The organism is Streptomyces sp. NPDC059371, from assembly GCF_042751995.1.
GTDB lineage: Bacteria > Actinomycetota > Actinomycetes > Streptomycetales > Streptomycetaceae > Streptomyces.
This window is the reverse complement of the sequence record NZ_JBHYXD010000066.1, coordinates 1-50,785: the sequence shown is the minus strand read 5'-3', so window position 1 is coordinate 50,785 and position 50,785 is coordinate 1. Positions and strand designations below refer to the sequence as shown.

General features: G+C 72.1%; 39 protein-coding genes and 2 pseudogenes. 30 read left to right on the top strand and 11 right to left on the bottom strand.

Going from position 1 to position 50,785, the window contains the following annotated elements; translation table 11 throughout:
• Positions 1-202: 202 nt before the first annotated feature.
• The 6 genes from ACFXGX_RS29515 to ACFXGX_RS29490 form a co-directional block, all read right to left on the bottom strand.
• Positions 203-1,579 (bottom strand): 8-oxoguanine deaminase, encoded by a 1,377-nt coding sequence (locus tag ACFXGX_RS29515; RefSeq protein ID WP_384796786.1) that lies wholly within the window; start codon positions 1,577-1,579, stop codon positions 203-205.
• Between the two features lie 93 nt (positions 1,580-1,672).
• The gene (gene pucL / locus ACFXGX_RS29510) at positions 1,673-2,620 is read right to left on the bottom strand and encodes a factor-independent urate hydroxylase (RefSeq protein WP_384796783.1); all 948 of its coding nucleotides are present in this window, start codon (positions 2,618-2,620) and stop codon (positions 1,673-1,675) included.
• A gap of 5 nt (positions 2,621-2,625) precedes the next feature.
• Positions 2,626-3,033, bottom strand: coding sequence for a hydroxyisourate hydrolase (gene uraH / locus ACFXGX_RS29505; protein WP_351861082.1), 408 nt, complete (start codon positions 3,031-3,033; stop codon positions 2,626-2,628).
• On the bottom strand, positions 3,030-3,584 hold the full coding sequence (gene uraD / locus ACFXGX_RS29500; RefSeq protein ID WP_384796779.1) for a 2-oxo-4-hydroxy-4-carboxy-5-ureidoimidazoline decarboxylase: 555 nt from the start codon (positions 3,582-3,584) through the stop codon (positions 3,030-3,032). Before uraD ends, uraH begins: the two co-directional genes overlap by 4 nt.
• Positions 3,585-3,767: 183 nt before the next feature.
• On the bottom strand, positions 3,768-4,136 hold the full coding sequence (locus ACFXGX_RS29495) for a helix-turn-helix domain-containing protein (RefSeq protein ID WP_384796776.1): 369 nt from the start codon (positions 4,134-4,136) through the stop codon (positions 3,768-3,770).
• Positions 4,133-4,393 (bottom strand): hypothetical protein, encoded by a 261-nt coding sequence (locus ACFXGX_RS29490; protein ID WP_326784753.1) that lies wholly within the window; start codon positions 4,391-4,393, stop codon positions 4,133-4,135. Before ACFXGX_RS29490 ends, ACFXGX_RS29495 begins: the two co-directional genes overlap by 4 nt.
• A 169-nt stretch (positions 4,394-4,562) precedes the next feature.
• Here ACFXGX_RS29490 and ACFXGX_RS29485 point away from each other — a divergent pair, with 169 nt between their 5' ends.
• The 4 genes from ACFXGX_RS29485 to ACFXGX_RS29470 all read left to right on the top strand — a co-directional run bounded on the left by ACFXGX_RS29485 (position 4,563) and on the right by ACFXGX_RS29470 (position 7,917).
• Positions 4,563-5,402, top strand: coding sequence for a TIM barrel protein (locus tag ACFXGX_RS29485; RefSeq protein ID WP_384796773.1), 840 nt, complete (start codon positions 4,563-4,565; stop codon positions 5,400-5,402).
• Positions 5,403-5,446: 44 nt separating this feature from the next.
• Positions 5,447-6,340: a 2-hydroxy-3-oxopropionate reductase gene (locus tag ACFXGX_RS29480; RefSeq protein WP_384796770.1), complete on the top strand. Its 894-nt coding sequence runs from the start codon at positions 5,447-5,449 to the stop codon at positions 6,338-6,340.
• A 504-nt stretch (positions 6,341-6,844) separates the two neighbouring features.
• Positions 6,845-7,090 carry a hypothetical protein gene (locus ACFXGX_RS29475; protein WP_384796767.1) on the top strand — a complete coding sequence of 82 codons (246 nt, stop codon included), beginning with the start codon at positions 6,845-6,847 and terminating at the stop codon, positions 7,088-7,090.
• A gap of 239 nt (positions 7,091-7,329) precedes the next feature.
• Positions 7,330-7,917 carry a TIGR04222 domain-containing membrane protein gene (locus ACFXGX_RS29470; RefSeq protein ID WP_384796764.1) on the top strand — a complete coding sequence of 196 codons (588 nt, stop codon included), beginning with the start codon at positions 7,330-7,332 and terminating at the stop codon, positions 7,915-7,917.
• Here the strand turns inward: ACFXGX_RS29470 and ACFXGX_RS29465 are convergent.
• Both ACFXGX_RS29465 and gcl read right to left on the bottom strand, forming a co-directional pair.
• Positions 7,886-8,794, bottom strand: coding sequence for an alpha/beta fold hydrolase (locus ACFXGX_RS29465; RefSeq protein ID WP_384796761.1), 909 nt, complete (start codon positions 8,792-8,794; stop codon positions 7,886-7,888). The genes ACFXGX_RS29470 and ACFXGX_RS29465 overlap by 32 nt on opposite strands.
• Positions 8,795-9,018: 224 nt before the next feature.
• Entirely contained in the window at positions 9,019-10,803 is a 1,785-nt protein-coding gene (gcl, locus tag ACFXGX_RS29460) for a glyoxylate carboligase (protein WP_384796758.1), read from the bottom strand.
• 235 nt (positions 10,804-11,038) lie between these two features.
• Between gcl and ACFXGX_RS29455 the strand changes: the two genes are divergently transcribed.
• Positions 11,039-12,049 (top strand): hypothetical protein, encoded by a 1,011-nt coding sequence (locus tag ACFXGX_RS29455; protein WP_384796755.1) that lies wholly within the window; start codon positions 11,039-11,041, stop codon positions 12,047-12,049.
• Positions 12,050-12,115: 66 nt separating this feature from the next.
• On the opposite strand, the gene ACFXGX_RS29450 is transcribed toward ACFXGX_RS29455, so the two are convergent.
• Positions 12,116-13,723, bottom strand: a complete 1,608-nt coding sequence (locus ACFXGX_RS29450) for an AMP-binding protein (protein ID WP_384796752.1) — start codon at positions 13,721-13,723, stop codon at positions 12,116-12,118.
• Complete coding sequence (locus ACFXGX_RS29445; RefSeq protein WP_384796749.1) at positions 13,720-15,399, bottom strand: AMP-binding protein; 1,680 nt, start codon at positions 15,397-15,399, stop codon at positions 13,720-13,722. The genes ACFXGX_RS29450 and ACFXGX_RS29445 overlap by 4 nt, the downstream gene beginning before the upstream one ends.
• Before the next feature lie 101 nt (positions 15,400-15,500).
• On the opposite strand from ACFXGX_RS29445, the gene ACFXGX_RS29440 reads away from it, so the two are divergent.
• The 3 genes from ACFXGX_RS29440 to ACFXGX_RS29430 all read left to right on the top strand — a co-directional run bounded on the left by ACFXGX_RS29440 (position 15,501) and on the right by ACFXGX_RS29430 (position 20,679).
• Positions 15,501-16,352, top strand: coding sequence for a LuxR C-terminal-related transcriptional regulator (locus ACFXGX_RS29440; RefSeq protein WP_384796746.1), 852 nt, complete (start codon positions 15,501-15,503; stop codon positions 16,350-16,352).
• Between the two features lie 164 nt (positions 16,353-16,516).
• Positions 16,517-19,366, top strand: a complete 2,850-nt coding sequence (locus tag ACFXGX_RS29435; protein ID WP_384796743.1) for an ATP-binding protein — start codon at positions 16,517-16,519, stop codon at positions 19,364-19,366.
• A 521-nt stretch (positions 19,367-19,887) separates the two neighbouring features.
• Positions 19,888-20,679, top strand: coding sequence for a S1 family peptidase (locus tag ACFXGX_RS29430; RefSeq protein ID WP_384796740.1), 792 nt, complete (start codon positions 19,888-19,890; stop codon positions 20,677-20,679).
• 150 nt (positions 20,680-20,829) lie between these two features.
• On the opposite strand, the gene ACFXGX_RS29425 is transcribed toward ACFXGX_RS29430, so the two are convergent.
• A complete protein-coding gene (locus tag ACFXGX_RS29425; RefSeq protein WP_384796737.1) occupies positions 20,830-21,936 on the bottom strand; it encodes a winged helix DNA-binding domain-containing protein in 1,107 nt (368 codons plus the stop codon).
• Between the two features lie 158 nt (positions 21,937-22,094).
• On the opposite strand from ACFXGX_RS29425, the gene ACFXGX_RS29420 reads away from it, so the two are divergent.
• From ACFXGX_RS29420 to ACFXGX_RS29315, 22 genes and pseudogenes are all read left to right on the top strand, one after another.
• Positions 22,095-23,336: a magnesium and cobalt transport protein CorA gene (locus ACFXGX_RS29420; protein WP_384796734.1), complete on the top strand. Its 1,242-nt coding sequence runs from the start codon at positions 22,095-22,097 to the stop codon at positions 23,334-23,336.
• 909 nt (positions 23,337-24,245) lie between these two features.
• Entirely contained in the window at positions 24,246-25,724 is a 1,479-nt protein-coding gene (locus ACFXGX_RS29415; RefSeq protein WP_384796732.1) for a sugar transferase, read from the top strand.
• A gap of 73 nt (positions 25,725-25,797) precedes the next feature.
• Entirely contained in the window at positions 25,798-27,114 is a 1,317-nt protein-coding gene (locus tag ACFXGX_RS29410; RefSeq protein ID WP_384796729.1) for a nucleotide sugar dehydrogenase, read from the top strand.
• Positions 27,104-28,365, top strand: a pseudogene (locus tag ACFXGX_RS29405) (glycosyltransferase family 4 protein). Before ACFXGX_RS29410 ends, ACFXGX_RS29405 begins: the two are co-directional and overlap by 11 nt.
• The gene (locus ACFXGX_RS29400; RefSeq protein ID WP_384796726.1) at positions 28,362-29,729 is read left to right on the top strand and encodes a Wzz/FepE/Etk N-terminal domain-containing protein; all 1,368 of its coding nucleotides are present in this window, start codon (positions 28,362-28,364) and stop codon (positions 29,727-29,729) included. The pseudogene ACFXGX_RS29405 and the gene ACFXGX_RS29400 overlap by 4 nt, the downstream one beginning before the upstream one ends.
• Positions 29,726-31,243 (top strand): Wzz/FepE/Etk N-terminal domain-containing protein, encoded by a 1,518-nt coding sequence (locus tag ACFXGX_RS29395; protein WP_384796723.1) that lies wholly within the window; start codon positions 29,726-29,728, stop codon positions 31,241-31,243. Before ACFXGX_RS29400 ends, ACFXGX_RS29395 begins: the two co-directional genes overlap by 4 nt.
• A gap of 3 nt (positions 31,244-31,246) precedes the next feature.
• Positions 31,247-33,181: an asparagine synthase (glutamine-hydrolyzing) gene (gene asnB / locus ACFXGX_RS29390; RefSeq protein ID WP_384796720.1), complete on the top strand. Its 1,935-nt coding sequence runs from the start codon at positions 31,247-31,249 to the stop codon at positions 33,179-33,181.
• Positions 33,182-33,206: 25 nt separating this feature from the next.
• Positions 33,207-35,411, top strand: a complete 2,205-nt coding sequence (locus ACFXGX_RS29385) for a bi-domain-containing oxidoreductase (protein ID WP_384796717.1) — start codon at positions 33,207-33,209, stop codon at positions 35,409-35,411.
• Positions 35,408-37,375: an alginate lyase family protein gene (locus ACFXGX_RS29380; RefSeq protein WP_384796714.1), complete on the top strand. Its 1,968-nt coding sequence runs from the start codon at positions 35,408-35,410 to the stop codon at positions 37,373-37,375. The genes ACFXGX_RS29385 and ACFXGX_RS29380 overlap by 4 nt, the downstream gene beginning before the upstream one ends.
• A gap of 13 nt (positions 37,376-37,388) precedes the next feature.
• Entirely contained in the window at positions 37,389-38,909 is a 1,521-nt protein-coding gene (locus tag ACFXGX_RS29375; RefSeq protein WP_384796712.1) for a right-handed parallel beta-helix repeat-containing protein, read from the top strand.
• 1 nt (position 38,910) lies between these two features.
• Entirely contained in the window at positions 38,911-40,143 is a 1,233-nt protein-coding gene (locus ACFXGX_RS29370) for an O-antigen ligase domain-containing protein (RefSeq protein ID WP_384796709.1), read from the top strand.
• Between the two features lie 2 nt (positions 40,144-40,145).
• Positions 40,146-41,387 carry a glycosyltransferase gene (locus ACFXGX_RS29365; RefSeq protein WP_384796706.1) on the top strand — a complete coding sequence of 414 codons (1,242 nt, stop codon included), beginning with the start codon at positions 40,146-40,148 and terminating at the stop codon, positions 41,385-41,387.
• Positions 41,384-42,619, top strand: a complete 1,236-nt coding sequence (locus ACFXGX_RS29360) for a class I SAM-dependent methyltransferase (RefSeq protein ID WP_384796703.1) — start codon at positions 41,384-41,386, stop codon at positions 42,617-42,619. Before ACFXGX_RS29365 ends, ACFXGX_RS29360 begins: the two co-directional genes overlap by 4 nt.
• The gene (locus ACFXGX_RS29355) at positions 42,616-43,446 is read left to right on the top strand and encodes a glucose-1-phosphate cytidylyltransferase (protein ID WP_384796700.1); all 831 of its coding nucleotides are present in this window, start codon (positions 42,616-42,618) and stop codon (positions 43,444-43,446) included. The genes ACFXGX_RS29360 and ACFXGX_RS29355 overlap by 4 nt, the downstream gene beginning before the upstream one ends.
• Positions 43,443-44,090 (top strand): PIG-L deacetylase family protein, encoded by a 648-nt coding sequence (locus ACFXGX_RS29350; RefSeq protein WP_384796697.1) that lies wholly within the window; start codon positions 43,443-43,445, stop codon positions 44,088-44,090. The genes ACFXGX_RS29355 and ACFXGX_RS29350 overlap by 4 nt, the downstream gene beginning before the upstream one ends.
• 3 nt (positions 44,091-44,093) lie before the next feature.
• On the top strand, positions 44,094-45,119 hold the full coding sequence (locus ACFXGX_RS29345) for an NAD-dependent epimerase/dehydratase family protein (RefSeq protein WP_384796694.1): 1,026 nt from the start codon (positions 44,094-44,096) through the stop codon (positions 45,117-45,119).
• Positions 45,116-46,390, top strand: a complete 1,275-nt coding sequence (locus tag ACFXGX_RS29340) for a DUF4910 domain-containing protein (protein ID WP_384796691.1) — start codon at positions 45,116-45,118, stop codon at positions 46,388-46,390. The genes ACFXGX_RS29345 and ACFXGX_RS29340 overlap by 4 nt, the downstream gene beginning before the upstream one ends.
• A 5-nt stretch (positions 46,391-46,395) precedes the next feature.
• A complete protein-coding gene (locus ACFXGX_RS29335; RefSeq protein WP_384796688.1) occupies positions 46,396-47,691 on the top strand; it encodes a hypothetical protein in 1,296 nt (431 codons plus the stop codon).
• The gene (locus tag ACFXGX_RS29330) at positions 47,688-48,635 is read left to right on the top strand and encodes a glycosyltransferase family 2 protein (RefSeq protein WP_384796685.1); all 948 of its coding nucleotides are present in this window, start codon (positions 47,688-47,690) and stop codon (positions 48,633-48,635) included. Before ACFXGX_RS29335 ends, ACFXGX_RS29330 begins: the two co-directional genes overlap by 4 nt.
• On the top strand, positions 48,632-49,864 hold the full coding sequence (locus ACFXGX_RS29325) for a polysaccharide pyruvyl transferase family protein (protein ID WP_384796682.1): 1,233 nt from the start codon (positions 48,632-48,634) through the stop codon (positions 49,862-49,864). Before ACFXGX_RS29330 ends, ACFXGX_RS29325 begins: the two co-directional genes overlap by 4 nt.
• Positions 49,861-50,403 (top strand): dTDP-4-dehydrorhamnose 3,5-epimerase, encoded by a 543-nt coding sequence (gene rfbC / locus ACFXGX_RS29320; RefSeq protein WP_384796679.1) that lies wholly within the window; start codon positions 49,861-49,863, stop codon positions 50,401-50,403. Before ACFXGX_RS29325 ends, rfbC begins: the two co-directional genes overlap by 4 nt.
• A gap of 85 nt (positions 50,404-50,488) precedes the next feature.
• Positions 50,489-50,785: pseudogene (locus tag ACFXGX_RS29315) on the top strand (hypothetical protein); the annotation flags it as partial.

Sequence of the window (50,785 nt, the reverse complement as noted above, 5' to 3'; positions counted from 1 at the left end):
ATGTTTTCGGGCCCCTCTACCCCACCGGGGGCCCGGGGGGACCGGGCCCGGGGGGGGGGTGGGCGGTGAAAGCCTCGACTACGGCAACCACCCCGGGGCCGCCCCGTTCGGGGCCGGCCCCGGAGGCGGCCGGCGCGGACCCCTGTCGGGTCCACGCCCACCGGCCGAGGGCCGTCCCCCTCGGCCGGAGTTCTGCGGCGGGTCAGTCCTGACCGGCGATCCGCGCGAGGCGCCGCGCCTCGTCCCGTGTGGAACGGGCGATGGCGTCCTCGTCCACAAGCAGCAGGCGGCTGTCCTCGACGACCGGACGGCCGTTCACGAGCGAGAGGGTGACCGGCGCGGCGGCGCCGAGGACGAGCGCCGTCACCGGGTCGGCGATCGAGGCGTGCGCCAGGGTGTCCATTCTCCACAGCACGAGGTCGGCGAGCTTGCCGGCCTCCAGGGAGCCGATCTGGCCTGCCCGGCCCAGGACTTGAGCCCCTCCGTAGGTGCCCAGGCGCAGTGCCTGACGGGCGTTCAGGGCGGCCTCGCGGTGGGCGCCCAGCCGGTTGACGAGCAGGGCGTTGCGCAGCTCGGTGTGGAGTTCGCCGGACTCGTTCGACGCGGTGCCGTCGACGCCGAGGCCGACCGGGACGCCGGCGGCGAGCATGTCGGGGACCCGGGCGATGCCCGCGGCCAGCCGGGCGTTGGAGGAGGGGCAGTGGGCCACACCCGTCCTCGTCCGGGCGAAGGCGGCGATGTCGGAGTCGTTCATGTGGACGCAGTGCGCCATCCACACGTCCTCGCCGAGCCAGCCGGTCGACTCGAAGTAGTCGGTCGGGCCCATGCCGAACAGTTCCTTGCAGAACTGCTCCTCCTCCACGGTCTCCGAACCGTGCGTGTGCAACCGTACGCCCTTGCGGCGCGCCAACTCGGCGCCCTGCTTCATGAGTTCGGTGGAGACGGAGAAGGGCGAACAGGGCGCGACGGCGATCTGGGTCATGCTGTCGAAGGAGGCGTCGTGGTGCTCGTCGACGGTCGCCTCGGTGGCGGCGAGCGCCCCTTCGAGGGTCTCGACGGCGAAGTCCGGGGGCAGTCCGCCGTCCTTCCGGCTGCGGTCCATGGAGCCGCGGGCCAGGGTGAAGCGGACTCCGGTCTCGCGGGCGGCCCGGATGATCGCGCCGGACAGGTCCCCGGAGCCCTCGGGGAAGACGTAGTGGTGGTCCATGGCGGTGGTGACGCCGCCACGGGCCATCATGGCGAGGGAGCCCTGGGCGGCCACGTAGGCCATCCGCTCGTCGATGCGCGCCCAGGTCGGATAGAGCGCGACGAGCCAGTCGAAGAGGTTGTGGTCCGTGGCGAGGCCGCGGGTGATCCACTGGTAGAAGTGGTGATGGGTGTTGACCAGGCCGGGGGTGGCCAGGTGCCCGGTGCCGTCGACGCGGCGGACCACGTTCTCCAGGTTCTCCGGGGCCTTTCCGGCACCCACCGACTCGATCCTGTTGTCGGCGACGACGATGTGCCCCGAGGCGTACTCGGTGTCGCCCGCGTCCACGGTCGCGATGGCGCAGTTCTCGATGACGATGCGCTGGACTGGCACTGCGGTTCCTCGTTCTTCCGGATCGGCGGACGGACCCGGCGGCCGAGGGGGTGACGACCGGATCTGTCGTGGCGGTTCTGGGGCGGACACGGCCTAGAGGTTGGTCAGGTCCACGGGGATGCGCGGCTCGCGGCCGTCGCGCAGGACGGTGCCTTCGATGAGTCCGTACGGGCGGTCGGCCGCGAGGTAGACCTCGTTGTCGTTCTCCAGGCCGAACGGTGTCAGGTCGACCAGGAAGTGGTGCTTGTTCGGGAGCGAGAAGCGGACCTCGTCGATCTCGTCGCGGTGGTCGATGATCCGCGCGCCCATCGCGTAGAGGGTCTGCTGGAGCGAGAGGGAGTAGGTGTCCGCGAAGGCCTGGAGCATGTGCTTCCTGACCTCGTCGTAGGACTTGTCCCAGTCGGGCATCGTCTCTTCGTCGCCGGTCCAGTTGAAGCGCCAGCGGCTGGAGACCTGGGTGGCCAGGATGCGGTCGTACGCCTCCGGGAGCGTCGTGTACCTGTCCTTGACGTAGCCCCAGAACTCGGAGTTCGTCGAGTTCATCACGACGAGGTCCTTCAGGCCCGAGACGACCTCCCACGTCTCACCGTCGTAGGTGATCTGGGTGACGCGCGTCTCCTGGTTCTTGCGGACGAAGGAGTGCCTCGGCTCGTCCGCGCCGGCGGCCCGGGAGGCGGCGTCCGGGGCCTCGATGCGCTTCCAGGCGTACTCCTCGATCCGGATGCGCGCCCGGTGGATCGGCTCCTGGGCGGTCACGAAGTGCCGGGCCAGATGGATGCCGAACCGCTCGGCGGACTCGATGCCGTGCTCCTTGGCGAACGCGTACACCGTGTTCTTGGTGGTGTCCGTCGGCAGGACGTTGGCGTTGGAGCCGGAGAGGTGGACCTCGTCCATGTCGCCGCTCAGCGCGACGGACACGTTCAGGTCCTTGATGTGGTGCGTGGCGCCGTCGCGGGTGATCCGCACGACTCGGTTCTCGGCCTTGCCGTACTGGTTCTGCCCCAGGAGCACCGGGCGGCCCTGGCGGGAAGGTTCGGTCATGTCTGCTAGCTCCCTCGGTAAACGGAGTAGCCGAACGGGTTGAGCAGCAGCGGTACGTGGTAGTGCTCGCCCGGCCTGACGGCGAAGGTGATCGTCACCTCGGGGAAGAACGTCTCGCTGTCCCGATTCGCGGGGGCGTCCTGCTGCGCATCGGCTCGCTGTGTCGTTGTCGCCGGATCCTGCTCGAAGTACCGCTCGACCTCGAAGTCGAGCCGTACGTGGGTCGTGCCCTCCGGCAGCGCCGGAAGGTCCCTGCACCGGCCGTCCGCGTCGGTCGCGGACCCGCCGAGCGCCCGCCAGTCGCCCTCGCGCCCCGCGCGGGCGGCGAGCCGGACCGCGACGTCCCGGGCCGGGCGGCCCACGCTGGTGTCCAGGATGTGGGTGGACACGGAGGCCGTGGTGTCGGTGCTCATGCCTCTTCTTCCTGTACGGGGTCCGCTGTGAGTTCTTCCTGCACGGGGTCCCTCACGAGACGGCCGAGCCGGATGCGGTTGATCTTTCCCAGTTCGACGCGGACGATCTCGCGCTCCCGCCCGGCCGGGTTGCCGATCCGCTCCTTGACCGCGTCCCGCATCTGCTCCCCGGTCCGGCCGGTGGCGCAGACGAGGAAGACGTGGCCGAACCTCTCCTGGTAGGCCAGGTTCAGTTCGAGCATCTCCTCCTTCAGCTCCGCGGAGGCGCCGGCCATCCCGCGCTGTTCGCGCGAGGAGGCCGGGTCGCCGGGCTTCGGCCGTCCGATGGGCGGGTGCCCCGCCATCGCCTCCGTCAGGTCGGCGGTGGCGAGGCCCGCGGTGGCGGCGTCACTCTCGGCGTACAGGTCCTCGGCGGTGGCGTAGGGACGGGCGGCGAGCAGCCTTTCGGCCCACGTCCGGGAGGCGCACACCTCGTGGAGGACGGCGAAGGCCGCGGACTCCTCAAGGGTGTTGAGGCGGGCCAGGCCGCCGGATGCCGTTCTCGACTCCATGGGAAGCCTCCGTGGCCGTGTGCTGGACGGGCTGCGGACAGCTAACGCCCTCGGCGATGCGACGTCAACACTTTGTTGAAAACTTCGGGTTACGGGAGGTGACGAAAGCCGCCGCCCGGTCGTCCGGGCGGCGGCGGGGTGGCGGCCGGTGACACCTGCCGCCCGGAGGCGTGTTCGCGCCGGTCAGGCGCCCTTCTCGCGGTTCAGGTAGTTGTAGACGGTGAACCGGCTCACGCCGAGCGCGCTCGCCACGGTCTCCACACCGTGCCGCACGGAGAAGGCCCCGCGGGCTTCCAGTATGCGCACGATCTCCTGCTTGGCCTTGCGGTCGAGCTCCGCGAGCGGCATGCCCCGCTTGCGCTCCAGGGCGGCGAGGATGTGGTCGAGCGAGTCGGCGAGCTGAGGCAGGCGCACGGCGACGACGTCCGCGCCCTCCCAGGACAGGACGACGTCGTCGACGCCGGCCTGCCCGGGCGGCAGCATCTCGCCGCCCATGGCGTCGACCAGCGGCTTGACCGCCGCGACGAAGGGGTCGTCCGCGATTCCGGTCACTTATCGCCCTCCCCCGCCGCCCCGACGACGTTGACCTGGAGCGAGACCCGGGTGGCGCCCGCGTCCAGGACCTGGCGCAGCAGCGCCTCGACGGCGGTGAGCACGGCGTCCGCACCGCCTTCCGCGGTGTTGCCGAACGGGCCGACGTCCACGGCGTCCAGCTCGGCCGCCTCGATGACCTCACGGGCGACCAGGGCGTGCCGGGGGGCCTCGTCGAGATCGAAGGGCTCGGTCGTGAACTCCACTCTCAATCGCACGGGCTCAACCTACTGCCCGCCGCGGCCGCCCCGGCAAGCCCCCTGCGGCCGGAGCGGGCCGCACCCACGGCTTTCCGCCGGGACCCCCCTTGACAACGCCGACGACCCCACTGCAATCTTCCATTAAGCAGAAACAAATTTCCGCATTACGGAAAGGAGAGCGGACCTCATGGGATTCGCGGACCAGCGCTTCAACGTCAATCTGTCGATCCTCTTCACGGAACTCCCGCTGCTGGAGCGCCCGGCGGCCGCGGCCGCGGCGGGCTTCACCGCGGTCGAGCTGTGGTGGCCCTGGGTCGACTCCCCCACCCCCGAGCGGTCCGATCTCGACGCCCTGAGGACGGCGATCGAGGCCGCCGGTGTCCGGCTGACCGGCCTGAACTTCTACGCCGGCCGGCTCCCCGGCCCGGACCGGGGCGCCCTGTCCCTGCCCGGCGAGGAGTCCGAGCGGTTCCGGGCCAACATCGATGTGGCCGCCGGTTTCGCCGGCTCGCTGGGCTGCACGGCGCTCAACGCCCTGTACGGCAATCGCCTCCCCGGGGTGGACCCGGACGAGCAGGACGCGCTGGCGCTGGAGAACCTGGTCCTCGCGGCCCGGGCCGCCGACCGGATCGGCGCGATCCTGCTCGTCGAGGCCCTCAACGAGCGGGAGTCTCCGGACTATCCGCTGGTGAGCGCCCCGGCGGCGGTCGCGGTCGTCGACAAGGTCAACGCGGCGACCGGCCTCGGCAACACCAGGTTCCTCATGGACCTCTACCACCTCGCCATGAACGGCGAGGACCTGCCGCGGGTGATCGCCGCCTACGCCGGCCGGACCGGGCATGTGCAGATCGCCGACAGCCCCGGACGCGGCGCGCCGGGCACCGGCGCGCTCCCCCTCGAAGAGCTCCTCGACCAGCTCGCCGAGGCCGGATACGCCGGCTGGGTCGGCCTGGAGTACAAGCCGGGCGACCGGCCGAGCGCGCGGGCGTTCGACTGGCTGCCCGCCACGGCCCGGGCCGCCCGCTGAGCGGCACCCCGACGAAGCAGCAGATTTCCCAGAGAGGCACCCTCATGAGCGACAACCTGCCCAAGGTGGCGTGGATCGGGCTCGGCATCATGGGCTCGCCCATGTCGGAGAACCTGATCAAGGCCGGGTACGACGTCACGGGCTACACGCTGGAACGGGACAAGCTGGAGCGCCTGGCCGCCGCGGGCGGCACCGCCGCCGGTTCGATCGCCGAGGCCGTACGGGACGCCGACGTGGTGATCACGATGGTGCCCGCCTCCCCGCAGGTCGAGGCCATCGCGTACGGTCCCGACGGCATCCTGGAGAACGTGCGGCCCGGCACGCTGCTGATCGACATGTCCTCGATCACCCCGCGGACCTCGGTGGACCTGGCCGAGGCCGGCGCCGAGGAGGGTGTCCGTGTCCTGGACGCCCCGGTGTCCGGCGGCGAGGCCGGGGCGATCGAGGCGGTGCTGTCGATCATGGTCGGCGGTGACCACGCTGACTTCGACGAGGCGGAGCCCCTGTTCGAGGCGCTCGGCCGGACCATCGTGCGGTGCGGTCCGCACGGCTCGGGCCAGACCGTGAAGGCGGCCAACCAACTGATCGTGGCCGTGAACATCCAGGCGTGCGCCGAGGCCGTGGTCTTCCTGGAGCGCTCCGGCGTGGACCTGAGCGCCGCGCTCGACGTCCTCGGCGGCGGTCTGGCGGGCTCGACGGTGCTGGCCCGCAAGAAGGACAACTTCCTGAACCGCGACTTCAAGCCGGGCTTCCGTATCGACCTGCACCACAAGGACATGGGCATCGTCACGGACGCCGCCCGCTCCGTGGGCGCCGCGCTGCCGGTGGGAGCCGTGGTCGCCCAGCTCGTCGCGAGCCTGCGCGCGCAGGGCGACGGCGGCCTGGACCACTCCGCGCTGCTGCGCGCGGTCGAACGCCTCTCCGGCGCCCGGGTCTGACCGGGCACCTCGAACGTCCGGGCCGTGGCGGCGCCGACATCTGTCCTGTCGCGCCCAGGCGCCGCCACGGTCCGGATCCGCGTTCGGAGAGCTGAGCTCCCGGACCACGTCACGAACGGCCCGGATGAGGGGTGGCCGTAGCGGACACGGTCCGGGCGGGTGAGGACCGCGGCGGCCCGCGAGCCGGTGCGGTGGTGAAGGATCCGGTTCCCCCTTCTCGACCTGAGGGAAGGGTGACTCCGGTCCGTCGCGACCGCCGCGGTCCCAGCCACACATCGGCTGCGGCCACGCCCTGGCTCCTGCCGGATCCCGGCTTCGGCCACGCCCCCCGAGGACCCCGTCCGGCGGCGCGAACGTACTGTCGCGCCCAGCCTCGCGCCGCCGGACGGCACCAGGCCCGGGGCCCGTGACCTGTGGCCCGTGGGCCCCTGGCCCGTGGCCCGCAGAGAAGCCTCGTGCCCGGCTCCGGGTGCGGATTCCGGTCGCGGCCAGCAGCCTTGGACCATGGACGCTGACGGCAGGGAACTCCCCAGGATCGTGGTGCACACACCGGGTCTGGACGGGTCGCGGCGGGTCACCGAGGGCGACCGGGTACTCGGCATCGCGTACCACCTCGACGACGTGGTCGAGATCCTGCGCCAGGCGGACGTCGACCTCGACGTGATCGAGGTCGAGGAGAGCGACATCATCGACTGGCAGGGCGGCGGCCCGGACGACTGGCCCGGCCTCTCCGAGCACACCGAGGTCTGAGGGCCGTACGTAGTGCGCGCCGGACAGCCCGTCGGGGCCCTTGATCCACGAGCCGGAACGGGCGCCGAACGGACCCCGTTTATACGCATGCGGGCGTAGGACGCCTACGGAACCCTCAAATCAACCTCTGAACACCGCCCCGGGGGCTTCACCTGCCGCCGGAAAAGGCACATCCTCGGCACACGGGGCCCGCCGGCACGGGGGCGGCGGGTCCCGAACGGGGGCACGGGGGAAGCACCATGAGCGGAAGCGCGGCGGTCGGGCCTGGGCCTTTGACCGTCGCGCTGCTGCGTGGCGGGCCCCGCGCGGCCGTGAAGGTCGCCGTGGTCGCCCTGCATCTGCGGGGCGCGGTGGCCCCGGGCCCGCCGGGCACGATACGGACCTCGAACCCGTCCCCGGGGGCATCCTTCACGTCGAGGCTCGCCCTGGAGAAGGCCGTGCGCGGATCCCTCTATCTCCCGGCGGGAGTGCGGGAGTTGATGGACCGGCCGCGGGTGCGACGGGCGCTGGCGGAGCTGCGCGGCGAGGCCGCAGCGGCCGGACTGCTGCGCCGCCTGCCCCCGCACCGGACGCGCGCCGCCCGGCAGGTCCTCCGGGAGCTGCGTGCCTCGGTCCCGCTTCCCGCCGGACCGGAGGGCCTGTCCCCGGCCGAGGTCCTGCTCGCGGTCGCCCTGCACGGCGATGCCGCCCTGACCGTACTGGTGCCGCGCTTCACCGAGGCCGCCGGCCTGAAGGGGCGCGGCGGCCCGCAGGAGCGCGGACTCTCCCGGAGCGGCGACGTGGGGGGCGACGGCTTCACCGGCTGCGCGGGCGGCTGGGGGGCTTGACCCTCCGTGCGGTGACCGCCCGCGGATTCTCCAGGAACGGCAGGACATGCCGGAGGAAGAGAGCTGGGCGTTCGTTGTACGGCTCGTGGGCCGTGGGCAGCCGGACACTCGATGTCCCCGCGGGCAGGACGCGTCGGGCCCGGCGGCCGTCGAGGAACGCGGGGACGACGGGATCGCGGCTCCCCCACAGCAGCAGGATCGGTACGCGGAGGGCGGCCGGGTCCACGAGGCCGAAGTCCGGGTCGGCGAGACCGCGCCAGAGCGCGCAGTGGACCGCCAGTCTCCGCTCGTCCTGCGGCAGCCGGCGCGCCCGGGCGTACGTCTCCCGTGCGCTCGGGGTGCCCAGCCGGCCCAGATAGGCGCGGGCCAGCGGGACGACGAGCCGGCGGGCACGGGCGGGGCGGCCCATCACCTCGCGGCAGAACCAGCGGGTGAGCGCGGTGTGCCGGGTGAAGCCCGCCGGGTCGACCAGGACGAGCGCGCTCACCGACGCCGCACGGGGGCCCTCGGCGAGACGGCAGGCGACATAGCCGCCGACGCTGTTGCCGAGCACGGTGAGCTCCCGCACGCCGTGCTCCTCGGCCAGCGCGTCGATCACCCGCTCCGCGACCCCCACCAGTCCCTCGGGGGTGACCCGCCCGGGTTCCGGGGCGGTCGAGTCTCCGTACCCGGGCCAGTCCACGACGAAGGTGCGGTACCGGTCGGCGAGGGCCGGGAGCACGGCGTCGAAGTCCCGGCCGTCCCCCGGGTTGGCGTGCAGGAGCAGGAGAGCGGGCGCGTCGGACGGGGCCGGGGCTCCCGCCGGCCGGGCGCCGGGAAGGGGGTCGAGGCAGCGTACGGCGATGTCGCCGAGGGGGGTGGGGACGGTCATCCGCATGGGGCGAGCATGCCGGACCGGCCCGCTCCTGGGAACAACGCGCCTGAGCGGCGCGTCACTTGGGGCGGGCCGCCCGGCACGCGAAGGGAGGCCCCAGCGCCCGAGGGAGAGACCCCGCCACGCGAAGGAGAGGTCCCCGCACGCGAAGGAGAGGTCCCCGCATCCGAAGGGGAAGGTCCGGGCACGCGAAGGAGAGGTCCGGGCGCACGAAGGAGAGGTCCGGGTCAGACCTTCAGTGTCCTGATGGCGGTAGGCGCATGGCTCGGCTCGGTGGCGATCTCCTCGAACTCGACCACGTTTCCGATGTCGTTGGTCCTGCTCATGGCGATGTTGGTGACGCGCTCCAGGATCGCCTCGACGACGACGGGAACCTGGAACTCCGCGGCGAGCTTCCTGGCCCGCTCGAAGGCGGCGCCGAGCTCGCCCGGGTCGGTGACGCGGATCGCCTTGCAGCCGAGGCCCTCGACGACCTTGACGTGGTCGACGCCGTAGACGCCGAGCTCAGGGGAGTTGATGTTCTCGAACTCCAGGTTGACCTGGAAGTCGATGTCGAGGCCGAGCTGCGCCTGCCGGATCAGACCCAAGTAGGCGTTGTTCACCAGGACATGGACGTACGGGATCCTGTGCTGGGCCCCGACGGCCAGTTCCTCGATCATGAACTGGAAGTCGTAGTCGCCGGAGAGGGCGACGACCTGCGCGCCCGGGTCGGCCCTGGCGACGCCGAGCGCGGCCGGGATCGTCCAGCCGAGCGGCCCCGCCTGGCCGCAGTTGATCCAGTGGCGCGGCCGGTAGACGTGCAGCATCTGGGCGCCGGCGATCTGCGAGAGACCGATGGTGGAGACGTACCGGGTCTCCGGGCCGAAGGCCTTGTTCATCTCCTCGTAGACGCGCTGCGGTTTGATCGGGATGTCGTCGAAGTGCGTCCGGCGCTGGAGGGTGGCCCGCTTCTCCTGCGCCGAGGCGGCCCACGCGGAGCGGTCGGGCAGCGCGCCCGCCGCCTTCAGCTCCCTCGCGACCTCGACGAAGAGTTCCAGGGCGGCCCCGGCGTCGGAGGCGATGCCGAAGTCCGGGGCGAAGATCCGTCCGAGCTGGGTGGGTTCGATGTCGACGTGCACGAAGGTCCGGCCGGCCGTGTAGACGTCCAGGTTGCCGGTGTGGCGGTTGGCCCAGCGGTTTCCGATGCCGAGGACGAAGTCGGACTCCAGGAAGGTCGCGTTGCCGTAGCGGTGCGACGTCTGGAGGCCCACCATGCCCGCGTTGAGCTCGTGGTCGTCGGGCAGGACGCCCCAGCCCATGAGCGTCGGGACGACCGGGGTACCCGTCAACTCGGCGAACTCGACGAGGAGTTCGGCGGCGTCGGCGTTGACGACCCCGCCGCCGGCCACGATGAGCGGGCGCTCGGAGGCGTTCAGCAGTCCGATCGCCTTCTCGATCTGGGCGCGGGTCGCGGCGGGCTTGTACGCCTTCAGGGGCTCGTACGCCACGGGGTCGAACTCGATCTCGGTGAGCTGGACGTCGATGGGCAGGTCGACCAGGACGGGCCCGGGGCGACCGGAGCGCATGAGGTGGAAGGCCTGCTGGAGGACTCCGGGAACCTGCGCGGCCTCCAGCACGGTGACGGCCATCTTGGTCACCGGGCGCGCGATCGAGGCGATGTCGACGGCCTGGAAGTCCTCCTTGTGGATCACCGCGGTGGGCGCCTGGCCGGTGATGCACAGGATCGGGATCGAGTCCCCGCTCGCGGAGTACAGACCGGTGATCATGTCGGTTCCGGCGGGGCCCGAAGTACCCACGCAGACACCGATGTTGCCCGGATGGGTGCGGGTGTAGCCCTCCGCCATGTGCGAGGCGCCCTCCACGTGCCGGGCGAGGGTGTGGCTGATTCCGCCGGACGCCTCGAGCGCCGCGTAGAAGGGGTTGATCGCCGCGCCCGGAACGCCGAACGCGTCGGTGACGCCCTCGCGCTTGAGGATCTCGACTGCCGCGCGGGCAGCGGTCATACGAGCCATGGAGTACTCCTGCTTCGGCTGTCGGATTCGCGCTCCCGTCGCGCCCCGCGGAGAGCCCTTGATCCCACTTCTTATTCCGCATTGCGGAAACTAACTTCTGCTATCTGGAAGCAATGTAGGTGTCGGGGCGGGGAGCGTCAAGGGCGGGGGGTGCACGGGACCGGGGCCGGCGCGCGGGAGCGGGCCGGTGCGCGTCGCGGCGTTTGGCTGCCGGAGGCCGCCCGGCAGGAGGACGATGGACGCGCTGTCCCGACGTGAGTTCCTGGAGTGGGCCATGGCCGAGAGCGTGCCGGTGCGGTGTCCGGCCTGCCGCCGCGAGCACCTGTACGCGGCACCGTCCTACCCCTGTGTGTGCGGATCGCCCGTGACGGCCCCGCTCGACCACCTCGCGGAGGCGACCCCCGTCACCCACCGCGCGTGGGACGAGGAATGGACGACGGTCAGGTGCGACACCTGCGGCCGCGGGAGTCAGTGGCCGCGGCCCGAGCTGGGCTGCCCCTGCGGAACGACCCTGCGCATCCCGCTGCGAACCGCCCCGGTCCAGGAGACCGGACCGGTCGCCCGCCGGGCCGACGACGGGGAGGCCGGGGCCGGCACACGCCGGGACGGGGAACGGGATCCCGGGGTCGAGGTCCCCGAGGAGAGAAACCAGGAATCCGGGGCCGGCACACGCCGGCACGGGGGCCGGGAAGCCGAGGCCGGCGCACGCCCCGACGGGGACCGGGAAGCCGGAGCCGACACACGCCGGGACGGGGACCGGGAAGCCGGAGCCGACACCTCTGAGGACAGCGGCCCTGAGGGGGACTCGGACGGCGTCCCCCGCGCGGGGCTCGGGCAGTCCGGCCATGACGGCGGGACCGGCCGGAGGCCCGCGTTCCGGCCGGTCGCCATTCGTACCGCTCGCGACGCCGTCACCGCCGCCGCGCTGTATCTGGGCTGGCTCGGCTACCGCGACATCCGGCGCGCCGACCAGCGGCCCACGTCCGGGATCGGGCTCGCCGCGCGCGGCGTCCTGGCCCAGGTGGACCCCACCGTGCGGCCGGCCTCGCTGCGCGACGTGGAGTGTCTGTGGCTGACGGCCATGACGGAGTCGGCGAGCTGCGTGTTCTTCTCCCTGGCCGGCTACGCCGAGGACGCCCGCGCCCGCGCCGACACCCTCGGCGTCCCCCTCTTCGTCCTGGACCTCACGGGCACACCGCAGCCGGTGAACAGCCCGGCCGACGAACTCATCGCCGTCCCGGACTGAGCACCGGGCACGAAACCGGGCATCGGCGGCGGCGCAGAAGGCTCGGGTACGGGCGCCCCGGGAGCCCTACTCGGCGTACGTCTCCCGCAGTTCGATCTTCCGCACCTTCCCCGAGACCGTCATCGGGAAGGTCTCCAGGACGCTCAGCCGGCTGGGGATCTTGTAGTGCGCCAGCCGGCCCTCGCAGAAGGCGCGCAGCTCCTCCAGCGTGAGCGGGTCGGCGGGATCGCGCGGGATGACACAGGCGAGCACCTCCTCGCCGTAGCGCTCATGGGGAACGCCGACCACCTGCACGTCGGCGATCTTCGGGTGGGCGTACAGGAACTCCTCGATCTCGCGCGGATAGATGTTCTCGCCGCCCCGGATGATCATGTCCTTGATGCGTCCGACGATCTCGACGTACCCGTCCTCGCGCATCACCGCGAGGTCGCCCGTGTGCATCCAGCGCCCCGCGTCGACGGCCTCGGCGGTCTTCTCCGGCTCGTTCCAGTAGCCGAGCATCACGCTGTAGCCGCGGGTGCACAGCTCCCCGGTGGTGCCGCGCGGCCGGGTCACCCCGTCCACCGGGTCGACGACCTTCACCTCCAGGTGCGGCAGGACCCGGCCGACCGTGCCCGTGCGGTGCTCCAGGTCGTCGTCCCGGCGGGTCTGGAGCGAGACGGGCGAGGTCTCCGTCATGCCGTAGCAGATGGACACCTCCTCCATGTGCATCTCGGCGACCACCCGTTTCATCACCTCGACCGGGCAGGGCGAGCCCGCCATGATGCCGGTGCGCAGGGTGGCCAGGTCGTACGACGCGAAGTCGGGGAGGTTCAACTCCGCGATGAACATGGTGGGTACGCCGTAGAGCGAGGTGCACCGCTCCTGCTGCACGGCCTTGAGCGTCGCCGCCGGGTCGAACGACGGGGCCGGGATGACCATGCACGCGCCGTGCGAGGTGGCGGCCAGGTTTCCCATCACCATGCCGAAACAGTGGTAGAAGGGCACCGGGACGCAGACCCGGTCCTGTTCCGAGTAGGCGATCGACTCCCCCACGAAATAACCGTTGTTGAGGATGTTGTGGTGGGAGAGCGTGGCCCCCTTGGGGAAGCCCGTCGTCCCGGAGGTGTACTGGATGTTGATGGGGTCGTCGCAGGACAGCTCGCTCGCGCGGACGTGGAAGTCCTCGTAGAGGTCAGGGGTTCCGCGCCTCAGCAGCGCGTCCCAGCTCGGGTCTCCGATGTAGACGGTCTCCCTCAACCGCGCGCATCCGCCGCGGACTTCCTCGACCATCGTCCGGTAGTCGCTGCTCTTGTGGCTCAGGGAGGCGAAGAGGAGCGAGATCCCGGCCTGGTTCAGGACGTACTCGACCTCGTGGGTGCGATAGGCCGGGTTGATGTTCACCATGATCGCGCCGATGCGGGCGGTGGCGTACTGGACGAGCACCCACTCGGGGCAGTTGACCGCCCAGATACCCACCCGGTCGCCCTTGGCGACTCCGGACGCGAGCAGCGCGTACGCCAACCGATCGACGTCGGCGCCGAACCGGGCGTACGTCCAGCGGCGGCCCGAGGGCACGTCGACCAGTGCCTCCCTCTCCGGCCAGGTGGCGACGGCCCGGTCGAGGTTGGCCCCGATGGTGTCGCCGAGCAGCGCCGTGCCGCCCGTCCCGTGCGCGTACGACAGTTCACTCACCGGAAGTCCTCCTCGCGGTACTCGGCGTCCGAGCCGGCGGCCGTGGCCTCGCGCAGCTCGATCCGGCGGATCTTGCCGGAGACGGTCTTGGGCAGCTCGCCGAACTCCAGGCGGCGGATGCGCTTGTACGGCGCGAGCACCGTGCGCGCGTGCTCGAAGAGGACCTTGGCGGTGTCGGGTCCCGGCTCGTACCCGGCCGCGAGGACGATGTACGCCTTCGGGACGGCCAGGCGCAGTTCGTCGGGGGCCGGGACCACGGCGGCCTCGGCGACCGCCTCGTGCTCCAGGAGCGCGCTCTCCAGCTCGAAGGGCGAGATCTTGTAGTCGGAGGCCTTGAACACGTCGTCCGCGCGGCCGACATAGGTGATGTAGCCGTCGGCGTCGCGCGAGCCGATGTCACCGGTGCGGTAGTGGCCTCCGGCCATCGCCTCCGTCGTACGGTCGGGGTCGCCGTGGTATCCGGTCATCAGGCCCACGGGGTGCGCGGACAGGTCGAGGGAGATCTCGCCCTCCGAGGCGCCGGGCGCGCCCGTGACCGGGTCGAGCAGCTCGACGCGGAAGCCGGGGCTGGGGCGGCCCATGGAGCCGGTCTTGAGCGGCTGGCCAGGACTGTTGGACACCTGGACGGCGGTCTCGGTCTGCCCGAAGCCGTCCCGGACGGTGACGCCCCAGGCGCGCCTGACCTGCTCGATGACCTCCGGGTTCAGCGGCTCGCCCGCGGCGACGACCTCGCGCGGCGGGGTCCGCAGCAGGCCCAGGTCTGCCTGGATGAGCATGCGCCACACGGTGGGCGGGGCGCAGAAGGTGGTGACGCCGGCCCGGTCCATCTCGGCCATCAGCCGGCCCGCGTCGAAGCGCGTGTAGTTGTACAGGAAGACGGTCGCCTCCGCGTTCCACGGCGCGAAGAGGTTCGACCAGGCGTGCTTGGCCCAGCCGGGTGAGGAGATGTTCAGGTGGACGTCCCCGGGCTTGAGCCCGATCCAGTACATGGTGGCCAGGTGGCCGATGGGGTACGAGACATGGGTGTGCTCCACGAGCTTGGGCTGAGCGGTGGTGCCCGAGGTGAAGTAGAGCATCAGGGGGTCGTCCGCGTGGGTGGGGCCGTCCGGCTCGAAGACGGGATCGGCGGCGGCCGTGTCCTCGTACGCCTGCCAGCCGGGGCGGGTGCCGCCGACCGCGATACGGGTGTAGCCGCCGGGCACCGCGTCGAACTTCGCGCTGTCCTCGGAGCGCGCGACGACGTGCCGCACCCGGCCGCGTTCGATCCGGTCGGCCAGGTCGGCGGGGCCGAGCAGCGGGGTGGCCGGGATGACGACGGCGCGCAGTTTCATCGCGGCCAGCGCGGTCTCCCACAGCTCGACCTGGTTGCCGAGCATGACGAGGACACGGTCCTCCGCCCCCACACCCCGGTCCCGCAGCCAGTTGGCGACCCGGTCGGAGCGCTCGGACATCGCGGCGAAGGAGACCTCGACACGTCCGCCGTCCTCCTCCACGATGTGCAGGGCGGTGCGGTCGTTGTCCCGTGCGATGACGTCGAACCAGTCGAGGGCCCAGTTGAAGCGCTCCGGGCGGGGCCAGCGAAAGCCCTCGTACGCCGTGGTGTAGTCCGAACGGTGCTCCAGCAGGAAGTCCCGTGCGGCACGGAACTCGTCCGCCCTGCCCGTTGTCGCCGTCATGTGTCCTCCTCGTTGCCGGACCGCCGCCTACCATCGTGTATTCCGTGATGCAGGTCTCACCACCCCCGAACGGGGGTGCCCCGCGATGAAGGGACGAGCAGGTGGCAGCGGACACGGCCGAGTCGGTGGAAGTGCGCGCCGCGCTGGTGCGGCTGCGGCGCGCCACGGGGCTGCCGGTGGCCTTCGGTGGCCTGGTCGACTCCGGCGGGCGGCTGGTGCGCATCAGCGAGCTGAGCGGTACGGCGACGCCCGCGCTGAGCGCGCTCGCGGTCTCGTCCGGCAACGGCCTGGGCGGCAAGGCGGTGGCCCTCGCCCGGCCCTGCGCGGTGAGCGACTATCCGGCCTCGCGGCAGATCAGCCACGAGTACGACATGGCGGTGGCGACGGAGGGGCTGTGTTCCGTCCTCGCGGTACCCGTCGTCGTACGGCGCCGGGTGCGCGGTGTGCTGTACGGCGCCCTGCGGACGGCCCAGCCGCTGGGCGACCGCACGCTGGGGGCGGCTGTCGCCGCGGCCCGGGACGTGGAACAGGCGCTGGTCGTCAGGGACGCGGCGCACGAGCTGCTGGCCGTGGTCCGCGAGCCCGGCCCGGCGCCGGAAGCGACGGGTGACGCGGCCTGGGAAGAGGTGCGCGAGGCGCACGGGACACTGCGGGCGCTGGCACCGCGGATCGCCGACCCGGGGCTGCGGGCCGAACTGCTCTCCGTGTGCGGCAGGCTGGCCGACGCGGCGGCCCCGTCCGAGGGCGTGGTGCACGCGGTCGTCCTTGCTCCGCGCGAGGTGGACGTCCTCGCCTGTGTCGCGGCGGGAGCGACCAACGCGGCCGCCGCCGAGCGGCTCGGGCTCCGTCCGGAGACCGTGAAGGGGTACCTGCGTTCGGCGATGCGCCGGCTCGGGGCGCACACCCGTCTGGAGGCCGTCGTCGCCGCGCGCCGGGCGGGGGTGCTGCCCTAGCCGACCGCCCGCCGCGGTCGCCCGCCGCGGGACCCTTCATCCAATCGTCCGGACCGTGAAATGACGTATGCGTACCATCTGTTATTTCCCTCACCACCCGGACTGTCCGAAATTCAAAGAGACGTTGCCTAATATTGGCCAGGACACGACACACGAGGGGAGCGGTGACCGTGCGAGGGGACTTCAGGGAACCTGCGAGACCGCGCCCCGACCTGGTCATCGGCCGGGAGGAACTCTTCGCCGCGGCACGCGAGCAGCTCTCCGACGGTGGCAGTGTGCTCGTCCACGGGCCCGCGGGAATAGGAAAGTCGACCGTACTGCGGGCGCTGGCCGCCGAATGCGCCGAATCGGCGCGGACCGTCTTGCGTTGCTCGGCCACCGAGTCCGAATCCCATCTCCCCTTCCTCGCGCTGGCCGACCTCCTCGGTCTGGTCGTCGACGAGATAGCCGACCGGCTGCCCGCCCCGCAGCGCACCGCCCTGGAATCGGCGCTCACCGGCCGCGGTGAGTCCACCCTCCAGCGCGACGGTCTGGCACTGCGGCTCGCGGTGCTGTCGGCGTTCCGCGCCCTCGCCGCGCGCGGGCCGGTGCTGATCGTCGCCGACGACCTCCAGTGGCTCGACCCGGCCAGCGCCGAACTCCTCGGCTTCGCCGCCCGCAGGCTCGGCGGCACACCGGTCCGCATGCTCACCGCGGTCCGTACGGAGACCGAGCCCCAGGCACAGGACCACGACCACTTTCTCCGCGCGTCCGTCCCGGAGACCCTGGCCCTGCGGGTCGCCCCGCTGGCCCGCGCCAAAGTGGCCGAACTCCTCGCCCAGCGCGGCTACACCGGTCTGCCGCGCTCCACCGTGCGCGACATCCACCGCACCAGCGGCGGCAATCCGCTGTTCGCTCTGGAACTGGGCCGCGCCCTCGCCGAGTCGCCGACCCGGCCGAGCCCGGGCGAACCGCTCCCCGTACCGACGTCACTGCGGGCGCTCGTCCTCAGCCGTCTGGACATGCTGTCCGCCGAGGCCCGCCGCACCCTGCTCGTGGTGAGCGCCGGCGCCCGCCCGACCCTGGCCCTGCTGCACGCAGCGGGCCGGGAGAACGCGGAGGCGGAGACGGCCTCGGCCACCGCCCTCGGGCTTCTCGCCACCGAACGCGAGACACCGGGCATCCGTTTCGCGCACCCCCTGGTCTCGGCCGCCCTGTACGCGGAGGCCGACGCGCAGGAGCGGCGCGCCGCGCACTCCGCCCTGTCCCGCGCGGCCTCCGATCCCATCGAACGGGCCCGGCACCTCGCGCTGGCCACCACCGGCACGGACCCCGCGGTCGCCGACCGGCTCGGCGAGGCCGCGGCCGCCGCCCGTGACCGCGGCGCTCCCTCCGTCGCCGTCGGACTCGGACTGCTCGCCGCCCGGCACACCCCGGCCGGCACCCGGCCGGGCGCGGACGAACGGCGCCTCCAGGCGGCCGAGGACGCGCTGACGGCCGGGGAGACGGACCTCGCCCGGGACATCGCCCGCCAGGTGCTGTCACGAGCCACCGCCCCCGCCGAACGGGTCCGGGCCTGGATGGTCGTCGTCGACTCCGCCGGACAGGCCATGGCCGAGATCGACGCCGTCTTCCCGCAGGCGCTCGCCGACGCGGGCGACGACCCCGGCCTCGTCGCCCTCGTCCGCTACCAGCTCGCCTGGCGTGCGCTGCTCATGGACGGCGAGATGACCAAGGCCCGCGAGGAGGCCGCCCGGGCCGCCCGGCTCGCGGCGCGCGCCGGCGACCGGCGCACCGAACTCCTCGCGCTCGGTTTCCAGGCGCAGATGGAGACCCTGATGGGACACGCGGACGCGCCCTCGACCATCCAGCGGGCCATGCGCGAGCCCCAGGACCCGCGGGTCGCCTGCGACCACAACGGGGCCGGCGCCGCCCGCTTCCGCTGGCTCATCATGGGCGACCGGCTCGCCGAGGCCCGCACCGCCATCACCGCGCTGCTGCGCGAGGTGCAGCGGCGCGGCATGGTCGAGAGCGAACTGCACTTCCTGCGCGGCCTCGCCGAGACCGAACTGCGCTCCGGTCACTGCGGCCGCGCCCTCGACCTGGCCCGGGAGAGCCTGCGGCTGGCCCGCGACACCGGCATCGGCGAGGCGGCCACCGCCATGTTCACCTCCCTCGCCGAGGCGGCCGGCGGTGACGTGGGCCGCGCGCTCTCGCTCGCCCACGAGGCCGTGGACCGCGCCGAGGAGGACGGCGACCTGGTCTACCTCTCCCGCGCCCTCGGCGCCCTCGGGCACGCCCAGCTCGTCGCCGGGGACGCTGCGGCCGCGGTCCACTCCCTGCGCCGGGTCCGGGAGCTGGAGGAGAGCCTCGGTGTCATCGACCCCGCCCGGGGCCGCTGGCACGGGGACCTCGCCGAGGCCCTGGTCAGGATCGGCGAGACCGCCGAGGCGCAGGATGTCATCGACGTGACCCGCAGGCGCGCGCTGCGGCTGGAGCGCGAGAGCGTGCTCGCCGTGCTCGACCGCGCCGAGGCGCTGGTCCGGGCCACGCGTGGCGAACAGGGACCCGCGGAGCGCCAGTTGGCCTCCGCGCAGGACCGCCTGGGCAAGCTGGGCTACGGCCTGGAGGAGGCCCGTGCCGCGTACGCCCTCGCCGGGCTGCGCACCTTCCCGCACGCTCCCGGGTCCGCTCGGGCGGGCGGTACGTCCGTGCCGGGACCCACCTCCTACGACGAGGCGGCCCGGCTGTTCCGCCGGTGCCGCGCGCTGCCCTGGCTCCGGCAGGTCGAGTCGGCCGCCGCGCACCCGCCGGCCGCGCCGCCCCTCGCCCCCGCCGCCCTCGACACCCTCGCGGCCACCGAGCGTCAGGTCGCCGCCCTGGTCATGGAGGGCGCCACCAACCGTGAGATCGCCGGGCGCCTGTTCATCAGCGTCAAGACCGTCGAGGCCACGCTCACCCGGGTGTACCGGAAGCTGGGGATTCGGTCGCGGGTCGACATCGTGCGGCTGGCGGCGGAACGCAGGCCCGACTGACGCTCCCCCGGCCCATGCGGGGGGGGGGAGGGGGAAGCCGCCCTGCCGGGTGGGGACACCGGGACGGAGGCGGTGGCCGTCGGAAGCCGCGCGGGCCCGAAGGCGGCGGTGCGGGCCCGGAGGCGGCGGTGCGGGCCGAAACGGTGACGCGGGGCACGCCGGAAGCGGCCGGACCGGTGAGACTGCGGGCCGGAACGGTGACGCTCCGGCCGACACCGGTAGAGCTCCCGGCCAGGGCGGTATGGCTGCTGGGTGACTCCTTCGGGTGAACGTGCGCCGGACGGGCGGGACTCCCCGGCCGGGACCGGCCGTCCGGCGCCCGCGTCAAACACGGCCCGCGCCCCGCAAGGGTTTTCCCTCCCCCGTCTCCACTAGGGGGTTCCCTCATTGGGGGAGAGCGGTCACACCCCCTAGCGTGTGGGCGTGCCGCTCGCTCGGGCCTACGACACCCCATCCAGAGGCGTCGTGACTCCCCCACACACACCCGCGCGTCCCCCCACCGGCAACTTTCAAGGAGACCGATGTTCGGGCTCATCCGCCTCAAGAACAGCGCAGCCCTCTGTGCGGCGACCGCCGTGGCAGCCGCGACCACGCTGCTCGGCGCCCCGTCCGCCGCCGCCGTTCCCCAGCCCATCGTCGGCGGCACGACGACCACGACGACCGCGTACCCGTTCATGATGCAGATCACCGACGCCAGGCAGAACCAGTTCTGCGGCGGCACCCTCGTCGCCGCCGACAAGGTCGTGACCGCGGCCCACTGCATGTCGGGCGAGACCACCAGCAGCGTCCGTGTGGTGGGCGGGAGGACCTTCCTCAACGGCACGGACGGCACCGTCAGCACGGTCAGCAAGATCTGGATCAACCCCGACTACACCGACGCCACCGACGGCGACGACGTGGCCGTGCTGACTCTGTCCACGTCGATGCCGTACACCCCGGCACCGTACGTGTCGGGCTCCGACACCGGCCTGTACGCGACCGGCACCGAGTCCCGCATCGTCGGCTGGGGCACCACCTCGGAGAACGGCACGTCCTCCAACCAGCTCCGCACCGCGACCGTCCCGATCGTGTCGGACTCCAGTTGCGCGGCCTCGTACGGCTCCAACTACGTGGCCTCCGACATGGTCTGCGCCGGCTACGACGCCGGTGGCGTCGACACCTGCCAGGGAGACAGCGGCGGCCCGCTGCTCATCAACGGTGTGCTGGCCGGCATCACCTCCTGGGGAGAGGGCTGCGCGGAGGCCGGCTATCCGGGCGTGTACACCCGCCTGACGACGTTCTCCAGCCTGGTGACCGAGCAGGTCAACTCGTAGGAAACGATGAACTCCTGAGTACCCCTCAGGTAAGAGCCGAGGGGCGTTGCGAGCCTCCACGAGCGGTCCGCAACGCCCCTCATCCAAGGACACACCCCTCATACCTGTCGGCGGACGGCTTCCCCGCGGCGCCCCCCGTCCGCCGGCATCTCAGGGCCGTGCGACCGTGCCGAACCGGATGTCGTACTCCTCTCCGGCGTGCATCGCCATGAGCATCCGCTCCCCCTCCGCGGTGACCTCGTCCCGCCGCGCCCCGGTGAGACTGCCGAAGGGTTCGACGACCAGCGCGCCCTCCTCCAGCTTCCACAGGCCGGACACGAAACCGTCGACGAGCAGGGTGCGGTAGGCCTGATTGCCCTGCCACGTACGCCCCTTGAGGTCCGCGGGGACGACCCGGGAGCGGTCGGCGTGGGACAGCAGCAGATTGTCGAACTCGGGCAGGAAGCGGGGCGGGGCGGGGGTGTCCGGGTCGGGCCGGGACGCGTCGGGCAGGTCGAAGAGCTCCACTCCGTTCTCGTCGCGGAACACCGCCAGAGCGGGCCGGAGCCGCTCGAAGACCTCGCGGAGCCGGGTCAGGCCGGCCCAGGTCTGCATGTCCTTGACCGAGGCGGGGCCGAAGGCGGCGAGATAGCGCAGCACGGTCGCGTCGGGCGCGGGGGCGGGTTCGGCGGGGCGGCCCAGCCAGTGCTCCGCGGTGGTGAGGGCGACCTGGCCGCTGCGGCCCCACAGACCGCGCGGGGTGACCTGGACGAGGGGCAGGGTGCAGCGGGCCGCGACGGAGAGCGCGAACGGGTCGGCTTCCGGCCACTGGGCGAGCAGTGCCTCGCGGAGCTGCTTCATGGTGCGCGGTTCGGCCTCCACCAGCTCGCGGCTGATCGCGGCGAGCCGGTCCAGGTCGACGCCGGTGAGCCCCTTGCGGAACTGGCCGAGCTCCCGGTCGCGGGCGGCCTGGACCAGCGGACGCAGGGTGAGGGCGTCGTCGGCGGTGTGCGTGTGGATGGTGGAGCGCATGGTGACGATGCGGACGACGTCGCGCGCCTCCATGGCCGTCGACAGGTGCTCGGGCCGGAAGCCGTGCAGGCGGGCCGCGAGGGCGTAGTACGGCGGCTTCACGTTCTGCGCCTGGAGGCCGAGGAGGTGCTCGACGGCGGCCGTCGCGGCCATCGGGGAGCGGCGCAGCAGGAGCTGACGGTCGAGGGTCGCGCGGTTGAGGGCGCGGGTGCCGAGCACGGGGGCCGTCGCGGTCGTCTTCGTCATACCCGGCACGCTAACCCCACTCGCGGACACCCCCTGTCCGCAACTCCCACCCGGCACGCCTCCCGGATCTCCGGCCGGTGACGGTACGCGCGGCGTTTGCCCCGTATATCCTGCTCGGAGATCGCGCAGACGTACGTTCGACCCTGGAGGCAGCCGCGATGTCCGAGCGACGCGCCCGCTCAGCCTCGGATGACCGGAGGGGCCCGGGGGACACGGACGGCTCCGGGGAGGCGAACGGCCCCGCGAGCCCCGGGGGCCGGAAGGGCACCGGGGCCGAGCGGAGGCCGTTCTGGCGGCGCGCCCTGACTCCGCCGTCCGCGCCGCCCCCTCGGCACGCGCCGGCGCGGGAGGCGCCTCCCGCGCCGGAGCCCACCGAGGTCGTCAGCGTCGTCCAGTCCGCGCTGTACCGCGACGGGGTACGGGTGTCGACGCCCGCGTCGCTGGCCGAGACCTTCCGCGAGCTGCGCGAGCAGCCGGACGGCATGGCGTGGATCGGCCTGGCCCGTCCGACGGCGGCCGAACTCCATTCACTGGCGGCCGAGTTCGATCTGCATCCGCTGGCCGTCGAGGACGCGATGGAGGCACACCAGCGTCCGAAACTGGAACGCTACGGGGAGACCCTCTTCGTCGTCCTGAGCGCCGCCCGCTATCTGGACGCGGCCGAGGAGGTGGACTTCGGCGAGCTGCACGTGTTCGTGGGACCGGACTTCGTGATCACGGTCCGGCACGGCGCGGCGCCGGACCTCTCGGCGGTGCGCCGCCGCATGGAGGGCAGTCCGGAACTGCTGCGGCTCGGCCCGGAGGCCGTCCTCTACGCGATCCTCGACTCCGTCGTCGACGGTTACGTCCCGGTGGTCTCCGGCGTCCAGAACGACATCGACGAGATCGAGACCGAGGTCTTCCGCGGCGACCCCGCGGTGTCCCGCCGTATCTACGAACTCTCCCGCGAGATGGTCGAGTTCCAGCGCGCCACCCGCCCGCTGGTCGGCATGCTGCACAGCCTGATGGCCGGCTTCGCCAAGTACCGCACGGACGAGGAGCTCCAGCGCTACCTCCGCGACGTCGCCGACCACGTCACGCACACCAGCGAGCGGGTGGACGGATTCCGCCAGGCCCTCACCGACATCCTCACGGTCAACGCGACGCTCGTCACCCAGCAACAGAACGCCGAGATGCGGGCGTTGGCGGAGGCCGGCTTCGAACAGAACGAGGAGATCAAGAAGATCTCGTCCTGGGCGGCCATCCTGTTCGCCCCGACACTCGTAGGAACGATCTACGGCATGAACTTCGAGAACATGCCGGAGCTGGGCTGGACCTTCGGATACCCCTTCGCGATCGGCTTGATGGGGGTTGTTTGTGCCAGTCTCTACGTGATTTTCAAGCGAAGGGACTGGCTCTAGGCCCCGCGCACCGCACCGCACTCAGCACTTCATCGCGCTTCGCGCTCTACGAAGACAAGATCAAATCCGGCCACGGTCATCACCGTCAACGGACAACCCGACCAACCCCGGCCGTTTGGCGGCCAGTTGGATCATTCTTGGTCACGCCAAAGCGACTCCCCCGGTTGCCACCTGGCCGCCGTCGGCAGGACGGCTCCCAGCAGAAGGAAAGGGCCGCTCCCTGAGGAGAACTCGGGGAGCACGAGGGGTTGCGCGACATGAACTTTCGTCATGTACCGCCGCTGCAACGGATGTTGGGTCATCCCCGCGATCGCCCTGATGACGGAGGTGTGCACGAGCCTGTACGTCGCCGTCCAGCGGCGCGACCGGCTCCGAGCAACGGCGAGGAGGACGGTTCCGCATCGGCCGGTTTGCCGAACTGTGCGCTGTGGAAGGCCTGTTGAGGCTCGTCGATCGACTTCGCCCAGCCGTCCACGGAAGTGCTGCTCAAGGGCACGGTGGGATCAAAGCGCCCGGAGGGGGACAACCGTCGGCGGAACCGGCACCAAATCTTGGACACAAATTCCACACATCCCCCTCTTCATACCGGCCCTGATGGTCTAGATTGACCGTGCTTCAGCTGTTCGGACATGAGGCGACCAATAATGATCTATAGGTCCGGCGCCAGGAATGCCAGCATTGGCCTCCTCGACGCCAGACGTGGGGGTGGTCGGTCCTTGCAGCCCTGAAGGGTTCGGGTGCGGGGAGCACCCGGGTTCTCGACGGGTTTCCGGACACACAGCGCGGCGCGGGAGGCGGGGGCCTCCCGGGGGAGGAACAGCGCGGCGCGGCGCGGGGGGCGGGGGTGCCTCCCGGGGCGAGAAACAGTGTTAGGCGAACACGTCGAACCACTGGAACCTGGGGGGTTCTGTGCGGCAAGGGGGACTAGTACGTCCGCTTCCGTCTGCGCGCGAGCGTCTGACGGACGGGGCGATGCATCAGCCTGCGACCGACTGGGAGCAGCGGTACCGCCGGACCGTGATCACCAGCGACATGGTCGCCACGGCCTTCGTGGTGGCGTCCATCGGCAACTTCTTCGGCGCCCGGGACGCGGCCAACTGGCATGAGAAGTGGGGCATCCTCGCGTTCGGCACCGAGCTGCTGGTGCTGGGGGCACTGGCGGTGAGCCGTTCATGGGCCCCGGCCGTCTTAGGCCAGGGCGCGGAGGAATTCCGCCGGCTGGGACGCTCGCTGTTCGCGGCGACCGTGGTCCTGGCGCTCGGCGGGATCGCCCTCACCTCGCGCAACATCAAACTCTGGATCTTCGTCGCGATCCCCGCGATCGCGATCGTGACCATGACCGTGCGCTATCTGCTGCGGCTGTGGCTGCACAAGCAGCGGAAGGAAGGCCGGTGTCTGCGACCGGTGCTCGCCGCCGGCAGCCCGGCCACCGTGCGCGATCTGGTCAGCCGCACCCGCAAGTTCCCGCACCTCGGCTGGCGGGTGGAGGCCGTCTGCACGACCGACGGTCACGGCTTCGACGGTGACCACCTCGACGGGGTGCCGGTCGTCGGCCGGCTGGCGGACGTCGCGAACCATGTGCACCGCGACGGCTACCGCGTCGTCGCGGTCACCCCGGACCCGCACTGGTCGCCGGACCGGCTGCAGCGGCTGGCCTGGAACCTGGAGGGCAGCGACGCGGAGATGGTCGTGGCCCCCGTGCTGATGGAGGTGGCCGGTCCGCGGCTGCACGTCGACGCGGTGCTCGGGATCCCGCTGCTGCGGGTCAGCATGCCGACCTTCACCGGCGGCCGCCGAGCGGTCAAGGTGGTCGTCGACCGGCTGGGCGCGACCGTCCTGTTGTTACTGTTCGCGCCGCTGATGGTGCTCGTCGGCCTTCTCGTGCTGCTGGACAGCCGGGGCGGGGCGTTCTACCGCCAGCGCCGCGTCGGCAAGAACGGCCGCGAGTTCACGATTCTCAAGTTCCGCACCATGGTCTCCGGGGCCCACAAGGCACGTGCGGAGCTGGCCGGCCTCGACGAGGGCGCCGGACTGCTGTTCAAGGTCCGCCGGGATCCGCGGGTGACCCGGGTCGGAGCGGTGCTGCGCCGGTACTCGCTCGACGAACTCCCGCAGCTTTTCAACGTGTTGGCCGGATCGATGTCGCTCGTCGGTCCGCGGCCTCCGCTACCGGAGGAGTCCGCCGCGTACGGCCCGGACATCCGGCGGCGGCTGCTGGTCAAACCCGGGCTCACCGGCCTGTGGCAGATCAGCGGACGCAGCGACCTGTCGTGGGAGGAGGCGGTGCGGCTGGACCTGCGGTACGTCGAGGACTGGTCGCTCGCCCTGGACACAGTGATCTTGTGGAAGACGCTGCGTGCGGTGCTCTACGGGCAGGGGGCCTATTGATGCGCGGAGGGTGTCGTCCGGCAGGCGCGTGTACGGCAGGCCGCAAGGGTCTGCCCTGGGGGAGGAACGGGTCATGAAGGTCAGCGTTTTCGGGCTCGGTTACGTGGGCTGTGTGTCGGCCGCGTGCCTGGCCGGCCAGGGCCACGAGGTCATCGGCGTCGACGTCAACCAGGTGAAGGTCGACCTGGTCAACGACGGCAAGGCCCCGGTGGTCGAGGAGGGGATCGGCGAGCTCGTCGCCGACGTCGTGGGGAGCGGGGCCTTACGCGCCACCACCGACGTCCGTGAGGCGATCGCGGACAGCGAGGTGTCGCTGATCTGCGTGGGCACGCCCTCGGAGCCCAACGGCAGCCTGTGCACAACATACTTGGAGCGGGTCACCGAGGAGATCGGTGCCGCGCTGGCCGAGCGGGGCGGCCGGCACACCGTCGTGTTCCGCAGCACCATGCTCCCGGGCACCTGCCTGAACCTGCTGCTGCCGATCCTGGAGAAGTACGTCGGCGGAACGGCCGGCGTGGACGTCGGGGTCGCGGTCAACCCGGAGTTCCTGCGCGAGGGCACGAGCGTGCGGGACTTCTTCGACCCGCCGAAGACCGTCATCGGCGAACTCGACGCGGCGAGCGGCGACGTGGTGGCGGCTCTGTACGAGGGCCTGCCCGGCGAGGTGTTCCGGGTGCCGATCCCGGTGGCGGAGGCGATCAAGTACGCGGACAACGCGTTCCACGGCCTCAAGATCGGTTTCGCGAACGAGCTGGGCGCGGTGTGCCAGGCGCTCGGGGTGGACTCGCACCAGGTGATCGACGTGTTCCTGGCCGACCGCAAGCTGAACATCAGCCCCGCCTACCTGCGGCCCGGCTTCGCCTTCGGCGGCTCGTGCCTGCCCAAGGACCTGCGGAGCCTGGTCCACGCGGCGCAGCGGGCCGACGTGTCGGTGCCCATCCTGTCCCACGTGCTGCCCTCCAACTCCGACCATCTGCAGCGTGCGGTGGAGATGGTCGAGCGCACCGGCAAGCGCAAGGTGGGCCTGTTCGGGCTGTCCTTCAAGCCCGGCACCGACGACCTCCGCGAGAGCCCGCTCGTCGAACTGGCGGAGCGGCTCTTCGGCAAGGGGTACGACCTGCGGATCCACGACGCCAACGTGAGCCTTTCCCGGCTGCTCGGCGCGAACCGCGAGTACATCGAGACCCGGCTGCCGCACCTCGCGCAGCTTCTCGCCGACTCCGTCGACGAGGTGCTCGAACACGCCGAGGTGTGCCTGGTCGGGACGAAGGACCCGGCCGTGCTGTCGGCGCTGCCCCACGGTGACGGTCCGGTGATCGTCGATCTCATCCACCTCCCCGACGCCGACACGCGCCGGGCCGAACCGGGATACATGGGCCTTGCTTGGTGACTCGACCAGCGGCGACCGGCCAAGCCGGCGCGCGCTGATCCTGGTGGAGAACCTGTCGGTGCCGTTCGACCGACGGGTGTGGCAGGAATGCACGACCCTGCGCGACGCGGGCTGGACGGTGCACGTCATCTGTCCCCAGGGCAGTAAGCGGGACACGGAGCCGGAGGCGGTGATCGACGGGGTGCGGATCCACCGCTACCCGTTGCGCGCCGCCACCGGCGGACCGGCCGGCTATCTGCGGGAGTACGGATCGGCGTTGTGGCACACCATGCGACTGGCCCGGAAGATCGGCCCGGTCGACGTGGTGCACGCCTGCAATCCGCCCGACCTCCTGTTCCTGCCGGCCCGGTGGCTGAAGCGGCGCGGAGCGCGGTTCGTCTTCGACCAGCACGACCTGGTGCCCGAGCTGTACCTCTCGCGGTTCGACCGCGGCGAGGACCTGCTCTACCGCGGCGTGTGCGCGCTGGAACGGATGACCTACCGGGCCGCGGACGTCGTGCTCGCCACGAACGAGAGCTACAAGGACACCGCGGTACGCCGTGGCGGCCGGCGGCCGGAGGACGTCTTCGTGGTGCGCAGCGCGCCCGACATCGACCGGTTCCACCCCGTGCCGCCCGAGCCCGAGCTGAAGCGCGGCAAGCCCCATCTGCTGTGCTATCTCGGCGTGATGGGCCCGCAGGACGGCGTCGACTACGCCTTGCGGGCCCTCGCGAAGCTGCGCGACGAGGTCGGCCGGACCGACTGGCACGCGGTGTTCGTCGGCGGCGGAGACACCTTCGACGCGATGGTGGAGCTGTCCCGGCAGCTCGGGCTCGCGGATCAGGTGCAGTTCACCGGGCGTATCCCGGACGCGGATCTGGTGCGCTACCTGTCCACCGCGGACGTATGCCTCTCCCCCGACCCGCACAACCCGCTCAACGACGTGTCGACCATGAACAAGGTTCTCGAGTACATGGTGATGGGCCGGCCGCTCGTCTCGTTCGACCTCAGGGAGGCCCGCGTCTCCGCCGGTGACGCCGCCGTCTACGCGCCCGCCAACGACGAGGGCGAGTTCGCGCGGCTCATCGCGCTGCTGCTGGACGATCCCGAGAAGCGGGCCCTGATGGGCAAGATCGGCCAGGAACGGATCAGCGGCCCGCTCTCGTGGCGGAACTCGCAGGCGTCCCTGCTCGCCGCCTACGCCGCGGCCTGCGGCGACGACGCTCCGGCGGGCGGCCCGGAACGTGCACAGGGCGGAGGCCGCACCGTTGAACGATGACACGATACGCCTGGTCACGATCGGCCGGATCATCCGTCGGCGCTGGCGGCTCCTCGCCGTGCTCGCCCTGGTGGGCGCGCTCGCCGGATACGGCACCTCGCTGCTCTTCCCGGCGCGCTACACGGCGTCGGCGGCGGTCCTGCTGCCCGGCGCCTGGGAGGAACGCGAACTGCTGACACAGCAGGAGATCGCGACCAGTTCGGTGGTGGTCGACGCGGCGGCCGACGCGCTCCACTGGACCGGGGCCACCAAGAGCGACCTGCGCGACCAGGTGAGCGCCAAGACCGCCGACGGGAACATCATCAAGATCTCGGGCACGGCCGAAACCCCGGAACGCGCGCAGCGGCTCGCCGACCAGGTGGCCCGGCAGTTCGTCACCTTCGCCGCGCGGGTCGCGGACAACAACACCGACCCCGACACCGCGGCGCAGCGCGAGGCACTGCAGCAGACGGTGACGAAGACCAGCAAGCGCATCACCGAGCTGGCCGACGCCGCCGATCCCGGGCAGACGGTGGAGGGCGTGCAGGCCCGAACCGAGCTGGAGAAGCTGCGCACCACGCTGCAGGAGGCCATCAACAAGCTGGACCAGGCCGACCCCTCCGCCCGCAAGGCCAACATGGTCGTCATGGGCTCGGCCCCCCGCCCCACCGGCGAGGCACCGCCGACACGGATCCAGCTCGTCGTGGCCGGGGCGCTGCTGTCCTTCCTGCTCGGAGTCATCGGCCATCTCACCGCGGCCCGCGTGAGCCGGCGGCTGCGCACCCAGCCGGAGATCGCCGCGGCGCTGAACGCGGAGCTGCTGGGCACGGTCGACGTTCCCGCCGAGCGCCCCGGGCACCGGCCGGAGGGCGGTGGGTCGCGCTCCGGGATCCGCCGGCTGCTTGGCATGGACGTCCGCTGGGACATCCCGGCCCCGCAGGCCTCGGGTGACGAGGTCAGCAGGCAGATCCGCTACCAGCGTGTGTGCGCCCGTCTGCGGGACCGGCTGCCCGCCCCCCGGCGGCTGCTGGTCCTCGTCCCGGACGGCGACGAGACCGCCCGCCTCGCCGCCGGCCGGCTCGTCGCCGAGGCCGAGGGCGATCCGGCCCTGCGGATGGTGGGCGTCTCGGTGTCCGAGCCTCTGGTGCCGGACCGCGGCAGCGAGTCCGGCGCGCTGGTCGTGCTCAGCCCGGGGAACTGGACCGCGGCCGAGCTCGCCGGCATCGCCGAGGCATGTGCGGACGCCAAGCACGAGGTCGTCGGCGTCGTCCTCGCCGGCATGGTCCGCGCCCTTCCGGCGCGGTCCGCCGGCCGTCCCCGGAACGCGGCCACGCCGTTGCTCGCGGTCGGCCACGACGTGAAGGGAAGTTCAGGGTGACGACGAGTACGACAACGGAGTCGTCGGCCGCCGCTCCGCTGCTGGACCTGCAGGCACTGGTGGTGGCGGTGCGCAGACGGCGCCGCTTCTGGTGTGCCGCGGGTCTGCTGGGGCTGCTCGTGGGCGCGGCGGTGGCGGTCCTGCTGCCGGCGCCGCCGACCGCGGTGACCAAGGTGCTGGTCGCGCACCAGGAGGACCAGCCGAACGACCCCGGGACGCTGATCCGCACCGACGTCGCGCTGCTCCAGACCACACGGATCGCCGACCAGGCCCTGAAGTCCCTCCACTCTTCGGAGAAGCCGGAGGACTTCATGCGGGACTACTCGGGGATCGGGCTGACCAACAACCTGCTGCAGATCACGGTGACGGGTGACAGCGACGCGCAGGCGGAGGCCCGTGCCAAGGCGCTGGCCGACGCGTTCGTCGCGGACCACGTGAAGCGGATCCGGGCGGCCGCGGACGCCGAGGCCAAGGCCCTGCTCGACCAGCGTGACCGCCTGCAGGGCGAACTCACCAAGGTCAACAAGGCGATCGGGGACGCGTCGGCGCAGAGCGGGCCGACGGCGTCGGCGGACCTGGAGTCCCTCTTCGCCCGCCGGGCCGAACTCACCTCGCGCATCACCGACTTCGGCCAGCGCGCCGCCGAGGCGCGCATCGGCACGCCGCAGCTCATCGCCGGCACACAGATCGTGGACGCCCCGAGCGCGGTGCGCGACTCCCTGCCCAAGGCCGCCGCCACCAACGGCGCGATCGGACTAGTCCTCGGCCTCGTCCTCGGGCTCGCGGTGGCCGCCGTCGGTTCGGTCGTGGCGGACCGCCCCGTGCTGCGCCGGGAGATCGCGTCGAACCTCGGCGCCTCGGTCATCGCCGAACTGCCCCGCCGGAAGGGCAGGCTGGGGCGGCGCCGACGGGTCCGGGTGGCACGCGAACGGCTCACCACGTCGCTGGCGCGCACCGCGCGCGGCTCCGCGGAACCGGTGTCGCTGCTCGAACTGGGCTGTGCGCGCGGCACCACCGCGATCGCCCTGGACCTCGCCAGGGCGCTGGCGGCGGACGGGCCGGTGGTCGTCGTCGACGGTCTGCCGGGCCCCCAGCTCGCCAAGCGCCGCCCGAAGCAGGGTGACCCGACGGTGGTCAGCGGCGAACGTGCCGCGGCCCTGCCGCACCAGGACCGCAGGGTCGGGGTCGGCTCGGTGGCGCCCGGCACGGCGTGGACCGACCTCCAGTACCTCGGTACGCGGACCGTGCTCGTCGTACGGGCCGGGCACGGCAGTTCGGCGTGGCTGCACACCGTGGCACGGCAGCTCGCGGACCAGCGGATCGCGGTGATCGGTGTCGTGCTGATCGACCCCGATCCGCGGGACCGGACCGACGGCACGCTGTGGGACGGGCTGAGCACCGCGCTGCGCGGCCAGGACGAACGGGCGGCCCGGCAGAGCGGGCCGGCCCGGCGGGCGGAGCGGCTGCCGATGTGGGCGGCCCGCGTCCCGGACAGCGACCAGGAGGCACGGTAGGACATGTGTGGCATCGCGGGTACTTACCGATGGCCCGACGGGAAGGCGGTGGCCGACCGGCTCACCGAGACGCTCGCCCACCGCGGTCCGGACGGGGCGGGCCACTACAGCCACCCCGCCGGTGACGGCGAGGTACACCTCGGGCACCGCCGGCTGGCCATCATCGACCTGTCCGAGACCGGCGCCCAGCCGATGGTCTCGGGCGGCCTCGTCCTGACGTACAACGGCGAGCTGTACAACGCGCCCGAGCTGCGTGCCGAGCTGGAGGCCTCGGGGGTGCGTTTCCGCGGCACCTCCGACACCGAGGTGCTGCTGGAGGCATGGCGGCGCTGGGGCACGGACTGCCTGCCCCGGCTGCGCGGCATGTTCGCGTTCGGCGTCTTCGACGAGCGGACCGGTGAACTGACGCTCGCCCGCGACCAGCTCGGCATCAAACCGCTGTTCCTGCTCCGGCGCGGCGGGGGTCTCGTGTTCGCCTCCGAGCTCAAGGCGCTGGCCGCCGTGACCGGCGGGTCGCTGGAGGTGGACCACGCGGCGCTGGTGGCGTCGCTGCTGTACTACTGGGTGCCGGACTCGCGGTGCGCGTTCCGTGAGGCGGAGAAGCTGCCGCCGGGGAGCTGGATCCGGTTCCGGCCCGACGGCGGGGTGCAGCGCGGCCGGTACTGGAACCTGCGGGAGGTCGCGTCCGAGGGCCGGGAGCGTGCCCTGAGCGGCGACCTGCCCGACATCGCCGCCGTCGTCGAGGAATCGACCCGGCGCCATCTGCTCTCCGACGTGCCCGTGGCGACGTTCCTCTCCGGGGGGCTCGACTCCAGCTATCTGACCGCGCTGGCGGCCCGCGACCGGCCCGGGATCTCCGCCTACACGATCGGATTCCGGGCCGAGGACGCCAAGTTCGAGGCGATGCCGGACGACCTGCGCTATGCCCGGCAGGTCGCCGAGCAGTTCGGCGTCGACCTGCACGAGATCGAGATCGCCCCGAACGTCCTCGACCTGCTGCCGCAGATGACGCACCATCTGGACGAGCCGATCGGCGACCCCGCCGCGATCAACACGTTCCTGATCTGCTCGGCCGCCCGGGAGGCCGGGGTCAAGGTGATGCTCTCGGGGATGGGTGCCGACGAGCTGTTCGCCGGCTACCGCAAGCACCTGGCCAACCTGATCGCGCTGCGCTACCAGCGCGTCCCGCGGCCCCTGCGGCGCGGCGTGTCCGCGGCCGTGGACCGGCTGCCGGTCGCCTCGGCCCGCCGGGGGTACCGCTCGGTGCGCTTCGCGAAGCGGTTCCTGTCCTTCGCCGATCTGCCGGAGGAGACCGCGTTCCGGCGCAGCTACACCATGTACGACCGGGCCGAGTTGCTCGCCCTGATCGATCCGGACCTGGCCGGGACCGTCGACGACGTGCTGACCGAGCACGCGGACGTCTACGAGGACAACGACCTCGACGACTTCGTCAACCGTATGTGCCTGGGCGACGCCCGGATGTTCCTGCCGGGCCTGAACCTCGCCTACACGGACCGGTCGAGCATGGCCGCGTCGACCGAGGTGCGGGTGCCGTACGTGGACGTCGAGGTGGTCCGGGCGGCGTTCGCGGTGCCCGGTGACCGCAAGATCGTCAAACGGCAGGGCAAGGCCGTCCTCAAGGAGGCGGCCTCCTCGGTCTTGCCCCGGGAGATCGTGTACCGGCCCAAGGGCCTGTTCAGCGCCCCGCTGCGGGCCTGGATGAGCCGGGATCTGGCGCCGCTGGTGCGCGAGGTGGTGAACGACGGCGAACTCGTCCGGTCGGGGCTCCTGCGCCGCGACGCGCTGGCGCGCATGGTCGCCGAGGACGCCGCCGGGCAGCGGGACTTCTCCAAGCATCTGTGGCATGTGCTGACCCTCGAGTACTGGTATCGCGGCGCGACCTCCGGGGCCGGCCAGCACTCTCCCGTGAACGCGTAGAGACAGTAGAGACAAGAGGACTTCGGTGAAACAGGTCGTACAGAACTACAAGAGCGGTGAGCTGGCGCTGCTCGACGTGCCGGTGCCGGGATGCAAGCCGGACGGCGTGCTCGTCCGGAGCGCCTACTCGCTGATCTCCACCGGCACCGAGCTCATGAAGGTCTCCGAGGCCGGCATGTCGATGCTGGGCAAGGCCCGCTCCCGGCCGGACCAGGTCGCCAAGGTCATGCAGAGCGTCGCCACCAACGGGGTGCCCGCCACGTACCGCAAGGTGATGGGCAAGCTGGACTCGTACACACCGCTCGGCTACTCACTGTGCGGGGTGGTCGAGCAGGTCGGCGCCGGGATCGACGACGTGAAGGTCGGCGACCTGGTGGCCTGCGCCGGCAACGAGCACGCGCTGCACGCCGAGTTGAACTGGGTGCCGAAGAACCTCTACGCCCCGGTGCCGGACGGTCTCGCGCCGCGGCACGCGGCCTTCGGCACCGTCGGGTCGATCGCGATGCAGGGTGTCCGCCAGGGCGAGTCCCGGCTCGGCGAGGTGGCGCTGGTCATCGGTCTCGGGCTGATCGGGCAGTTGGTCGTGCAGCTCCTCACCGCCTCGGGCGTCCGTGTCGTCGGGGTCGACCCGGACCCGGCGCGCTGCGAGCTGGCCGAGGGCCTGGGCGCCGTGGCCTGCGGCGATCCCTCCTCCGCGGCCGTGGAGAACTCCGTCGCCGAACTCACCGGCGGCCACGGCGTGGACCAGGTGTACCTGGCGGCCGGCGGCGGCAGCAACCAGCCCGTCGAGCTGGCCGCCCGGCTCTGCCGCGACCGCGGGCGGGTCGTCGACATCGGCAAGTGCCGCCTCGACCTGCCGTGGAACGCGTACTACGAGAAGGAGCTCGACGTCCGGTTCTCCCGCAGCTACGGACCCGGTCGCTACGACCCGGAGTACGAGCTGGAGGGGCGGGACTACCCGATCGGCTATGTCCGCTGGACCGAGCGCCGCAACCTGGCGTGCTTCCTCGACCTCGCCGCCCGCGGCAGCGTCGACGTGGAGCCCCTGATCTCCCACATCGCCGACTTCGACGACGCCGTCGAGACGTACCGGAGCCTGAAGGAAGGCGAACTGAAGGCCGTGGCGGTGCTGTTCCGGTACCCGGAGCAGGCGGCGGAGACGGACACCACGGAAACCCCGGCGAAGGCCCCGGTGCTGACCGTGCCCGCGGTGAAGCGGAGCGGCGGCGAGGGGTCCGCGCCGGTCCGGGCCGCGAAGACGCCGGTGCGCCTCGCGTTCGTCGGCGCTGGCAACTACGCGACGTCGATGCTGCTGCCGCATCTGGCGCGGCGCGACGGTGTGGAGCTGTCGACGGTCGTCACCACGACGGCGCTGTCCGCGGCCAACGCGCAGCGGAAGTTCGGCTTCGCCGAGGCGACCACCGATCTCGACGCCGTGCTCGGCGACAAGTCCATCGACGCGGTGTTCGTGGTCACCCGGCACAGCTCGCACGCCGAACTCACCCGGCAGGCCCTGCTCGCCGGAAAGACCGTGTTCGTGGAGAAGCCGCTGGCCCTCACCGAGGAGGAGCTGGCCGGGGTGCTCGCGGCGGTGGAGGAGTCCGGCAACGACCGGCTCCAGGTGGGCTTCAACCGCCGGTTCTCGCCGCTGCTCCAGGAGGCCAAGAGCCAGTTCGGCGCCCGGACCGGTCCGGCGAGCCTGCGCTATCTGGTCAACGCGGGCCGGCTGGCGCAGGGAAGCTGGTACCTCCAGCAGGGCGCCGAGGGCTCGCGGTTCGTGGGCGAGGGCGGACACTTCATCGACACGGCGAGCTGGCTGCTCGACGCCGATCCGGTCTCCGTGTACGCGGTCGCCTCGTCCGGCAACGAGGACCTCCAGATCGTCCTGCGCTACCCGGACGAGTCCACCGCCACCATCAGTTACGTCACCACGGGCGCGCCCGGCTTCCCCAAGGAGACGCTGGACCTCGTCGCGGACGGCAAGGTGCTGCGGCTCGACGACTTCGTCCGTGCCTCGGTCTACGCCCGCAAGCGGTGGCTCAGTTCGCGGCTGCCGAAGGCCCGCGACAAGGGCCAGTCGGCCGAACTGGCCGCGTTCGTCAAGGCCGTTCGGACCGGCGGTCCCATGCCGGTACCGCTGGAGTCGCTGGTCGCCACCACCGCGGCCACCCTCGCCGTGCAGACCGGCCTGGCCGGCGGCGCGCCGGTGACGTTGGCGGCGGCTCGATGACCATGAGCGCGGGCTGGTACCTGCGCCGCCTGTCCCGGATGGGGCCGCGGGAGGTCGGCGGCCGGGCGGGCGACGCGGTGCGCAGGCGGCGGTGGCGTTCGGCGCCACCGGACTGCCCGGACGTGACCGGCGCCCGGTTCACCGCGTCGCTGCCCGCGGGGACTCTCGCCGCGGTGCCGCCGGACGCCGCGAAGCGTCTGGTCGCCGAGGCGGACCGGCTGATGGACGGGCACGCCGAGTTCTTCGGGGTGGAACGCGACGACCTGGCCGACCCCGACTGGTCGTTCGACCCGAAGACCGGACGCCGGGCTCCGCAGGTGTACGCCTTCGACGTGCCCTACCGCGACGAGGACGCGGTCGGGGACATCAAGCAGATCTGGGAGCCGTCCCGGCACCAGTACCTCACCGTGCTCGCCGCCGCCTACGCGGTCACCGGGGACGAGCGGTACGCCGAGCGGGTGGCCGGGCATCTGCGGTCGTGGTGGGAGGCCAACCCGCCGCTGCGCGGGGTGCACTGGACCAGCGGCATCGAGCTGGGCATCCGGCTGCTGTCCTGGGTGTGGGTCCGCCGGCTGCTCGACGGCTGGCAGGGCGCGGCCGCCCTCTTCGAGGACAACCCGGTGGCGCTGAACCAGATCTGGCACCACCAGCGCTGGCTGGCCGCCTTCCCCAGCCGCGGGTCCTCGGCGAACAACCACGTCATCGCCGAGACCGCCGGGCAGTTCGCCGCGGCCTGCGCGTTCGGATGGTTCCCCTCCTCGGCGCGCTGGCGCTCCGACGCCCTGCGGTCGCTGGAGCGGGAGCTGCGCGGCAACACGTTCCTCTCCGGCCTCAACCGCGAGCTGGCCACCGAGTACCACGGCCTGGTCCTCGAACTCGGCCTGGCCGCGGTGGCCGAGGCGGACGCTGCGGGCGTCCAGGTCCCCGCGACGGTCCGGCTCGTACTGCTGCGCATGACGGACGCGCTCGCGGCCGTCGTGGACAACCGGCTGCGGCCGCCGCGTCAGGGCGACGCGGACGACGGGCACGGTCTGATCGTGGACGGCGCGGGCACCGACCGCTGGGCCTCCCTGCTCGGCACCGGGGAGGCCGTGTTCGGCCGCCTCGACTGGTGGCCGGCGGTGACCGGCACCGACGTGCGCACCCCGCTGCTGGCCGCGTTCATCCAGCCGTACGCGAGGAAGGACACCGCACCGGCCGTGTCCCGGCCCGCGGAACGGCCCGCCCATTTCGCCGACGCGGGCATGACGATCCTGCGCGGGCCGGAGGAGATCTGGGTCCGCTGCGACGGGGGTCCGCACGGATTCCTGTCCATCGCCGCGCACGCCCACGCCGACGCGCTGTCCGTGGAGGTCCGGCACGACGGGGTCGACGTGCTCGCCGACCCCGGCACGTTCTGCTACCACGGGCAGCCCGAGTGGCGGCGGTACTTCCGCTCCACCCTCGGCCACAACACCCTGGAACTCGACGGCGGTGACCAGTCCGTCCCGGGCGGCCCGTTCCTGTGGACCCGGCACGCCCGCAGCCGCGTCCTGGTCGCGGACGCCTCCGGCGCCCCGGCCGGAGGAACGTCCCGCTGGTGCGCCGAGCACGACGGCTACCAGGACTCGGTGCACCGCCGTCTGGTGGAACTGGCGTCCGGGAGCCGGGAGCTGACCGTTTTCGACGAGGTGCGCGGCCCGCACCGGGACGTACGCCTGGCCTTCCACCTCGGCCCGGCGGTCACCGCGGAACTGGAGGGGAACCGGGCGCGGCTGATCTGGTCCGTCGACGGCGAGGAGCGCTCCGCGGAGCTCGACCTGCCCGCGCGGCTGACCTGGCGGGCGCATCGCGGCGAGAGCGAACCGCCCCTGGGCTGGTACTCCGCCGGCTTCGGGCGCAAGGAACCCGCCACGACGCTGGTCGGCACCGGCGTCGCCGACGGCACGCAGGGGTTCACCACCGTACTCAGGTTCCACGGCTAGGGAGGAAGGACGCTTGGGGATCAACTGGCGGCACTGGGCGCTGCCGGCTGCGCTGTTGGCGCTGGCCCTGCCGGCCGCGACCGGTTGCGACAGCTCTCAGGACGCGCGGCTGAAGCCGACGGCCGGGCCCTCCACGTCCCTGGCCCGGATGTGCGCCAAACCCGCGTCCGGGCCGGCGAAGGCGCCGGCGGGCGCGGTGACGGTCGACCCCTCGAAGTCCGGTGACCTGGCCGAGAAGACCAAGAACAGCCCCCCGGGCACCACGTTCTGGCTCCAGCCGGGCAAGCACCGGCTGGAGCGGGATCGCTATGCCCAGGTCATCCCCAAGAAGGGGGACGTCTACCTCGGCGCGCCCGGCGCGGTGCTCGACGGCCGCAAGATCAATCAGTACGCGTTCGCCGGCACGGCCCCCGACGTCACCATCCGTTATCTGACCGTGCAGGGTTTCGTCGCCCCGCGCGACGAGGGCGTCGTCAACCACGACTCCGCCGACGGCTGGGTGATCGAGCACGCGACGATCCAGCACAACTCGGGTGCGGGGCTGATGGCCGGGGCCCGCCAGCAGGTCCGCGCCAACTGCCTGCGTGACAACGGTCAGTACGGCGTCAACGCGTACAAGGGCAGTGGCCGTATCAGCGGCCTGGTGCTGGAGGGCAACGAGATCGTCGGCAACAACACGGACGACTGGGAGCGGAAGCGGCCGGGCTGCGGCTGCACCGGGGGCGTCAAGTTCTGGGCCGTCGACGGCGCCGACGTACGCGGCAACTGGGTGCACGACAACCGCGGAACCGGGCTGTGGGCGGACACGAACAACAACGACTTCCTCATCGAGGACAACGTGCTGGAGGCCAACGACGGTGCCGCGCTGATCTACGAGACCAGCTACAACGCGGTCGTCCGCGACAACAGGATCCGGCGGAACAACTGGGTCGAGGGCCGCAAGTACGCGGACCGCGGGGACAACTTCCCGTTCGCGACCATCTACATCTCGGAGTCCGGCGGCGAACCGCGGGTCCACGCCCGCACGGACAGGATCGAGATCTACCGGAACGTGCTGGAGAACAACTGGTCCGGGATCACCCTGTGGGAGAACGCCGACCGGTTCTGCAACAGCCCGGCCAACACGTCGTCCGGGGACTGCACCTTGCTGGTGAAGGACATGCACCGCTGCGCCCGGCCGGGGATCGCGGCCGAACCGCTGTACACCGACTGCCGCTGGAAGACCCAGCGGGTGGACATCCACGACAACCGCTTCACGCTGGACAAGTCCGTCGTCGACTGCGCGGTGAAGTGCGACCGCATGGCGGTGCTGGCCAACTACGGCACCTACCCCGACTGGTCGCCGTACCAGGGCGAGCGGGTGGCGGAGGCGATCACCGGCAAGCAGCACAACCGCTGGCACGACAACACCTACGTCGGACCGTGGAGGTTCGTCGCCCACGACCCGAGCCGGGTGCTCGACTCCGGCCAGTGGCAGGGGACGCCGTATCTGCAGGACACGGGCAGCACCTTCCGCACCCAGGACGGTGGCTGAGATGAGCACGGACCGTACACCGAAGATCATCGGGACCGTCTGGGGGCTGCTGATCCTCAACACCCTCGGGTCCGCCGGGGCGAAGACCATCGTCCCGCTCCCCCGCTCCCTCATCCAGATGGTCACCATGGGCGCGCTGGTCACCGCGTTCGCGCTGGCCCTCGCGGTCAATCTCCGGCTGCGCATCCGGACCAGCGCCTACCTGTTCCTGCTCACCCTGCTCCTGGTGATGAGCGTGATCTCCAGCATGCATCTGGAGTCCGGGTTCGGCGCCCTGTTCCGCTGCTTCCGGCTGGCCCTCTTCGTCGGCACCCTGTGGCTGGTCAGCCGCTGGTGGGACGGCGGCCAGACGTTCGTACGGCACCACATCCGGATGTATCTGGCGGTGCTCGCGACGGTGGCCGCCGGTCTGGTCGCCTCGCCGGGCGCCGCCCTGCCCGACCTCTACGGCGGGCGGCTGGTCGGCGCGCTGTGGCCGCTCACCCCGCCGCAGATCGGACAGTACGCCGCGGTCATCATCGGACTGACCGTGCTGCTCCTGCTGGGCCGCCGGACCGACCGGACCAGCGCGGCCGTGGTCATCGTGCCCTCCCTCGTCCTGCTCGCCCTGACCCATACCCGCACGGCCACGCTCGGCCTGCTCGTCGGGCTGGCGCTGGCGATCGGCTCGCTCATCCTCACCAGCGGCGCCGCCCGCCGGTTCTTCACCTGGGCGGTGACGATCGGCACGGTGGCCGCGGTCGGGTTCGCCTCCGCGCTGCAGACGTGGTTCCTGCGCGGACAGAGCCAGGAGAACTTCTCCAGCCTCACCGGCCGGGCCAAGGTCTGGCACGCGCTGCTGGCGGAGCCCCGGTCGACCACGGAGTATCTGTTCGGCGCCGGCCTGGGCGACAAGTCGTTCGACGGGCTGCCCATCGACAACAGCTGGCTGGCCGTCTACAACGAGCAGGGAGTGATCGGCGTCGGGCTGGTGGCCGCGATCATCATCGTGCTGGGCGGTGTCGCGCTGCTGCGGCCGCCGTCGCTGTCGAGGGCCTGCGCGATCTTCCTGATCAGCTACTGCGCGATCGCCTCGTACACCGAGGCCGGACTCGGCGACGCCTCGCCGTATCTGCTGCACCTGGCCGTGGCCGCCTCGCTGCTGGCGACGCCCAACCCTGCAACTCCTCTGCCGGGGCCCCGGCTTCCCCGGCGACACGTCCCTCGATGGGCCCAGCGATCGGAGGTGATCTGAGCATGCACGTCCTCGTGGTGCACAACCGCTACGCCTCGGCGCAGCCGAGCGGGGAGAACAAGGTCGTCGACCAGGAGGTGGCGCTGCTGCGGGAGGCCGGCCACCGGGTCGAGACGTTCGAGCGGCGCAGCGACGACATCGCCGCCCGGTCCCTGCCGGGCAAGGTGGCGATACCGCTGCTGGTGCCGTGGAACCCGGCGGTCCGCTCGGAACTCGCCGGCAGGCTGCGCGCCGACCGGCCGGACGTGGTGCACGTCCACAACGTCTTCCCGCTCCTGTCGCCCGCCGTGCTGGCCGCCTGCGCCGACGCCGGCGTGCCCGCGGTGGCCACGCTGCACAACTACACCCAGATCTGCCCGCCCGGCACGCTCCAGCGGGACGGCCGGCCGTGCACCGAGTGCGTCGGGTCCACACCGCTGCCCGCCGTCCGGCACGGCTGCTACCGCGGCTCCCGGCTGGCGACGGTGCCGCTCGCGGTCAGCATGTCGGTCAACCGGCGGCGGTGGTGGACCGGGGTGGAGCGGTTCTTCTGCATCTCCGCGGCGCAGCGCGACGTCCTGGTGAAGGCCGGCATGCCGGCCGGGCGGCTGGCGGTGAAGCACAACTTCGTGCCCGAGCCGGGCGCCCGCCGGGAGGGCGCGGGCGAGCACGTGCTCTATCTGGGCCGGCTCGCGGAGGCCAAGGGCGTACGGCTGCTCATGGCCGCCTGGGACGAGATCGCCGCCGGGGGCGGTGTGGGCGTACCGCTCGTGATCGCCGGCACGGGGCCGCTGGAGCCCGAGGTGACCGCCTGGGCCGCGGGCCGGGACGACGTCCGCTACGTCGGCCTGTACGACCAGGAGCAGTGCCGGCGGGCGATCGCGCGGTCGGTCGCCGTGGTGGCTCCCTCCACCTGGCTGGAGGCGTTCGGCCTCGTGGTCGTGGAGGCGATGGCGGCGGGGGTCCCGACGGTCGCCGCCGGTCACGGTGCCTTCGTCGAACTCGTCGAGGACGGGGTGACGGGGCTGCTGCACGAGCCGGGTGAGACCGCCTCGCTCGCGTCCTGTCTGCGCCGGATCACGGCCGGGCCGGACGACAACCGGGAGATGGGGAAGGCGGCCCGGCGCCGTTACGAACAGGGCTTCAGCCCGGCCGTCGGGCTGGAGCGCCTGCTGGAGGAGTACCGGACCGCGATCGCGGGCCGGTCGGCACATGCTCGCGGCGGGGACACCCGCGCGTTCAAGGGGGATGGGGAAAGTACATGACACGATGCCGACTCTGCGGCTCGCACGCGACGGCGAGCGTCGTCGACCTGGGGGCGACACCGCCGTGCGAGAGCTTTCTCGCCGCTGACCAACTGGACCAGCCGGAGCCCGCGTACCCGCTGCACCTGCGGGTCTGCACCGACTGCTGGCTCGCGCAGATCCCTCCGCTGATCAAACCGGAGGAGACGTTCACGGAGTACGCGTACTTCTCCTCCTACTCGACGTCCTGGGTGGAGCACGCGCGCACGTTCGTCGACGACGCCGTACAGCGGGTGGGCCTCGGCCCGGACGCCTTCGTGGCCGAGGTCGCGAGCAACGACGGATACCTGCTCAAGCACGTGGTGGAGCGGGGGATCCGCTGCCTCGGCGTCGAGCCCTCGGTGAACGTCGGCGCCGCGGCCCGCGAGGCGGGTGTGCCCACGCTCACGGCGTTCCTCGACCCGGACACCGGCGCCGCCGTGCGCGCCGAGCACGGGCCGGCCGACCTGGTCGTGGCCAACAACGTGTACGCGCACATCCCCGACGTGGTCGGGTTCACCCAGGGGCTGCGCGCCCTGGTCGCCGACGACGGCTGGGTCTCCATCGAGGTGCAGCACCTGCTGACCCTGATCGAGGAGAACCAGTACGACACGATCTACCACGAGCACTTCCAGTACTACACGGTCGCCTCCGCGATCCGGGCGCTGGCCAGCGGTGGACTCGCGCTCGTGGACGTCGAGTTGCTGCCCACGCACGGCGGTTCCATCCGGCTGTGGGCGCGGCCCGCCGAGGTGGCCGGCGAACCCTCCGCCCGCGTGGCCGAGGTGCTCGACCGGGAGAAGGCCGCCGGACTCCAGGAGCTGTCCGGGTACACCGAGTTCTCCGCGCGGGTGGCCAAGGTCCGCCGGGATCTGCTGCGGTTCCTCATCGAGGCGGCCGAGCGCGGCGAGACGGTCGTCGGCTACGGCGCCCCTGGCAAGGGCAACACCCTGCTCAACCACTGCGGCATCCGGCCCGACCTGCTCGCGTACACGGTCGACCGCAACCCGTACAAGCACGGCCGGTTCACCCCGGGCACCCGCATCCCGATCCTGGCACCCGAGCAGATCGCCGCCGACAAGCCGGACTACGTCCTGGTCCTTCCGTGGAACCTGCGGACCGAGCTGACCGAGCAGTTGTCCTTCGTGCACGACTGGGGCGGCCGACTCGTGTTTCCCATTCCGGAACTGAGCATTGTCGAGGTCAAGGCATGAAGGTCGTCCTGTTCTGCGGCGGTTACGGGATGCGGATGCGCAACGGAACCTCCGACGACGTGCCGAAGCCGATGGCGATGGTCGGCCCGCGCCCGCTGATCTGGCACGTCATGCGCTACTACGCGCACTTCGGGCACAAGGAGTTCATCCTGTGCCTCGGCTACGGGGCCCACCACATCAAGAACTTCTTCCTCAACTACGAGGAGACGACGTCCAACGACTTCGTGCTGCGGGGCGGGCAGACCGAGCTGCTGTCCACCGACATAGCCGACTGGACGATCACGTTCGCGCAGACCGGCATCGAGTCGCCCATCGGGGAGCGGCTGCGCCGGGTGCGGCACCACCTGGACGGCGACGAGATGTTCCTCGCCAACTACGCCGACGTGCTCACCGACGCCCCGCTGCCGGAGATGATCGACAGCTTTTCCCGGCGCGACGCCGGCGCGTCGATGATGGTGGTGCCGCCGCAGTCCTCGTTCCACTGCGTCGAGCTGGGCGAGGACGGCCTGGTGGGCGGCATCACCGCGGTCAGCGACATGCCGCTGTGGGAGAACGGCGGCTACTTCGTGCTCCGCCAGGAGGTCTTCGACCACATCCCGGAGAACGGGGACCTGGTGGCCGACGGCTGTGGCCAACTGGCCAAGCAGGGACGGCTGGTGGCGCACCAGCACCGCGGCTTCTGGAAGCCGACCGACACCGTGAAGGAGCGGGCCGCGCTCGACGACGCCTACACCCGGGGCGACCGCCCGTGGGCCGTGTGGGAGCGGGGCGGCACCGTGGCACGGGTGCCCGCGAGCCGGGTCGGCTCCACGGCGGGCATCGCGTGATCCGGCTGGGGGCCGGGCGCCTGAACAGCGTCGTCGCGGTGGGCGCGCACTGCGACGACATCGCCATCGGCGCCGGCGGCACGCTGCTGACGCTGTGCCGCGCGCATCCGGGCCTCCGGGTCGACGCGCTGGTGCTCAGCGGCGGCGGCGGAGAGCGGGAACAGGAGGAGCGGGCCGCGCTCGCCGCCTTCTGCCCGGGCGCCGAACTCGGGCTGACCGTGCACAAGCTGCCGGACGGCCGGCTGCCCGCGCACTGGGACGAGGCCAAGGGCGCGGTCGAGGAGCTGCGCGCGACCACGGAGCCGGATCTCGTCCTCGCCCCGCGCACCGACGACGCGCACCAGGACCACCGCGGTCTGGCGAAGCTCATGACCACCGCGTTCCGCGACCACCTCGTGCTCGGCTACGAGATCGTCAAGTGGGACGGCGATCTCGGCCGTCCGTCGGCGTACCAGCCGCTGGCACCGGAGACCGCCGAGGAGAAGGTGCGGCTGCTGCAGGAGCACTACCCCTCGCAGCAGCACCGGCCCTGGTACGACCGGGAGGCCTTCCTCGGGCTGGCCCGGATCCGCGGCATCGAAAGCAACGCGCGCTACGCCGAGGCGTTCGCCGTCACCAAACTCACTCTCGACCTGGGGGAATGAACCTTGCGCGTACTGCTGACCGGGCACCAGGGCTACCTGGGCACCGTCATGGCCCCGGTCCTCACGGCCGCCGGACACGAGGTCGTCGGTCTTGACGCCGGCCTGTTCGCCGACTGCGTCCTCGGCCCGGCGCCCGCCGACCCGCCGACGCGGCAGGTGGACCTGCGCGACGTCACGGCCGAACACGTGGCCGGGGTGGACGCCGTGATCCACCTGGCCGCGCTGTCCAACGACCCGCTGGGCGCGCTGGCGCCGGACCTCACCTACGACATCAATCACCACGCGTCCGTGAAGCTGGCCAGGCTCGCCCGCGAGGCGGGCGTGCGGCGCTTCCTGTACGCGTCGACCTGCTCGGTCTACGGCGCCGCCGGCGGCGACGGTCTGGTGGCCGAGGACGCCCCGCTGCGGCCGGTGACGCCGTACGCGGAGTCCAAGGTGCGGGTCGAGGACGACCTGCACGAGCTCGCCGACGGCGACTTCAGCCCGGTGTACATGCGCAACGCCACCGCCTTCGGCTTCTCGCCCCGGCTGCGCGCCGACATCGTGCTGAACAACCTGGTGGGGCACGCCCTGCTGTCGGGCGAGGTCCTCGTGCTCTCCGACGGCACGCCCTGGCGCCCGCTGGTGCACGCCGCCGACATCGCGCGGGCCTTCGCGGCCGCGCTGGTCGCGCCGCGGGAGGCCGTGCACGACCTGGCGTTCAACATCGGCAGCGAGGTCAACAACGTCACCGTCGCCGAGATCGCCGAGCAGGTCGCCGAGGCGGTGTCCGGCGCCAAGGTGGTGATCACCGGGGAGAACGGCGCCGATCCGCGGTCGTACCGGGTGGACTTCTCCCGGTTCCGCGCCGCGCTGCCCGGCTTCGACTGCGAGTGGACGGTCAAGCAGGGCGCGCTCGAACTCGCCGACGCCTACCGCAAGCACGGGCTGACCCGGGAGGCCTTCGAGCAGCGCTTCACCCGGCTCGCCGTGCTGCGGGCGGCGTCGGACGCCGGCACCGTCGACGAGACCCTGCGGTGGCGCCGATGAGCACGGCCGGGGAGGAGATGTACGCGCTGGTGGAGCGGTTGTACCCGCTGTGCCGGAGCATCACCGGCGACGGTGTGCGCGCCACCCTGGACATCGTCGGCGAGCACATCCCGCTCCAGGTGCACGAGGTGCCGACCGGGACCCAGGTGCTCGACTGGACGGTGCCGCAGGAGTGGAACATCCGGGACGCCTACATAGCCGACGGCACCGGCAGGCGGGTCGTCGACTTCGCCGCGTCCAGCCTGCACGTGCTCGGCTACAGCGTGCCGGTGTCGGCGACCATGCCGCTGTCCGAGCTGCGCGGGCATCTGCACACCCTGCCGGACCAGCCGGACCTGGTGCCGTACCGCACCAGCTACTACAAGCCGGAGTGGGGGTTCTGCCTGGCCCAGGAGACCCTGGACGCGCTGCCCGAGGGCGACTACGAGGTGTGCGTCGACTCCACGCTCGCCGACGGTCACCTCACCTACGCCGAGCATGTGGTCCCCGGTCAGGTGACCGACGAGGTGATCGTCTCCTGCCACGTCTGCCACCCGTCGCTGGCCAACGACAACCTGGCCGGCATCGCCGTGGCGACGTACCTGGCGCGCGCGCTGGCGGAGCAGAACCCGTACTACACCTACCGGTTCATCTTCGCGCCCGGCACCGTCGGGGCGATCACCTGGCTGGCCCGCAACGTGGAGCGGGTGGACCGGGTCAAGCACGGGCTGGTAGTGGCCTGCGCGGGCGACTCGGGCCGGCTGACGTACAAGCAGAGCAGGCGCGGGGACGCGGAGATCGACCGGGTGCTGGAGCATGTGCTGCGCACCTCCGAACGCCCGCACCAGGTCAAGGAGTTCACCCCGTACGGCTATGACGAGCGGCAGTACTGCTCGCCCGGGTTCGATCTCGGGGTGGGCTCGCTCAGCCGGACCCCGTACGCCGGGTACCCCGAGTACCACACCTCGGGGGACAACCTGGACTTCGTCTCCCCGGAGGCGATGGCGGACACGCTCGCCGTCTGCCGCGAGGCGTTCGCCGTCCTGGACCGCAACCGGCGGTACGTCAACCTCAGCCCCTACGGCGAGCCGCAGCTCGGCCGGCGCGGTCTGTACGACTCGCTCGGCGGCCGCAGCGACGCCAAGGAGGCCCAGATGGCCATGCTGTGGGTGCTCAGCCTCTCCGACGGCGAGCACAGTCTGCTGGACGTCGCGGAGCGCGCCGGGCTGCCGTTCGACACCGTCGCCGCCGCGGCCGGTGCCCTGCGCGACGCCGACCTGATCAAGACGTGACGCCGATGACCACCGAGGGGGAGAACCCGCCGACGACGGCGCCGGCCGGGTCCGCCAAGCGGGCCCTCGTCGGCCGGCTGTCCTGGGGGCTGGCCGACCAGGCGGCCTCCAGCGTGAGCAACTTCGCGGTGGGCATCTACGTGGCCCGCTCGCTGGGGGTGACCGCGTTCGGCGTGTTCAGTCTCGCCTGGGTGACGTACGGCGTGGTGCTCAACGTCTCCCGCGGGCTGGCCACCGATCCGCTCACGGTGCGCTTCAGCGGCCCGCCCGGCGCGGCCTGGCGCGGGGCGGTGGGCCGCTCGACGGGCACCGCGCTCGGCGTCGGCGGCATCCTCGGCGTGGTGTGTCTGGTCGCCGGGCTCGGCCTCGGCGGCCGGGTCGGGCCCGCGTTCGCCGCCCTCGGTGTCCTGCTGCCGGGGCTGCTGCTCCAGGACGCCTGGCGGTACTCGTTCTTCGCCGCGGGCACCGGGCGCAAGGCGTTCTTCAACGACGTCGTGTGGGGTGTCGCGCTCGTCCCGGCCATGGTGGTGGCCGCCCACGTCGGCACCGTGGCCGCCTTCGTGTCCGCCTGGGGCGCGTCCGCCACGGTGGCGGCGGGGTACGGGTACGTCCAGTCCGGCATCCGGCCCCGCCTGGCCGAGGCGCGCGGGTGGCTGCGCGAACAGCGCGATCTCGGCTACCGGTACCTGGTCGAGAACGTCAGCCTCAGCGGCGCGAGCCAGCTACGGGCGTACGGGGTCGGCGTGATCGTCGGGGTCGGCGCCGTCGGCGCGGTGCGGGGCGCCGAGCTCCTGCTCGGCCCGTTCCTGGCCGTGCTCATGGGGCTCTCCCTGGTCACCGTCCCGGAGGCGGCACGGGTGCTGCGCCAGGCCCCGCACCAACTGGGCAGGTTCTGCCTGCTCCTCGGCGGAGGACAGGCCGTCGGCGCGCTGCTCTGGGGCTCGGCGCTGCTGCTGGTGCCCGGCCGGTTCGGCGAGATGGTGCTCGGCGACGTCTGGCACTCCGCCTCCCAGCTCATCGTGCCGATCACCCTCGGCGTCGCCGGCGCGGGCCTCGGCACCGGCGCGGCGGCCGGGCTGCGCGCGCTCGGCGCGGCCCGGCGCAGCCTGCGCTGCCAGTTGTTCGCCTCCGTGTGCTACGTCGGCGGCGGGCTCGGCGGCGCGGCCGCCGGCGGCGCGGTCGGCTCGGCCTGGGGCGTCGCCGCCGCGACCGTCAGCGGCTCGGCCGTGTGGTGGCTGCAACTGCGCTCCGCCCTGCGCGAGCACGCTCAAGAACCGATCCGCGAAGTGAGGACGTCATGACCGCGCAACCCAGGCTGAGCATCGGCCTGCCCGTGTACAACGGCGAGGAGTACCTCGCCGAGTCGCTCGACGCCCTGCTCGGCCAGACCTATGAGGACTTCGAGCTGGTCGTCTCCGACAACGCCTCGGCCGACGGCACCGAGGACATCTGCCGCCGGTACGCCGCGAAGGACTCGCGCATCCGGTACATCCGGCTGCCCCGGAACATCGGCGCGACACCGAACCACAACCATGTGCTCGCCGAGGCCCGCGGCGAGCTGTTCAAGTGGGCCTCGCACGACGACCTGTACGGCCGGGACCTGCTGCGACTGTGCGTGGAGGCACTGGACGAGCGGCCCGAGATGCTCCTCGCCCACACCGGCCAGGCGGTCATCGACGGCGACGGCAAGGTGAAGGTCCCCTACGAGTACACGCTCGCCACCGACTCGCCCGACGCGCCGGAGCGCTTCCGCAGCCTGCTGTTCGAGCCCGGCGGCGACGACTTCTACGGGGTCATGCGGACCGACATGCTGCGCCGGGTGAAGCCGATGGACAGCTATCACCACGCGGACCGCACGTACGTCGCCGAGATCACCCTGCACGGGCCCTTCCACCAGGTGCCCGAGCTGCTGTACTTCCGGCGCGACCACCCCACCCGCGCCGAGCGGGCGAACCCCTCCAAGCGCTCCCGGTGCGTCAACCTGGATCCGCGCCGGGCCGGCTTGCTGCACCCGACGCCCCGGCTGCTCGCCGAGTACGTCTGGGGCTTCGCCTCGGCGATCCGGCGGGCGCCGCTGTCCCCGGCCGACCGGCGCGCCTGCCGCCGCCACCTGGCCGCGTGGATGACCAGCCGGGTCCGGCCGGGCGCCGGCGAGCGGGTCGAGGACCGTGCCCCGGTCGACCCGGACCGGCTCACCGTCTCCGTCGACGCCCTGGTCGCCGGCCGTGAGGGGAGGCAGGCATGACGGCCGCGGACGGAACTCCGGTGCGCGTCGGGGTGTTCGGCCTGCTCGGCTCCGGCAACCTCGGCAACGACGGGTCGCTGGAGGCCGTGCTCGGATACCTGGGGCGGCGGCACCCGGAGGCGGCCGTGGACGCGCTGTGCGGCGGGCCCGAGGCCGTCACCGCCCGGTTCGGGATCCCCGCGACGCGGCTGCACTGGTACCGCGGGGAGTACCGGACCGCGTCACGGGCCGGCGCGATCGTGGGCAAGGGTCTGGGCAAACTCGTCGACGTCTTCCGCACCGCCGCCTGGGTGCGCCGGCACGACGTCGTGATCGTCCCGGGCATGGGTGTCCTGGAGGCCACGCTGCCGCTGCGGCCGTGGGGCTTCCCGTACTCGCTGTTCCTGCTCTGCGCGAGCGGCCGGCTGCTGCGCACCCGGGTCGCGCTCGTCAGCGTCGGGGCCGCCGAGATCCGCAACCGGCCGACGCGGGCCCTGGTGCGCTGGTCGGGGCGGCTGGCCGCGTACCGGTCCTACCGGGACGACCAGTCCCGGGACGCGATGCGGGCGATGGGCGTGGACACCGCGCGCGACAAGGTCTATCCGGACCTCGCGTTCTCCCTGCCCGCGCCGCAGGCGAGCGAGCCCTCGGGTGCGCCGGGCCCGGTCTGCGTCGGTGTCATGGACTTCCACGGCGGCAACGACGACCGCGCCCGGGCCGAGGAGATCCACCGGCGCTACCTCGACGGGACGATCCGGTTCGTGCGCACGCTGGCCGAGGAGGGCAGACAGGTCCGGCTGCTCACCGGCGACACCTGCGACCTGTCGGTGGTCGCCGCGATCCTCGACGCGGTGGCCTCACCGCTGGTCACCGCAGCCGAACCGGCCTCGCTGGCCGACCTGATGAACGAGATGGCCGCCGCCGACACGGTGGTGGCGGTCCGGTACCACAACCTGATCTGCGCGCTGAAGACCGGCACACCGGCGCTCGCGCTCAGCTACGCGGCGAAGAGCGACGCGCTCATGGAGCGGATGGGTCTCGGCGCGTACTGCCACCCGGCGCGCGAGGTCGACGCCGACCGACTGCTCGAACAGTTCCGGGCGCTGGAGAAGCGGTCGGCGGAACTGCGGCGGATCCTCGCCGAACGCAACCAGGCCGCCGCCCGGCAACTGGACGAACAGTTCGACGAGTTGACCGCGACCCTGTTCCCGGCGACCGACCACGCCCACGCCCAGCGGGAGACCCGATGAAAGCCACCGAAATACCGGCGATCGCCGGCGCGTACCTGTTCGAGCCGACTCCGTTCGCCGACGAACGCGGCTTCTTCTGCCGCACCTTCGACGCGGACGTGGTCCGCTCGGTGGGCCTGGACCCGGACGTCTTCATCCAGGACAGCGTGTCCCGCTCGGTGCGGGGCGTGCTGCGCGGCCTGCACCTGCGCTCCGGCGCGGGCGAGGCCAAGCTGGTGCGGTGCTCGTACGGGAAGATCTTCGACGTCGTCGTGGATCTGCGCCCGGAGTCCCCGACCTACCGCAACATGGCCTCCTTCGAGCTGTCCGGCGAGACGCAGAAGACCCTGTACATCCCGGCGGGGTGCGCGCACGGTTTCCAGGCCCTGACCGAGACCGCCGACACCTCCTACCGGATCGACCGCCCGCACGATCCCGCCGAGGACGTGACGATCGCCTTCGACGACCCGGAGCTCGCCATCGCCTGGCCGCTGCCGGTCACATCGATGTCCCAGAGGGACCGGGAGGCGCCAAGCCTCGCCAAGGTCCTGCAGCACTAAGAAAGTTGAGGCCGGCGTGCCAACCGAAGACACCCAAGAATTCCTCCTGCCCCGCTCGCGGACCGCGAACGAACGGCTGCACGCCATGATCCCCGGGGGCGCGCACACCTACGCCAAGGGCGACGACCAGTACCCCGCCGACCTGGCCCCGGTCATCAGTCACGGCAGCGGTGCCCACGTGTGGGACGTCGACGGGAACCGCTACATCGAGTACGGCTCCGGGCTGCGCTCGGTCAGCCACGGGGCCCCGCCCCCCCCCGCGGCCCCGGCTCCGCCCCACACGCCCCCCGGGGGGCGCCTGGCGGGGCGTGGGGCGGACGATCGGAGCATTTCGGCGTGTCCCCCGGAGGCGGTTGTGTGTTCGCATGGTGAGAACGCGCTG

Coding starts and splice junctions, on each gene's coding strand:
- ACFXGX_RS29360 (WP_384796703.1), top strand. CDS start 41,384: ATGACACGATGCCGACTCTGCGGCTCGCACGCGACGGCGAGCGTCGTC.
- ACFXGX_RS29330 (WP_384796685.1), top strand. CDS start 47,688: ATGACCGCGCAACCCAGGCTGAGCATCGGCCTGCCCGTGTACAACGGC.
- ACFXGX_RS29485 (WP_384796773.1), top strand. CDS start 4,563: ATGGGATTCGCGGACCAGCGCTTCAACGTCAATCTGTCGATCCTCTTC.
- ACFXGX_RS29335 (WP_384796688.1), top strand. CDS start 46,396: ATGACCACCGAGGGGGAGAACCCGCCGACGACGGCGCCGGCCGGGTCC.
- ACFXGX_RS29365 (WP_384796706.1), top strand. CDS start 40,146: ATGCACGTCCTCGTGGTGCACAACCGCTACGCCTCGGCGCAGCCGAGC.
- rfbC (WP_384796679.1), top strand. CDS start 49,861: ATGAAAGCCACCGAAATACCGGCGATCGCCGGCGCGTACCTGTTCGAG.
- ACFXGX_RS29325 (WP_384796682.1), top strand. CDS start 48,632: ATGACGGCCGCGGACGGAACTCCGGTGCGCGTCGGGGTGTTCGGCCTG.
- ACFXGX_RS29340 (WP_384796691.1), top strand. CDS start 45,116: ATGAGCACGGCCGGGGAGGAGATGTACGCGCTGGTGGAGCGGTTGTAC.
- ACFXGX_RS29430 (WP_384796740.1), top strand. CDS start 19,888: ATGTTCGGGCTCATCCGCCTCAAGAACAGCGCAGCCCTCTGTGCGGCG.
- ACFXGX_RS29445 (WP_384796749.1), bottom strand. CDS start 15,399: ATGACGGCGACAACGGGCAGGGCGGACGAGTTCCGTGCCGCACGGGAC.
- gcl (WP_384796758.1), bottom strand. CDS start 10,803: ATGGCTCGTATGACCGCTGCCCGCGCGGCAGTCGAGATCCTCAAGCGC.
- ACFXGX_RS29475 (WP_384796767.1), top strand. CDS start 6,845: ATGGACGCTGACGGCAGGGAACTCCCCAGGATCGTGGTGCACACACCG.
- uraH (WP_351861082.1), bottom strand. CDS start 3,033: ATGAGCACCGACACCACGGCCTCCGTGTCCACCCACATCCTGGACACC.
- ACFXGX_RS29425 (WP_384796737.1), bottom strand. CDS start 21,936: ATGACGAAGACGACCGCGACGGCCCCCGTGCTCGGCACCCGCGCCCTC.
- ACFXGX_RS29380 (WP_384796714.1), top strand. CDS start 35,408: ATGACCATGAGCGCGGGCTGGTACCTGCGCCGCCTGTCCCGGATGGGG.
- ACFXGX_RS29455 (WP_384796755.1), top strand. CDS start 11,039: ATGGACGCGCTGTCCCGACGTGAGTTCCTGGAGTGGGCCATGGCCGAG.
- ACFXGX_RS29470 (WP_384796764.1), top strand. CDS start 7,330: ATGAGCGGAAGCGCGGCGGTCGGGCCTGGGCCTTTGACCGTCGCGCTG.
- ACFXGX_RS29370 (WP_384796709.1), top strand. CDS start 38,911: ATGAGCACGGACCGTACACCGAAGATCATCGGGACCGTCTGGGGGCTG.
- ACFXGX_RS29410 (WP_384796729.1), top strand. CDS start 25,798: ATGAAGGTCAGCGTTTTCGGGCTCGGTTACGTGGGCTGTGTGTCGGCC.
- asnB (WP_384796720.1), top strand. CDS start 31,247: ATGTGTGGCATCGCGGGTACTTACCGATGGCCCGACGGGAAGGCGGTG.
- ACFXGX_RS29480 (WP_384796770.1), top strand. CDS start 5,447: ATGAGCGACAACCTGCCCAAGGTGGCGTGGATCGGGCTCGGCATCATG.
- ACFXGX_RS29420 (WP_384796734.1), top strand. CDS start 22,095: ATGTCCGAGCGACGCGCCCGCTCAGCCTCGGATGACCGGAGGGGCCCG.
- uraD (WP_384796779.1), bottom strand. CDS start 3,584: ATGGAGTCGAGAACGGCATCCGGCGGCCTGGCCCGCCTCAACACCCTT.
- ACFXGX_RS29465 (WP_384796761.1), bottom strand. CDS start 8,794: ATGCGGATGACCGTCCCCACCCCCCTCGGCGACATCGCCGTACGCTGC.
- pucL (WP_384796783.1), bottom strand. CDS start 2,620: ATGACCGAACCTTCCCGCCAGGGCCGCCCGGTGCTCCTGGGGCAGAAC.
- ACFXGX_RS29355 (WP_384796700.1), top strand. CDS start 42,616: ATGAAGGTCGTCCTGTTCTGCGGCGGTTACGGGATGCGGATGCGCAAC.